The 57,671-nt window shown below is 61.5% G+C and carries 47 protein-coding genes and 1 pseudogene (1 of these 48 running past the window's edge); 30 read left to right on the top strand and 18 right to left on the bottom strand.

All coding sequences use genetic code 11. The annotated features are described in order from the left end of the window. Both ACTQYB_RS06525 and ACTQYB_RS06520 read left to right on the top strand, forming a co-directional pair. Positions 1-548, top strand: partial view of a class I SAM-dependent methyltransferase gene (locus ACTQYB_RS06525; RefSeq protein WP_441482172.1) — the end only. Its footprint begins 739 nt before the window's first position; only the last 548 of its 1,287 coding nucleotides appear in the window; its start codon lies beyond the left edge, outside the window; it ends in the stop codon at positions 546-548. 196 nt (positions 549-744) lie between these two features. Beyond that, positions 745-2,979 (top strand): primosomal protein N', encoded by a 2,235-nt coding sequence (locus ACTQYB_RS06520; RefSeq protein ID WP_441482173.1) that lies wholly within the window; start codon positions 745-747, stop codon positions 2,977-2,979. 53 nt (positions 2,980-3,032) lie between these two features. Here ACTQYB_RS06520 and ACTQYB_RS06515 read toward each other — a convergent pair whose 3' ends face one another. Next, a complete protein-coding gene (locus ACTQYB_RS06515) occupies positions 3,033-3,332 on the bottom strand; it encodes a DUF1805 domain-containing protein (protein ID WP_015450682.1) in 300 nt (99 codons plus the stop codon). A gap of 177 nt (positions 3,333-3,509) precedes the next feature. Here ACTQYB_RS06515 and ACTQYB_RS06510 point away from each other — a divergent pair, with 177 nt between their 5' ends. Both ACTQYB_RS06510 and fmt read left to right on the top strand, forming a co-directional pair. After that, complete coding sequence (locus ACTQYB_RS06510) at positions 3,510-4,217, top strand: HAD family hydrolase (protein ID WP_441482174.1); 708 nt, start codon at positions 3,510-3,512, stop codon at positions 4,215-4,217. A 132-nt stretch (positions 4,218-4,349) separates the two neighbouring features. Beyond that, positions 4,350-5,318 (top strand): methionyl-tRNA formyltransferase, encoded by a 969-nt coding sequence (gene fmt / locus ACTQYB_RS06505; RefSeq protein WP_033507244.1) that lies wholly within the window; start codon positions 4,350-4,352, stop codon positions 5,316-5,318. A 79-nt stretch (positions 5,319-5,397) separates the two neighbouring features. On the opposite strand, the gene serB is transcribed toward fmt, so the two are convergent. Then, a complete protein-coding gene (gene serB, locus ACTQYB_RS06500; RefSeq protein ID WP_033507279.1) occupies positions 5,398-6,081 on the bottom strand; it encodes a phosphoserine phosphatase SerB in 684 nt (227 codons plus the stop codon). A gap of 37 nt (positions 6,082-6,118) precedes the next feature. On the opposite strand from serB, the gene ACTQYB_RS06495 reads away from it, so the two are divergent. The 6 genes from ACTQYB_RS06495 to ACTQYB_RS06470 all read left to right on the top strand — a co-directional run bounded on the left by ACTQYB_RS06495 (position 6,119) and on the right by ACTQYB_RS06470 (position 13,009). Continuing rightward, entirely contained in the window at positions 6,119-6,853 is a 735-nt protein-coding gene (locus ACTQYB_RS06495; RefSeq protein ID WP_033507242.1) for a DedA family protein, read from the top strand. Positions 6,854-6,997: 144 nt separating this feature from the next. Then, the gene (gene arc, locus ACTQYB_RS06490) at positions 6,998-8,554 is read left to right on the top strand and encodes a proteasome ATPase (RefSeq protein WP_441482193.1); all 1,557 of its coding nucleotides are present in this window, start codon (positions 6,998-7,000) and stop codon (positions 8,552-8,554) included. A gap of 40 nt (positions 8,555-8,594) precedes the next feature. Beyond that, complete coding sequence (gene dop / locus ACTQYB_RS06485) at positions 8,595-10,208, top strand: depupylase/deamidase Dop (protein WP_412171338.1); 1,614 nt, start codon at positions 8,595-8,597, stop codon at positions 10,206-10,208. Positions 10,209-10,313: 105 nt separating this feature from the next. Then, a complete protein-coding gene (locus tag ACTQYB_RS06480; protein ID WP_033507238.1) occupies positions 10,314-11,147 on the top strand; it encodes an inositol monophosphatase family protein in 834 nt (277 codons plus the stop codon). Positions 11,148-11,300: 153 nt separating this feature from the next. After that, positions 11,301-11,492: a ubiquitin-like protein Pup gene (locus tag ACTQYB_RS06475; RefSeq protein ID WP_033507236.1), complete on the top strand. Its 192-nt coding sequence runs from the start codon at positions 11,301-11,303 to the stop codon at positions 11,490-11,492. Further along, positions 11,492-13,009: a proteasome accessory factor PafA2 family protein gene (locus tag ACTQYB_RS06470; protein WP_441482175.1), complete on the top strand. Its 1,518-nt coding sequence runs from the start codon at positions 11,492-11,494 to the stop codon at positions 13,007-13,009. The genes ACTQYB_RS06475 and ACTQYB_RS06470 overlap by 1 nt, the downstream gene beginning before the upstream one ends. 160 nt (positions 13,010-13,169) lie before the next feature. Here the strand turns inward: ACTQYB_RS06470 and ACTQYB_RS06465 are convergent, their stop codons facing one another. The 12 genes and pseudogenes from ACTQYB_RS06465 to ACTQYB_RS06410 all read right to left on the bottom strand — a co-directional run. Continuing rightward, positions 13,170-13,451 carry an HU family DNA-binding protein gene (locus ACTQYB_RS06465; protein ID WP_015450672.1) on the bottom strand — a complete coding sequence of 94 codons (282 nt, stop codon included), beginning with the start codon at positions 13,449-13,451 and terminating at the stop codon, positions 13,170-13,172. A gap of 128 nt (positions 13,452-13,579) precedes the next feature. Next, positions 13,580-16,117 carry a flippase-like domain-containing protein gene (locus tag ACTQYB_RS06460; protein ID WP_441482176.1) on the bottom strand — a complete coding sequence of 846 codons (2,538 nt, stop codon included), beginning with the start codon at positions 16,115-16,117 and terminating at the stop codon, positions 13,580-13,582. Between the two features lie 147 nt (positions 16,118-16,264). Then, positions 16,265-17,710: an adenylosuccinate lyase gene (gene purB / locus ACTQYB_RS06455; protein WP_441482177.1), complete on the bottom strand. Its 1,446-nt coding sequence runs from the start codon at positions 17,708-17,710 to the stop codon at positions 16,265-16,267. A gap of 57 nt (positions 17,711-17,767) precedes the next feature. After that, complete coding sequence (locus ACTQYB_RS06450; RefSeq protein ID WP_441482178.1) at positions 17,768-19,333, bottom strand: alpha/beta fold hydrolase; 1,566 nt, start codon at positions 19,331-19,333, stop codon at positions 17,768-17,770. Then, positions 19,330-19,584 (bottom strand): hypothetical protein, encoded by a 255-nt coding sequence (locus ACTQYB_RS06445; protein ID WP_160249011.1) that lies wholly within the window; start codon positions 19,582-19,584, stop codon positions 19,330-19,332. The genes ACTQYB_RS06450 and ACTQYB_RS06445 overlap by 4 nt, the downstream gene beginning before the upstream one ends. Before the next feature lie 154 nt (positions 19,585-19,738). After that, positions 19,739-20,347, bottom strand: a complete 609-nt coding sequence (locus tag ACTQYB_RS06440) for a DUF6466 family protein (RefSeq protein ID WP_441482179.1) — start codon at positions 20,345-20,347, stop codon at positions 19,739-19,741. Further along, on the bottom strand, positions 20,344-21,363 hold the full coding sequence (locus tag ACTQYB_RS06435; RefSeq protein ID WP_321047031.1) for a VWA domain-containing protein: 1,020 nt from the start codon (positions 21,361-21,363) through the stop codon (positions 20,344-20,346). Before ACTQYB_RS06435 ends, ACTQYB_RS06440 begins: the two co-directional genes overlap by 4 nt. Then, positions 21,360-22,445, bottom strand: coding sequence for a VWA domain-containing protein (locus ACTQYB_RS06430; RefSeq protein ID WP_441482180.1), 1,086 nt, complete (start codon positions 22,443-22,445; stop codon positions 21,360-21,362). Before ACTQYB_RS06430 ends, ACTQYB_RS06435 begins: the two co-directional genes overlap by 4 nt. After that, a complete protein-coding gene (locus ACTQYB_RS06425) occupies positions 22,442-23,011 on the bottom strand; it encodes a hypothetical protein (protein WP_321047029.1) in 570 nt (189 codons plus the stop codon). Before ACTQYB_RS06425 ends, ACTQYB_RS06430 begins: the two co-directional genes overlap by 4 nt. Continuing rightward, positions 23,008-24,000 (bottom strand): DUF58 domain-containing protein, encoded by a 993-nt coding sequence (locus tag ACTQYB_RS06420; RefSeq protein ID WP_081966576.1) that lies wholly within the window; start codon positions 23,998-24,000, stop codon positions 23,008-23,010. The genes ACTQYB_RS06425 and ACTQYB_RS06420 overlap by 4 nt, the downstream gene beginning before the upstream one ends. Before the next feature lie 8 nt (positions 24,001-24,008). Next, positions 24,009-25,043 (bottom strand): AAA family ATPase, encoded by a 1,035-nt coding sequence (locus tag ACTQYB_RS06415; protein WP_414600829.1) that lies wholly within the window; start codon positions 25,041-25,043, stop codon positions 24,009-24,011. A gap of 261 nt (positions 25,044-25,304) precedes the next feature. Next, positions 25,305-26,003: pseudogene (locus tag ACTQYB_RS06410) on the bottom strand (uracil-DNA glycosylase); the annotation flags it as partial. Between the two features lie 197 nt (positions 26,004-26,200). Here ACTQYB_RS06410 and ACTQYB_RS06405 point away from each other — a divergent pair. From ACTQYB_RS06405 to groL, 3 genes are all read left to right on the top strand, one after another. Beyond that, positions 26,201-26,848 carry a LytR C-terminal domain-containing protein gene (locus ACTQYB_RS06405; RefSeq protein WP_441482181.1) on the top strand — a complete coding sequence of 216 codons (648 nt, stop codon included), beginning with the start codon at positions 26,201-26,203 and terminating at the stop codon, positions 26,846-26,848. Between the two features lie 104 nt (positions 26,849-26,952). Then, positions 26,953-27,156 (top strand): cold-shock protein, encoded by a 204-nt coding sequence (locus ACTQYB_RS06400; RefSeq protein ID WP_033507266.1) that lies wholly within the window; start codon positions 26,953-26,955, stop codon positions 27,154-27,156. 666 nt (positions 27,157-27,822) lie between these two features. Beyond that, positions 27,823-29,448 (top strand): chaperonin GroEL, encoded by a 1,626-nt coding sequence (gene groL, locus ACTQYB_RS06395; RefSeq protein ID WP_015450657.1) that lies wholly within the window; start codon positions 27,823-27,825, stop codon positions 29,446-29,448. A 314-nt stretch (positions 29,449-29,762) separates the two neighbouring features. On the opposite strand, the gene ACTQYB_RS06390 is transcribed toward groL, so the two are convergent. Then, entirely contained in the window at positions 29,763-30,056 is a 294-nt protein-coding gene (locus tag ACTQYB_RS06390; RefSeq protein ID WP_015450656.1) for a WXG100 family type VII secretion target, read from the bottom strand. Positions 30,057-30,204: 148 nt separating this feature from the next. Between ACTQYB_RS06390 and ACTQYB_RS06385 the strand changes: the two genes are divergently transcribed. The 5 genes from ACTQYB_RS06385 to ACTQYB_RS06365 all read left to right on the top strand — a co-directional run bounded on the left by ACTQYB_RS06385 (position 30,205) and on the right by ACTQYB_RS06365 (position 35,846). After that, positions 30,205-31,287, top strand: coding sequence for a TPM domain-containing protein (locus ACTQYB_RS06385; protein ID WP_441482182.1), 1,083 nt, complete (start codon positions 30,205-30,207; stop codon positions 31,285-31,287). Continuing rightward, positions 31,280-32,026: a response regulator transcription factor gene (locus ACTQYB_RS06380; RefSeq protein ID WP_033507216.1), complete on the top strand. Its 747-nt coding sequence runs from the start codon at positions 31,280-31,282 to the stop codon at positions 32,024-32,026. Before ACTQYB_RS06385 ends, ACTQYB_RS06380 begins: the two co-directional genes overlap by 8 nt. A 98-nt stretch (positions 32,027-32,124) precedes the next feature. Then, entirely contained in the window at positions 32,125-34,050 is a 1,926-nt protein-coding gene (locus ACTQYB_RS06375) for a sensor histidine kinase (RefSeq protein ID WP_441482183.1), read from the top strand. A gap of 102 nt (positions 34,051-34,152) precedes the next feature. After that, entirely contained in the window at positions 34,153-34,542 is a 390-nt protein-coding gene (locus tag ACTQYB_RS06370; RefSeq protein ID WP_015450651.1) for a cold-shock protein, read from the top strand. After that, a complete protein-coding gene (locus tag ACTQYB_RS06365; RefSeq protein WP_441482184.1) occupies positions 34,542-35,846 on the top strand; it encodes a DUF3027 domain-containing protein in 1,305 nt (434 codons plus the stop codon). Before ACTQYB_RS06370 ends, ACTQYB_RS06365 begins: the two co-directional genes overlap by 1 nt. A gap of 121 nt (positions 35,847-35,967) precedes the next feature. Here the strand turns inward: ACTQYB_RS06365 and ACTQYB_RS06360 are convergent, their stop codons facing one another. Next, the gene (locus ACTQYB_RS06360; RefSeq protein ID WP_441482185.1) at positions 35,968-36,948 is read right to left on the bottom strand and encodes a universal stress protein; all 981 of its coding nucleotides are present in this window, start codon (positions 36,946-36,948) and stop codon (positions 35,968-35,970) included. Between the two features lie 150 nt (positions 36,949-37,098). Here ACTQYB_RS06360 and ACTQYB_RS06355 point away from each other — a divergent pair, with 150 nt between their 5' ends. Continuing rightward, a complete protein-coding gene (locus ACTQYB_RS06355; RefSeq protein WP_033507210.1) occupies positions 37,099-39,705 on the top strand; it encodes an ATP-dependent Clp protease ATP-binding subunit in 2,607 nt (868 codons plus the stop codon). Between the two features lie 286 nt (positions 39,706-39,991). Here the strand turns inward: ACTQYB_RS06355 and ACTQYB_RS06350 are convergent, their stop codons facing one another. Next, positions 39,992-41,443 carry a DUF349 domain-containing protein gene (locus ACTQYB_RS06350; protein ID WP_441482186.1) on the bottom strand — a complete coding sequence of 484 codons (1,452 nt, stop codon included), beginning with the start codon at positions 41,441-41,443 and terminating at the stop codon, positions 39,992-39,994. Positions 41,444-41,544: 101 nt separating this feature from the next. Here ACTQYB_RS06350 and hisS point away from each other — a divergent pair, with 101 nt between their 5' ends. The 10 genes from hisS to ACTQYB_RS06300 all read left to right on the top strand — a co-directional run bounded on the left by hisS (position 41,545) and on the right by ACTQYB_RS06300 (position 55,302). Then, on the top strand, positions 41,545-42,936 hold the full coding sequence (hisS, locus tag ACTQYB_RS06345) for a histidine--tRNA ligase (protein WP_412171422.1): 1,392 nt from the start codon (positions 41,545-41,547) through the stop codon (positions 42,934-42,936). A gap of 70 nt (positions 42,937-43,006) precedes the next feature. Then, on the top strand, positions 43,007-44,806 hold the full coding sequence (gene aspS, locus ACTQYB_RS06340; RefSeq protein WP_033507206.1) for an aspartate--tRNA ligase: 1,800 nt from the start codon (positions 43,007-43,009) through the stop codon (positions 44,804-44,806). A gap of 242 nt (positions 44,807-45,048) precedes the next feature. Further along, a complete protein-coding gene (locus ACTQYB_RS06335) occupies positions 45,049-45,843 on the top strand; it encodes an amino acid ABC transporter ATP-binding protein (protein WP_026502168.1) in 795 nt (264 codons plus the stop codon). Positions 45,844-45,924: 81 nt separating this feature from the next. After that, positions 45,925-46,773: a glutamate ABC transporter substrate-binding protein gene (locus ACTQYB_RS06330; protein WP_033507205.1), complete on the top strand. Its 849-nt coding sequence runs from the start codon at positions 45,925-45,927 to the stop codon at positions 46,771-46,773. Next, positions 46,770-47,447, top strand: a complete 678-nt coding sequence (locus ACTQYB_RS06325) for an amino acid ABC transporter permease (RefSeq protein WP_033507203.1) — start codon at positions 46,770-46,772, stop codon at positions 47,445-47,447. Before ACTQYB_RS06330 ends, ACTQYB_RS06325 begins: the two co-directional genes overlap by 4 nt. A gap of 5 nt (positions 47,448-47,452) precedes the next feature. After that, entirely contained in the window at positions 47,453-48,622 is a 1,170-nt protein-coding gene (locus ACTQYB_RS06320) for an amino acid ABC transporter permease (RefSeq protein ID WP_441482187.1), read from the top strand. 335 nt (positions 48,623-48,957) lie between these two features. Further along, positions 48,958-49,341 (top strand): YbaK/EbsC family protein, encoded by a 384-nt coding sequence (locus tag ACTQYB_RS06315; RefSeq protein WP_441495916.1) that lies wholly within the window; start codon positions 48,958-48,960, stop codon positions 49,339-49,341. A gap of 201 nt (positions 49,342-49,542) precedes the next feature. Continuing rightward, entirely contained in the window at positions 49,543-50,580 is a 1,038-nt protein-coding gene (locus ACTQYB_RS06310) for a PPK2 family polyphosphate kinase (RefSeq protein ID WP_441482189.1), read from the top strand. A gap of 512 nt (positions 50,581-51,092) precedes the next feature. Further along, positions 51,093-53,693, top strand: a complete 2,601-nt coding sequence (locus ACTQYB_RS06305) for a DEAD/DEAH box helicase (protein WP_441482190.1) — start codon at positions 51,093-51,095, stop codon at positions 53,691-53,693. Positions 53,694-53,760: 67 nt separating this feature from the next. Then, positions 53,761-55,302 carry a replication-associated recombination protein A gene (locus ACTQYB_RS06300; RefSeq protein WP_441482191.1) on the top strand — a complete coding sequence of 514 codons (1,542 nt, stop codon included), beginning with the start codon at positions 53,761-53,763 and terminating at the stop codon, positions 55,300-55,302. 45 nt (positions 55,303-55,347) lie between these two features. On the opposite strand, the gene ACTQYB_RS06295 is transcribed toward ACTQYB_RS06300, so the two are convergent. After that, positions 55,348-55,653: a YhbY family RNA-binding protein gene (locus ACTQYB_RS06295; protein WP_015450635.1), complete on the bottom strand. Its 306-nt coding sequence runs from the start codon at positions 55,651-55,653 to the stop codon at positions 55,348-55,350. A gap of 282 nt (positions 55,654-55,935) precedes the next feature. On the opposite strand from ACTQYB_RS06295, the gene ACTQYB_RS06290 reads away from it, so the two are divergent. Next, positions 55,936-57,072, top strand: coding sequence for a 4-hydroxybutyrate dehydrogenase (locus tag ACTQYB_RS06290; protein ID WP_441482192.1), 1,137 nt, complete (start codon positions 55,936-55,938; stop codon positions 57,070-57,072). Positions 57,073-57,671 lie beyond the last annotated feature (599 nt).

Raw genomic sequence — 57,671 nt, 5'->3', positions numbered from 1 at the left:
TCGCCGAAATCCGCCTCATGGATTATCGCGACGTGCCGGAAGCCGGATTCGACGGCATCTGCTCTCTGGGCATGATGGAGCACGTCGGCGTCAAGAACTACCCATCCTACTTCCGTGAGATTTTCGACAAACTCAAGCCCAACGGCATGTTGCTCAACCATCAGATCACCCGTATCAACTCGCATGCCGGGCACGCGGCGGGTGAGTTCATCGACCGCTACATCTTCCCCGACGGACAGCTCGCGTCCCCCGGCGAAATCGAGATGAACATCCAGGACACCGGTTTCGAAGTGATCCACGAGGAGAACCTGCGGCAGCATTACGCGTTGACCCTGCATCATTGGAACCGCAATCTCGTGAACAACTGGAATGCGGCGGTCAAGCTGGTCGGCGAGCCGAAGGCGCGCCTGTGGGGCTTGTACATGGCCGGTTGCGCGTACAACTTCGAGATGAATAACATCCAGATTCACCAGTACCTGTGCGTCAAGCCGAACGAGGAGGGGACAGCCACCTATCCGCTCCGGCCATGGTGGGTTCATCAGGACTGACCTGACACCAACGATGCACTGACCGGTCAATGTGCGGCCGGGCGCATTCCAGGGGTGTGGGGCACGGCGTTTTAGCTGTGTCCCACACCCCTTCCATATGCGGGCTGTCACGCGCTGCCGCTCACATACGTGGTGCGGGCGGAAACATGTTTTGTACGGCGACACGCCGAGTCTTGCAGGTGATATGGTGAACACCATGACTATCCCAGACGCCGAACAACCTGCCTTCGAGGGGCTTGAGCCGCGGCGCAGACGCAAGCGCACGGCGGCGAAGCGGCAGCGTGCCGAGCATCAGCCGATCGCGCGCGTCGTACTGGACGTGCAGGCCGCGCATCTGGGACAGACCTTCGATTACCTCGTACAGGATAAGCAGGATACACAAGCGGTACCCGGCACCTTGGTGCGCGTGCGATTCGGGGGTCGACGCGTCAACGGCATCATCTGGGAGCGCGCTGAACGCAGCGAGACCCCAGACTCCTCGCTGCGATACCTCGAACAGGTGCTGGGCGGGGAAATCCTGGTTCCCGCTAGGCTTAGGGATGATATCACGCTGATCGCACAGGCGTACGGCGGCACCCGCGCCAATATCGTCAGACTCGCTGTGCCCCCGCGTGTCGCGCGCGTCGAACACGAGCAGCGGCTTGCCGCATCGTTCAGTGGGGATGCTGGTGCACGCCAAACGATGTGTGCGCAACGCGCCGATGACCTGGGCGAGCGGCTTATACCTGATTACGAGAACCTGCGGATGCTTGGCGAGACCTTGTCCACAGGGGGCAAAGGCGCTTTCGTGGCCGACGCCATGCCAGGGGCTGGGCATTGGACGCTGCTGTTCGCTTGGATGGTGTTGCGTGCGCTCGCCGCCGGTCGCGGGGTTGTCGCGGTGATGCCGTCCATGCGTACCGTGGATGATGCCGTGCGGCAATTGGGGTCGTTGGGACTGCGCCTCTTCGGTCCGCGCGCCTCGCAACAGGGCGGGTACATGGGAGATATTGCCGTGCTCGGCGCTTCGATGTCTCCGGCGGAGCGATACCGGTCCTATCTTGCCGTCGCATGCGGGCAGGTGCGCTGCGTCATCGGCACACGTGCCGCCATGTATGCGCCGATCGACGGCAACGCGATGTTCGTCATCGTCGACGATACCGCCTACCAGCAGGCGGATGGCATGGCGCCGTACGCGAATGCACGCGGCGTGCTGCGGCTGAGGGCCAAGGCGCATGACGGTGTGTTCGTCGCGCTCGGCAATGCGAGGAGCCCGTTGAGCCAGTGGGAGACTGACGGCGGTCATGTCGCCGAGTCGCCGGTGAGCGGGTACAGCACTTCAATCCAACCCTTGCCGGCAGCCCTCAAGGAGCGTTCGCCTTGGATCAGGTGGCTCAACCGTGAGGAGCTTACGCGGCTTGCCGATCCCACCATCGGTTCGCGGGTGCCGCATACCGCGGTCGCCGTGCTGTCGCGGGCGCTGAAAACCGGCCCCGTGCTGCTGTCCATTCCCCAGGACGGCATTGCGCAAACACTCAGTTGTGCGGCGTGTCACCGGCAGGCGAGGTGCGGCAAGTGTACCGGGCCTTTGGAAATGGTGCCCGGCGTTTCGCAGCCACGATGCCGTTGGTGTGCCGCGGCGGCGGTGAATTGGACATGTCCGCACTGCCATGGCGACCGTATGCGTGTCGTGCGGGTGGGGGCTGCAGGAACCGTGCAGGAGCTGCGCGGCCTGTTCAGGAACATCCCCATGGTGGTGTCTTCGCCTCACCAGCCTCAGGGGGTGATTGCCGATATCGCCGATGCGCCGATGCTGGTAGTGGCCACCCCCGGAGCGGAACCCCGGGTGCGTGCCGATGACGGCGGCGTGGGAGCGTACCGCGCGGTGGCGATTCTCGACGCGTGGACCAGCCTGTATTCCCCAGGCATTGATGCCAGGATTGATGCGCTTGATTCGTGGATGCGAGCCATTCAATGGTGCGCGCCGCGCTCCACAGGCGGTCAGGCGATGCTCATCGGGGAGGCTGACCCATTAGTCGCCCAATCCCTGATGACTTGGAATGCGCGCCTGCTCGCTTCCAAAGAGCTTGAAGAACGTGCCCAGACCGGATTGCCACCGGTATTCGCTTCGGCATGCGTATGGGGGTCGCGCCCCGCGGTCCGGACGATGCTGCAAGGCGCCGGATTGCTTGCCGGAGGCGATTGGGCGCTGCTGGATACCCAGTTCGGTCCGATGCCGGCCGTGCTTGGCCCGGTACCGATTCCGCCGCCGCGAACGGTTGACGCGCGTGAGCTGGAAACCATGGCGGACCGGGTCAAAGCCGTCGTGCGTGTCCCGCAATCCAAGCGCGCTGAACTCGCCGAGCGTCTGCACCGGGAAAGCGCCCGGCATGTTGCCTCGCGCGAACCGGGGGAATTGCGTTTCCAACTCGATCCGAAAGACCTGATCTGAGCCGTCTCACCGAATCCTCGCACGCTCAGCACTGTACTCGGCGGGAAGACGGTTCAGGCCAGCACAGCGGCGGCTTCGGCGCCTGTCATGCCGTCTTTGACGCCGGCGGCACGGGCCGCTTCGGTCATGCCCTTGATCGGGTTGGCGAGCACGGCCGCGAAATCCGCTCCTCCCACGAGCACGGCTGCATCGCCGAACTTCTCGGCGGCGGCGAGATTGAGATACCCGCACATGAGATAGCCTTTGCGCCCCTGCACCAGAATCATGTTCGGGTGGCCTTCACCGCCCGGGGCAACGACCATCGTGCCCTGCACCGTGGCTCCGTTCACATCAAGTTGTTCGATGTTCAGCATGGTTCCTCCATACGTTGTGGCGCCTCAGCCGATGAGACGCGAATTGATCATCACAACAGTCTTATCACGAGCATGTCACGCGCCGGCGGCTGTGTCTTGCGGCCGCTATCCCGGCTATGCTGGAAGCGGATAGGAGTCCAGTGCGATGGACGTGCACAGAACCTGAGTGAGGTGGATATGAAAGGCTGGCCGGGAGAACCGCAAATGGCGTATGACGAGCTGATGGCGCGGGATGCCGCCGCAACAGCCGAAGGGGAGCCAATCACCCAGGTGATTTTCGATTTCGGCAACGTGCTGCTGTATTGGAATCCCGAAGCGGTGATGATTCCACGCTACAGTCAGCGGCTTGTGGACGGGTTCCTTGACAACGACATCTCCTCCTTCTACGACGCGAACGATCTGATGGACGCCGGCGCCTCGCTCGAGGAGGGCGTCGCGTATGTCCGCGAGCACAAAGGCGAGCCGTGGGCGTCGATGATGCGCTATTACGTGGATAATTTCCGCGATTCGCTGACCGGCGTGGTCACGGGTGCGCGCGTGCTGATCGACGACCTCCATGCTGCGGGTATCGGGGTGTGGGGACTGTCGAACTGGCAGCAGGACCTGTATCACATCGCCGACCGTGATTGTGATCTGCTCGGCATGCTCGACGGCAAGGTCGTCTCGGGCCAAGTGCGGATGCGCAAGCCGAACCGCGATATCTACGAGTACGCGTTGCACAGTTTCGGCATTCGCGCGCGGGACAGCGTGTTTATTGACGACAAGGCGATAAACATCGTCGGGGCGAATCAGGCGGGGATTCGCGGCATCCGGTTCCGCGATCCGAGGAAGCTTCGCGCCTGCCTGATTGCGGCGGGCGTACCGATCCCGCCAGTACGGGACTAATCGGCCGAATCCGGCGAACCGTGACGATGCCGGCACTCTGGTAAGGTGCTGTTGCAGTCGTTTGTTGCCGTCCGAAGCGCCGGTCGCCGATGCGCGGGTGGAATACGGCATCGATGTACAGAATCGAGGATTATGCTCAAGATCTTGTTCGCAGGCACGCCTGATGTGGCGGTGCCATCGCTGAAACTGCTGGCTGCCGATACGGAGCATTTCGAAGTGGTGGCGGTGCTCACCCGTCCCGACGCGCCGCAGGGCAGGGGACGCAAATTGACGCCGAGCCCGGTCAAGCAGGCCGCATTGGAATTGGGCTTGCCGGTGATCGAATCCGATCCGTCGGAGGAATGCTTTGTCGCCGAACTCGCCGCCACCGGTGCTGAGGCCGCAGCGGTCGTCGCCTACGGCAAAATCCTCAAACAGCGGGTGCTGGACGCGCTGCCGCTTGGCTGGTACAACCTTCATTTCTCGCTGCTGCCGCAATGGCGTGGTGCCGCTCCAGTGCAACGCGCGATTTGGGCGGGGGATACAATCACCGGGGCCACGGTGTTCCGCATCACCCGCGGTATGGATGAGGGGCCGGTTCTGGCTCAGTCCACGGTTGAGATTGGCGCGCATGAGACCGCAGGGGAGTTGCTCGGGCGTCTGGCCGAAGACGGCTCGCATCTGCTTGCCGCCTCACTTGAGGCGATGGCTGAAGGCCGTATCAGTCCGGTTGACCAACCGCAGGGAGCCTATGAGGTCGCCGACAAAATCCGCACCGAGGACGCTCATATCCGGTTCGATGTGCCGGTGTTCGCCGCTGACCGGCAGATTCGCGCATGCACCCCGCATCCCGGCGCATGGTGTACGCTCCATGCCGAAGGCGCAGACGGCGAATCCCAGACTCTGCATGTGCTTGAAGCGGCACCCGCCGATATGGCCGACCCGAACCTGCCGGGGGCGCTTGAGGCCGGAAAACTCGCGCTGAGTAAGAAACACGTGTGGATTGGCACGAAAAGCCAGCCTCTGGAACTGATTCAGGTCAAGGCGCAAGGCAAGAAAGCGATGCGCGCGGCGGATTGGGCACGAGGCGCCCGGCTCACCGGAGAGGCCTACTGCGATTAACTGAACAGGTACGGCGCCTCGCCATGGCTGGTTGTGCCGACGCTGACAGCGTATTCAGCGTCCGCACAACCAGGCCAGGTCAGTCACGCGACAGCAGCCCGAGCACTTGGCGCAGGTCGCGTTCGTTGATCGCGATATCGGCGGCGAGCTGTACTTTCGGCTTGGCACAGAACGCCACGCCGAGGCCGGCCGCCTTGATCATCGGTATGTCGTTGGCGCCGTCGCCGACTGCGACCGTCTGGTCAACGGCAATGCCGTCGTGTCGAGCCCACGCCTGCAAAGCATGCAGTTTCGTGGTTTTGCATACGATTTCACCGAGCACTCTGCCGGTCAGCCGACCGTCAACGACCTCCAGTCGGTTCGCCAGCGCATGGTCGATATGCGCATCTTGCACCAGACGGTCCACCACCTCGTGGAACCCGCCGCTGACCACGCCGACCGTCCAGCCATGCTGGTGCAGGGCGTCAATCAAATCAAGCGCGCCATTGGTGAACGTGATCCGGTGATACACCTCGTCGAACACGCTCACCGGCAGTCCGGCAAGCAGCTTGACCCGTTCGCGCAACGCCTCGCAGAACTCCAGTTCACCGGCCATCGCGCGGGCGGTCACGGCGGCAATCTGCCCGCCGACCCCCGCGGCGACACCCAGCTCGTCGATCACTTCCTGGTCGATGAGCGTGGAATCCACGTCCATCACCAAGATGCCCGGGCGGGCCAGGGTAGGGGTGGATTCGTTGGAAGCTTGCAAAGGTTCATCGGTCATGCCTTCGATTGTCTGAAAATACTGGGACAATGCCGACATGCGTGTTTATGCTCTTGCGACCACTGCCCCCATGTGCGACACATCCGACGGCGGCCTCATCGGCACCATCACCACATGGTCGGTGGAACTCATGGAATCCATCGGCGGCATCGGCGTGATGCTCGCCATCGCACTCGAATCCATATTCCCTCCCATTCCTAGTGAAATCATTCTTCCATTGGCGGGATTCACCGCTTCACGAGGCACCATGTCCCTGCCTGTGGCCATCGTGTGGGCCACCGTCGGCTCGCTTGTCGGCGCGCTGACCTTATACGGCGTGTCGCGGCTTGTCGGGCTGCACCGTATCCACCGTGCCGCCGACCTCATTCCGGGTGTGAGTCGCGATGACGTCAATCGTGCCAGCGATTGGTTCAGCCGCTACGGCACATGGTCCGTGCTGATTGGCCGGGTCATTCCGGTGGTGCGTTCGCTGATTTCCATCCCCGCCGGCTTCAACCGAATGAATCTGGTACAGTTCAGCGGCTGGACCCTGCTCGGTTCGGCTGTCTGGAACACGGTGCTCGTCACTGCCGGCTACCTGCTGGGCGACAACTGGTGCTCGATTCTGGGCGTGCTCAACGTATTTGAGGACGTCGTCATCGCCGTGGTTATCGTGGTCGTGCTAGCGTTCATTGTGCTGCGGACGCGTAAGCTGATTGAGGGCAGGCGTACGCGCGCGGAGGAGACCGACGAGCCTGATCGCGCAACGAGGAAGGACCTGCAGGAGCGGTGACGGCCACCGCAGGAAGCGAGACGACCCATGAGCGATGACGAGACGAAGACGGCACAGGGGACCGGTCAGGCGGACTGCCAAACCGATGCGCTTCATGCGCGGGATCGTGCCCTTGATGAGCTCGCGCAAGCCAATGATCAGCTGATGGCGAAGAACCATGCGCTGGCGGCCGCGCTCACCCGCGCGAGTCAGGAGCTGACAAAAGCAAAATCCCAGCTCGGCCAGTTCGCTCAGCCGCCGCTGAATTTCGCGACGATGGTCGCGGTTGAATCCTGCACCACCGATGATCTAGGCGTTCAGCACGCGAGCGCGGAGATCCTTTCCGGTTCCCGCCGCATGATTGTCCCCGTCTCGACGACCTTGCAGGCATCGCGCCTGAAGCCGGGGGATACGGTACTGCTTAACGAGAATATGGTGATCGTTGGCCGCAGGGACGCAGACCGTCTCGGTGCCGTGCTGCACGTCAAGCAGGTGTTTGCGGACGGCCGCGTACTGGTCGCCGATGCCGGCGGAGCCCTGCAGGTCGTCCGTCCGACGGCGGCGTCGCTTGAATCGACGCTGGAACCCGGCGACCGTGTGCTGACTGATACCGCCCGCCGTTTCGTGCTCGACATGCTGCCTCCGCAAGAGGATGCCGATTTGGTGTTGGAGGAGACCCCGGATGTCACTTTCGACGACATCGGCGGGCTTGACGAGCAGATCGGGCGTATTCGGGACGCCGTACAGTTGCCGTTCCAGCATCGGGAGCTGTACCGCAGGTATCATCTCAACGCGCCGAAGGGCATCCTCCTATATGGCCCTCCCGGCAACGGCAAGACGATGATTGCCAAGGCCGTCGCCCATGCGCTCGCCCAAGGGGCGGATGCCGGTTCCGGGGTGTTCCTGTCAGTCAAGGGCCCGGAACTGCTCAATAAATATGTGGGGGAGTCGGAACGCTTGATTCGCCTGATTTTCCGCCGTGCTAGGGAGCGTGCGGCTGACGGACGTCCGGTCATCGTGTTCATCGACGAGATGGATTCGTTGCTGCGTACGCGAGGTTCTGGCGTGTCCAGCGACGTGGAAACGACAATCGTCCCGCAGTTCCTGGCCGAGCTGGACGGTGTGGAGCGGCTGGACAATGTGATGGTCATCGGCGCTTCGAACCGCGTGGATATGATTGATCCGGCGGTGTTGAGGCCAGGGCGGCTCGATGTGAAAATTCGCATCGACCGGCCGCGCGAATCCCAAGCCTGTCAGATTGTGCGGCATTATCTGACCGATGACCTACCGTTGGAACCCGGGGTCGATGTCGATGCGCTGGTCGGGGTGCTGGTGCATGACTTGTTCGCACATGGCGAACACCGACATTTGGCGGATGTGCTTGACGATTCCGGCGTGTGGTCCCCCCTGTATCTAGGCGATGTCGTCTCTGGCGCGATGCTCAAGAACATCGTCGACCGTGCCAAAACTCGGGCGGTCAAGGCGTCGATTGAAACCGGCACGGACGTCGCGTTGAGTGTCGCGATGCTCGCCGGCGCAGTGGACGGCGAATTCCAGGAGACCCGTGATGCCGTGCTTGACGCTGATCCGGTGCAATGGTCCCGTATCAATGGCATCGCCGGCGGCCGTGTCGTACGCATCCGGCCGGCGGCAGGGTATCAGGCGGGGTATGCGACCGGCTATGATGCCGGTACTGATGAGACCCGCGCGCGCGACGAGTAATGCGTCGTGCGAGCCGGAATACGGCGAATAAGGAGACCGAATGAGCGTTCGCAGAGTGATGGGGACGGAAACCGAATATGCGGTCAGCCGGCCGGGCGATGCGCGCGCGAATCCGGTTCGGTTGAGCTTCGATGTAGTCGCCGCCGCCGCCGATGACAGTACCCGTGGGAGTATCCGGTGGGATTACCGGCAGGAGGATCCGGTCAATGACGCGCGCGGACACCGGTTGGAGCGTGCTGCCGCCCGGCCCGACATGCTCACGGACGCACCCCAGCTGCATATCACCAATATCATCGCGCCCAACGGTGGCAGGGTGTACGTCGACCACGCGCATCCCGAATATTCCGCGCCGGAGACGACCAACCCGTTCGAAGCGGTCCGCTACGACCATGCCGGCGATCTGATCATGTACCGTGCGGCGCAGGAGGCGTCGCGACGCACCGGCAACCCGGTGGTGTTGTATCGCAATAATGTTGACGGCAAAGGTGCCAGCTGGGGCACGCATGAGAATTACATGATGCTGCGTTCCGTGCCCTTTGACAAGGTTGCGGCGCTGATGACCGCACATCTGGTCACACGCCAGCTGTATACGGGGTCGGGGCGTGTGGGGCTGGGGGAGCGGTGCGAGCATGCGGGCTTCCAGCTCAGCCAGCGCGCCGACTACATCCATATGCGCGTCGGATTGCAAACCACCTTCGACCGCCCGATCGTCAACACGCGCGACGAATCGCATAGCACGGACGAATACCGGCGTCTGCATGTGATTGTCGGGGACGCCAATCGCATGGATGTGCCGCAGGCATTGAAACTCGGCACAACAAGCCTGCTGCTGTGGCTGCTGGAGGTGGCGCCGGAGGTTTCCTACGATGTGGACACGTTGCTCTCGCAAGTGACGTTGGACGATCCGGTCGCAGCGATGCACGAGGTTTCGCATGACTTGACGCTGGGCATACCGTTGCAGCTAGCCGATGGCGGGACGATGACCGCATGGCAGATTCAGACGCGGCTGCTCACCGCCGTGTTCGAAGTTGCGGCGATGCACTACGGCACCGACAGCCAAGGCACCCCGATATGGCCGGATGCACAGACACGCAGGATGATCGGATTATGGCGTCAGGCGCTCGCCGATGTCGCCGCCGTCAGACATGCGGATGACGATACACGGTTGACGATGGCAGACGAGGGGTCGCGCTTGGAATGGCTGCTCAAATGGCAGCTGTTGGAGCGTATGCGCCGCCGGTTGGGTGCCCGATCGGGGCGTGAGGCGTCCTGGTCGGACCCGAGCATCGCCGCGCTTGACCTGCGTTGGGCGGCCTTGGACCCGAAGATTTCGCTGTTCGAGGCGGTAAAGGCGCGCACTGAGCGTCTTGATGATCGTGACGCCGATGCGTTAGTCGCCGAGGCCGCCGTGCAGGCGCCGGAGACAACCCGCGCATGGTTGCGGGCGCATATTGTCGAAGGGTTCACGCCTCAAGTCGTGGCGGCATCGTGGTCGCGGCTGACAGTGCGTGAACCGGATGGCTCGTTGTTCGGCTTCGATATGTCCGATCCGCTGTCGTGGACGCGGGCACGTTGTGAACACGCCGTGCACGATGGCTTGACTCAGGGCAAATTTGCGGCGGATGTGCTTCGTGACATCATCGCCGACAGGTAAGATACCCCAAGAAGATATTGTGATATGTGGCGTGGCAGCGGCCGGCCTGAACGTCGTTGCGCCACCCGAGCCGGCCAGGCCGGCGAACGACAGGTGAGGTGAAACATGGATCTGCAGCAGCTGGCGCTTGAAGCCGCCCGTGTGGCGCAGGACGTGGGCAAGCATGCATTCCAGGCGCAGGCAAACCCATCCAGTATGGTCGAGGCGCATATCCCGGATGTCCCTGGCGAACCTCCGGTGTTGCCGGTCAACGAACGTCTTGTGCCGTTCATTGAGAACCGCTTGACCTATCTTGACCGGTTCAACGGGTTCTGGCATGACCGTCCGGAGCATTGCCAGCCGGGAGAGCGCTATTGGTGCGTCGGCCGGATTGATGGGGCCATCAATTTCGTACGCGACATGTCCGAATGGACGGTGACGATTTCCCTGTTCGAAATCGACGAGCATGGGGGAGCGAACCCGATTCTCGGCATCGTTCACGCCCCGGCGCTCGAGCTGACGTATCTTGCCGCGCAGGGCAAAGGCGCGATTCGCATCTGGCGTACCCCGTTCGGGGACAAGCGGCAGAAGATTATCCCCACCACGCGTGCCAGCCTGGAAGGCTCCGTCATTAGCTATGGCATGTCCTACGTGCCATCGGAATCGAAACGCGCGCTGCACGTGGTGGCCGCGCTCGCCGGCAAGCCTGCCGACATCAAGCGGGTTGGCCCGGTATCGCTGGACATGTGTCGAGTGGCTGACGGCACGTATGACGCGTATTTCGAACCGCATCTGCACTCTTGGGATATTCCAGCCGTATCCGCAGGCACGGTGGTGGTGCGTGAAGCGCAAGGCCAGGTGTCCCGCTGGGACGGCGGGGACATCCGTTGGCGTGAGGCCAACGACGTCGTGGCAAGCAACGGTCTGCTCATCGACCAGTTGCGTCCGTATCTGCGCTGATCGCCGAACGGCTTCGAGACTTATTTCGTACGCGCCGGCACAGCCCTGTACGGGCTGTAAGCCTCGGTGGTTCGGTCATTTGCGGGTATTCGGCTGTCTAGGCGCGGTACGCTGGAATTTGGGACCGAATCGGTCGAATGAAAGGAGTGGGTCATGCCACAGGAATTCGCGCAAGGCCGGGCGCGAGGGGAACAATGCGCCGATGATAGCCAACAACCGTTGGAACGTGCGCAAGCCGAAACCCAAACCGATGCGCTCGACCAGGTGCTTGACGATATCGCCTCCACTTTGGAAACCAACGCGCAGGACTATGTGAACAGCTTCGTGCAGCAAGGCGGCCAGTGATGCCGCAGCTGCGCGACAGCGGAACCCATGCGCTCACCGGCTCCGACGGGGTAGACGCGGCGCGTTCGCCACAATACGGGACAGGCGAGCGGATCTTCGGCATCGAAACCGAATACGGAGTCTCCATGACTGGCGGCGAACGCCGCATCGATGCCAGACAAGTCGCGGCGACGATGTTCCTGCCCGTGGTCGCACAGGCGCGTTCGACGAACACCTATCTGTGCAATGGCGCCAGACTCTACCTTGACGTGGGCTCACATCCTGAGTATGCGACCGCTGAAACGCGTGACCCCTTCGACGCGCTCGAACAGGACCTTGCCGGCGAATCGGTGATCTGCAGGCTCGCTCTTCAGGCGCAGGAACGCATTCGCGCCAAAGTCGGGGAGCATGCCACGGTCCACGTGTTCAAGAACAACGTCGATTCCGCGGGGCACGCCTTCGGATGCCATGAGAATTATCTGGTTCGCCGCTACGTGCCGCTTCCGGTCATCGAACGTGAGCTGCTGCCGTTCCTGATTACCAGACAGCTGTTTTCCGGTGCGGGCAGGGTCACTGATCATGGATTCGAACTGTCCCAGCGTGCCGATTACCTTGATGAGGCGGTGTCCTCGGCGACCACGAGGGCTCGTCCGATGGTCAACACCCGGGACGAACCGCACGCCGACCCCGACCAATTCCGCCGGCTGCATGTGATTATCGGCGATTCCAACCGTTCACAGTTCGTTACCTTCATGAAACTCGCCACCACGCATCTGGTTCTCGGGGTCATCGAATCCAGCGTGCGTGCCGGACGCGCCTCGGGATTCCAAGCGTGCACGCTTGCCGACCCCAATCTTGCGAATCGGGCAATCAGCCGCGATATCACCGGCAGAACGGCAGTACGGCTCGCCGTCGACCGCGGTGATAGGAACGCTGCATGGCATCCAGAAGGTTCGGCCAGTGCTCTGGACATCCAACAGCATTATCTCGATATCGTCAGGAAGGCGGTCACCGCAGACCCGGATAGTGTCTGCGGGACGCTGCCCAGAACCGATGTGTCTCGCGTCCTGGACGATTGGCAGGAGCTGCTGGACCTCATCGCTGCGAATGACGTGGCCGCGCTCGCCGACAGACTTGATTGGGCGGCTAAATACCGGCTGCTGTCCGCGCTCGGCGGGCATGGGCGGCGCATTGACCCGTGGCGCGCCCAACAGCTTGATATGGATTATCACGATATTGTCAACGGTAGCGTGTACCCGGCCTTGGTACGTCGCGGCATGATGCGCGTGCTCGTGTCGGAACAGGATGTTGGGCGTGCGGTTGACCGACCGCCCGCCGATACGCGTGCGGCGATGCGTGGACAGTTCGTCCGGGAGGCGATGCGGTGCGGGGCGCGCTTTTCATGCGATTGGACCCGATTGACGCTGAGCGAACCAGTGCGCGGCGAGGTGGTCATGCTCGATCCCTTCGACGCCGGCCCGTCTCCAGCCTTCGACGAGGTGCTAGCCCAGCTCGAGAAATCCGCGTCGCAGACCTGACTGTGCGTTACCCGCAATCGTCAAGCGTCGCAAGCACACTGCTGCGCGTCAAAAGCCGCGCGTCGTGCTCTTGGCGGTAACAGGTTACATAGAAACAGAAAACCCCGGCCGCCAATGGTCGGGGTTTCCTTGTCCTTCGCAGGATGAAACTGGAATCAGTTCACTCGGCGACGGCCTTCTTCAGCAGGGAGCCTGCGGAGATGCGCACGCCATAGGAAGCCGGGATCTTGATGGTCTCGCCAGTGCGCGGGTTGCGGCCGGTGCGCGCAGCGCGCTTGACACGCTCAGCAGAGAACAGACCGGTGAGCTTCAGGCCCTCGCCGGACTTCATTGCCTCGACGAACACATCCTGGAACGCGTTCACGGCGGCTTCGGCCTGAGCCTTGGTCAGGTTGGACTTCTGCGCGATCTTCGAGACGAGATCAGACTTGTTGTATGCCATAAAGCATCCTTCTTGTCAGGGGCCTTCACATTACGAAAGGCCGTGTCAACAGTCGATAATAGCGCAGATTCTGGAGAAACGCGGCTATTTTCTGGGGTTTTCCGCCACTTTTTAGCAAATCGGCACATTCAGATGAGATTGTGGCGGTCCAACCACTGCATGGCGAGCGCGCCGAGCGGGATACGCAGCCAGTAGAAGCAGATGCGGTACAGCAGGGTTGCCGACAACGCCACCGCCGCGGGCACCCCGACCGAGCTGAACGCGAAGGTCAGAGCCGCTTCGATGGCGCCCAGGCCGCCCGGGGTCGGCACCGCCGAACCCAAGGTGTTCGCGAGGATGAAGATGAACATCGTTTCGATGGGATTTGTCCGGTATCCGAAGGCGAGGAGCGCGGCCCAGAACCCCATGCCGATGGCGAGGTTCAAGATGATCGCCCCCGCGATGGCGATGCCGAACTCCTTGGGCTTGGTGAGCATCTCGACCAGCTGGCGCGCATACGAGCGGACGATTGGCAGGTAGGTGGTGATGATTTTCTTGCGCACCGGCGGAATGATCATCGCCAGCGAAATCACCAAGGCGACGATGGCAATGGCGATGATCAAGGTGTTGGTGGGCACCATGCCCGAGAGGGTGTTGCGGCCGGAGAAAATGCCGATGCCGAGCAGCAGCGCGACTGTGGTGAGCGCCTGCGAGATGACGACGGCGCTCATAATTGCGGTCGCCGAGGTGTTCTTGTAGCCGCTTTTGCGTAGGAATTGCAGGTTCACGAACGCCGGGCCGACGCCTGCCGGCATGGACACCGCCGTGAAGCCGGATGCCGCCTGCGAGCAGAAGATGCCGAAGATGTGGCGTTTGTCCTTGTCCATGAACGCGGCGAGGGTCAGTCCGGTGCCCATCCACGCAACCATGCTGAACAGCATACACAACAGCGCCCACCACGGGTTCGCGTTGCGGATCGCCTGGATCATCGCGTCAGGACGCAATTGTGTGAAGATCACTGCGATGGCGACGATGGTCAGGGTCAGGGCGATGAACGATCGCAGGCTGAATCGTGAGAGCGTGACGGTTTCCAACTGCTCGTCGGCGTCTTCGGGCAGCAGGGTTTTCAGCCCGTCACGCAAGGCGCCGAGCAGGTGCTTGTCCCAACCGGGCATCGCGCGTGTCGCCGCAGGAACCGCGGCTTTCTGCACGAATGGGGCAATATCGATTAACGTGGCGTCCCCCCAGATGTCCCGGGCCGCGGCAATGGAGCGTTCCACACCGATTGAGGCACACAGCAGCGCGAGCAGCTGGACCTTGTCGAGGGCCATGTTCGCGGCGTTGCTCGCGCAGTCGCCGTTCTGCCATCCGGCGATGACCGGAGTGGCACCATCCAGCAACGCGATGGTGGACGGGGTGATTCTGCGATGAGTGTATCCGCGCATATTGGCGTGGCTGAGGTATGCGAGCAGATCCCGCGCCTGGGCGTCACTCATATGCTGCAAATCACACGGTGCGAGCCGGGTGCTCGAATCGAATATCAGAATCGATGATTCCGCGGCATCCGCCACTCCATATGCCGAAGGGGTTTGCAGGCCGATATTGCGCAAACCCAAGAGCATGGCGAGATGATGGTGCATTGCGTCCTGGGCGGAACGGTCGCGGCGTACGACGACGCCGTTGAGCCGGATCCACTGCCACAGTTGGCTGAAATAGCCAGCGCTGTGTTTCTGGTCGTCGAGCACGGAAACCACGTAGTTGTGGCCTTTGGTGTCGGTGACGTCGTAGATGCGCGAATTCTCGATCAGATCATCATCCACGCAGGTTTGGATGACCGCGTTATCGTTATTCGCTTCGATGCGTCGTGCCAGAGACGCGGCATCAATGCCGACACCGCGCAGGGCTTCGACCAGATGTTTGCCCCAGATGCCTTTGTTTTCACTGCCTGCCGCGAATCGGATGAGCATGCCGACGATGCGGGCCAATGCAAATGAGACCAGCACGCCGGGCACTGAATGCCAGGAGACGATGACCAGGATTGCGGCGACGATATACAACGTGTTCCAGCCCCACCGGACGGTGGAATGGATGCGTCGGGGGCCAGCGACGGTGAGGAACGCTCCAAGACCGGCATAGATGTCCGGCAGCAGGGACAGGGGGGACGCGCCTGTCCCTGCTGATGCGAGCGCAGATATGAGGTTGATGCTGCCGGTGGCATGCAGTCCGGCGCTCAGCAGCGCGCAACAGGCATAACCGCTGAGCAGCGCGAGGATCGAGACGACGGAGTGCAGCCATTCGCGGTTCATCAGGATTTGGATGAGCACACTGAGTACGATGCACACGGCGGTAAGCTGCTGCAGCATGGTGGTGGGAACGTCCATCAGCCAGTCGAGCGCCTGACCGGCATTGCGTGCATCGGTTTCCACGCCTTTGGTCATGCCGTTGAGATAGGCGGCGATCAGGATAATGGCCACCATGACGAGCAGCGCGGCGACCGCGTGGGTCAGGTCTGTGAAATCACGGGTCCTGCGGGGCGGAATGTCATGGATCGTGGCTGTTTGCGCATCCTCGTGCCCAGATGGCGAGGCTTGTCCGGGACGCTTGGATGCGTCTGCGTTCCTGGGGACGATATCATCTGTCGGTGATGCTGGAATGTGATGCACGGCTTGTCTTTCCGGGATAGACATGACGCAGCCCCGATGGGTCTGCGGTTATGAACGTGGCAAAGGCGCGTCACGGCCTTGCCGGGCTGTGACGCGCCTTCGTTGGCGGACTGTCAGACGCGAGAATGTAAGCTCGCGAGGGCACACACCCCGCGTCTGAGTCTGGGGTGGTTACTGGCGGTCGAAATCGACCAGTTTCGACGCGGCTCCGGTATAGGTGGCCGGTGTCAGCGCCTTGAGCCGTGCCGCGGTGGCAGAATCGAAGGACTGCTCGTCGATGAACCGTTCGACGTCCGCCTTGCCGATGCTGTGGCCGCGCATGAGCTCCTTGACTTTCTCATACGGGTGGTCCATACCGGGCTCGCCTGCCAGCTCGCCGGCGCGCATCGCTGTTTGGATGGGTTCGCCGAGCACCTCCCAGTTCTCATCCAGCTCGCGGCTGATGACAATCTCATTGGGATGGATGGACTTGAGGCCGCCGAGCAGGTTCGTCAGGGCGAGGACGGAATAGCCGAGCGCGGAACCGATATTGCGCTGCGTGGTGGAATCGGTCAGGTCGCGCTGCCAACGGCTTTCCACCAGCGTGGCGGACAGGGTGTCCAGCAGGGAGCAGGAGATTTCGAGATTGGCTTCAGCGTTTTCGAAGCGGATCGGATTGACCTTGTGCGGCATGGTGGAGGATCCGGTGGCGCCCTTGACCGGCTCCTGGGCGAACACGCCGCGTGAAATGTACATCCACACGTCCACTGCGAGATTATGCAGGATGCGGTTGGTGTGGCTGATGGTGCCGTACAGCTCAGCCTGCCAGTCGTGGCTTTCGATCTGCGTGGTCAGCGGATTCCAGGTCAGGCCCATGCGGTTGGTGACAAACTCTTGGGAGACGGCGATCCAGTCGACGTCCGGCAGGGCGGCCAGATGCGCGCCGAAGGTACCGGTGGCGCCGTTGATCTTGCCGAGGTATTCCTGTTCGCGCACATGCTTGAGCTGGCGGTTGAGACGGTGGACGAACACGGCGAGTTCCTTGCCCAGCGTGGTCGGCGTGGCCGGCTGGCCGTGGGTCAGGGCGAGCAGGGACATGTCGCGATACTGTTCGGCCTTTTCAGTCAGCAGGTCGACAATCGCTTGCGCGTCAGGCAGCCACACCTGTTCAATCGCGTTCTTCACGCACCGGGCGATGGACAGGTTGTTGATGTCCTCGCTCGTGCAGGCGAAATGCACGAGGGTTTTCAGATGGGTCAGCTGGGTGTCTTCACCGAGCGCGTCGGCGGCTTTGTCCAGTTCGTCGTCGAGATAGTATTCGACCGCCTTCACGTCATGATGCGTAATCGCCTCATGTGCCGCATGACGGGCGATGCCCTCCGCGCCGAACTGTTCGGGAATGGCGCGCAGATACTCCTGCTCGGCTTGGGTCAGCGGCTTGACGCCGGGGATGATCGGCTGGTTGCCATTGCCGGAGAACCCGTTGGCGAGCAGGATCATCCATTCGACTTCCACGCGCATGCGCTCGCGGTTGAGTGCCGGTTCGCTCATGTATTCCACCAAGGGGGCCGTCTGCTTGTGGTAGCGCCCGTCGAGCGGGGTCAGTGCGATTGCTGGGATGATGTCAGTAAGCTTCATACTGCTCAGGATACTTCCTACCGTGAACCGGCGGCGGTCATGCTCCCGCCGCCGCTCTCATCGCGTCATGCGGCCCTGCCAGTAGCTGGTTTCTTCCAAGATGCCGCCGACAACCTGGCTGAAGTGCCGGTCATGCGAGGACACCGCCCCGGAACCAAGCGCGAGCGCATTGGCATATGCCGCTTGATGAAATTTCAGATGATGTGACATTTCACGGTGTTTGACGCTTTGCGGCACCGGCGAAACCATATCCGCCGTATTGCTGTCATGGTGTTCGGACTGTCGGCTGACCGAGCCGCGGATGGTGAGCCATGATTCGCTTGTCGGATTAGGCGTGCCATCCAGCGCTGCGACCAGTTCGTCGTCCATTTCGATGCTTGTGGTCCATACTCCTTCGCGGATCGGATGGTTCGCCACGGGCGAGCCTGCGGTGACGATATGCCTGATGTTGTACCCGCTATCGGCGGCGAGTGCGGCGGCCACGATACCACCTTGGGAATGCCCGATGACGGCGACGGGGTCGTCGTGCTTGACGCCGGCGCGGTCCATGGCCTCCATGACCATCCGCGCGCTGTCGGCCCCGATCCTGGTATCCGCGTCGCTGCTCATCAGCTCGATATTCTGTGGCCAGCCGAATGGGGAATCCGCGTGGCCGTCCGTGCCGGGTACGATGACGAGCCATCCAGCGCTCCCGTCGTCACGTCGGTAGCGTTGGATGGCAATTGTCGCATATGGCAAGCCGTTGTCTGTTCCGGTGCCGTACTGGCTTTCTGCGAGGGAACGCAGTTGCGCGATGGCCCCGGCGATATCATCGACCGGTTGCACGACTTGCCCGGGAGGGTGCTTCCGGGTCAGATTGAGACGGTTGCCTTGCCGGTTGTCGTTGAGTGAAGCGGTGAGTGAGGCGAGTTGCCCGGCGGCGATGTTGACGCGTTGCTTGGTGAGCATGCCTTGGAACAGGTCGTCTGCTCTCCGGGCGCTGCCAGTCCCGTCGCTGCCTGGTGCGTTGCCGCCTGCGGTCCGTGTCATTGCAATGCCGCCGAGCACCATCGCGCTGAACCCCGCCATGATGGCCTCATGGTAGGGGGCAGTGGAATGCAGTGCTTCGAGCGCCGCCTGCCTCACGTCGCCGCCTGTGTGTATCGATCCGATGGATTCGAGGATCGAGGCGGCAAGCCCTTTCAGACTCGGTGCGGATGTTGCCAGCGGGTCTGTGGGGATTGAACCGCCGTACGACGAAGCTCGGTGTTCGGCATCCAAATACAGGCCGTGGGCGCGCGCTACGAGCCGGGAGAGCGTATCCAGCCGTGCGGCGACGGCATGGCAGTCGCGGGTCTGTTCATCGCACCAGTTCGACAGTTCGCGGTACCGCAGGGGGATATGCCTGAACGCGTTGCTGGCGTTGCTGTGGATGCCGGGACTGATCTGTCGATTGGCCGGGCAGCATCCGGATTGAAGCTGGGAGGAGACAATGCGTTCGCGTGCCTCGGACCATAGCCTTGCCTGAAGCGTCATCCTGCGCGAAGCCTGCTCAAGTGATGCGATCAGCGCTTGGAATTGCTGCGCATCGGGAACGCTCAACGTAGGGCCCCCTGAGATGCGGGATGTGACCTGCCATGTCATTGCGCGTCCTCCCGGCGGTTGGCGAGTATGATGCGTGCGCGTTGCCCGATGGTGTCGGCTTGAGCGATCAGCATGTTGAGTGATTGTCTCATCAGTGTCGCTGCCTGGCCTTGCCAGTGTGCGGCGGTGGCGAGCGCCGTGCATTCATCGAGTGCCGTTGTGCCCTCGCGGGTGTGGGAATACGCGGTGTCGAGCGCGTCAATCGCTGTGGTGGCGGCACGCCGACATGTGCATGTCACTGGTTCGCCCATGAGCGGTGAAGTATGAAATGGTGTGAATGATGTCATGCTTCCATCGAAGCGTATGACGCGACCGGATGCATGTCTGAGGCTTCGATGTGGTCAAAAGTTGATCAGGCTTGTGCTGTCGCCGTTTTGTCGCCGCAAGCGCCAGCCCGACCAGCATTCACCATGGTTTGACGCTCCCACTGGGGGTGGGGGTTGTCGTTCCCGTGGTGGAGCTCGTCGATGGCGAGGGCGAGGCGGACTGGTTGGATTTGAGCAGATCCTGCACCTGTTGACGTTGTTCATCGTTCAACCCGTTCCGGGAAGGCGATGGGGACGAAGAAGCCGACGGCTGTTGTGCAGAACCATCCCCGGAATCGGCTGAAGAGGACGAAGCCGCGCCCTGCTGCTGTTTGAGTTCCGCAGCGATGCGCTTGGTCAGGGTGTGCGATGTGGCACTGTTGGCGGCGATGAGCTGTTTGAGATCAGGAAGCAGTACGGCGTTCCATGTCGCTGCCTCGGCGAACTGATCGTCGGTCTGCTCTTGACGTGCCGCGAGCGTCGACCAGTCCGCGGTGGCCTTCGCTGACGCCGTCAGATCGGCTTTGAGACTTGCGGTGGCCTGGTTGTAGGCGTTCTGGGCCTGCAGATTAGCCGCCGCAACCAAGGCCAGAATCAGCGCGATGCACGCGAACACAACCAGCGCGATGCGGATCGCGAGTGCAGCGCGTTTTGTGCCGGTGACAGGAGGTTTAGGCAGCGAGTTCGATGTGCCGTTCGTGGCGGTCATAGCAGTCTCCTTGACATTCCTACCCATGCACCGAACTCCCATGCCAGCAGCGCGGCGATGGCGATGGCGATCGGCCAAACCACGGGTGTGGTGCGTTGCCGTGTTTTTGCGGTGGAAGTGGTCCGCCACGTCTTGGACGCCTTCGGCAGCGAATCGGTTGCGGTGTGGGTGGCGTCCAGCATGACGGCGGTGCCGCTGAGCTCGTCGGCTATGGTGCTCAGCGTATCTGGGCTGAGTTTTGAAATACCGGGTTGGCCGGTGGTCGGGTCGGTCACCCAGGTTTCTTGGCCGTCAGGGCTGTCGTCTGAACCGTCGGCGGGGATTTGCCCGCCTGTAGTTGATCCGGCGCCCAGCACGAGTGCATCATCGAGATACCGGCGCAACGACGAGTATGTTCTGCGCGTGGTGGTCGAGGTTTGCTCGCCGTCGCTGATCAGGAACAGTACGATGGTGTCGTCCTGATGGCGTTGGCGGATGTCTTTGAGCGTGAGCAGCAGTTTGTCCAGCGGAGTGTCCAGCGACGATCCCGACGATGTTGTTGTGGGCTCGACGCTCAACGTATCCGCCCAATTGTCGATGGCAAGCGTGTCGGGCGTCAGCGGGACGTCCAGCGAGGCGCTTGCCCCGAAACTCATCGCGGAGAAACTGGCGGCGGGATAGGCTTTGGTCAGGTCGTGGACGGCGTCTTTCGCGGCGTCGAGACGGCTGATTGTCGTCGCGTCGCCGTAGGTCGCGTCTTTGACCGCCATGGAGCTCGTGGTGTCGATGGCAATGACGATGTCGGTGGCGTTGACTGCTTTGCTGGTGGTCTCTGCGACGGTGCTCGGCGTCAACACCGCGACGGCCGTCAACAGGCAAATCAGCGTCCGTCGCACGCATGAGGCCACGGTTTCGTCGCTTGCGGAGCGCTGCCGGATGTGGATGACGATCTCGGCGATTGCGCATCCCGTCATGATCACGGCGAGCGCGACACCTGCCGGCCAGCCCAGTGCGGGGGATAGTGTCCATCCGTTCATCGTCTCAGCCTCCAAGCGAATGCGAGCCATACGATGATGCACACTGCAAGGGCGAGCGTCCACCAGCCCGGGGCGTCATCGACGGCTGATTGCGCGTCGCGTTTGCTGTGCGCGCTTTGGCGCTCTTCGATGGTTCGAACCATGGATTCGATCGATGAGCCATCGGCTTGTGACATGAACATGCCGCCGTGCGATTCGATCTGCCGTTTGAGGCTGGTGGTCGTCGTGTCGCCCAGGCTTTCCTTGGCACCTGCATACACCGCGTCCACGCTGATGGAAGCCGTGCGGGTCAGGTCTAGCGCCTGCTTGAGCGTGTAGGTCTCGTGTCCGGACACGACATTGTCGGTGGCCAGCACAATGGATGACGAACGCCGGCGTGCAGCGCCCTTGGTGGAGGACGCCTGCTGCGCAGCATTGCCGTATGCGAAACCGGGCAGCATCGCCGCACAGCTGACGAGCCCGTCGCCGATCAGGGATGTCGCGTTGGTCTTGTTCTGCGTGCCGTCCAGCCAATCAGAGACCTTCTGGTAGTCTTCGTCGCTCATCTTGTCGATGTCATCCTGCGTCTGCACGCCTTTGAGAATCGATGCGGCGGATTTGAGCTGGCTGGTCACCAGCGCATAGTCGTCGGTCAGCGGGAATACTGTGCGCGAAGTCGAGTTGAAGATGCTCATGCCGATGCGTTCGCCTTGGAAATTCGACACGAGTTTCAGATACGTGTCGATGATCTGCCGGTCGTAGGGGAGTGTTGAGCCGGATACGTCAAGGCAGAGGACGATGTCGCGGCTCGCCGAGCGTTCCTGTTCCTCGTTGATGGTCGATGGCCGGGCGATCAGAGAGACGGACAGAATCAGCGCGGCGACGAGCGCGCCCGCCGCAATGCGGTTGAAAGTCCGCCATTGGCGGAACAGCTCAGAGGCGTGCTCGGTGTTCAGGTCTTCGTCAAGACTGTACGATTTGAGGTCGGGATTGCGCCCGGACGCTTTGCGTTCCCGCCATGCGGCGAGCATCGAGGCGCCCGCCGCAATCACGCAGGCGGCGCCCAAGGCAATCAGCGCGGCCCAAGGCCATTGCCATCTCATCGGCGCCACCTTTCAACGAGTGTGGATACCCATTCGGCCCCCTGTTCGACGCTTGTCGACCGGGCTGCGTCATTGTACCGTTCGTCGGCGAATTCCGGTGGATACAAGGCCGCGATGGTCTGACGCAGCAGCATGAATCCGGCTTTCTCATTGCCTGTGGACGTCGGTATCGTGCGGTTGAGATCGGACAAGGTCCGGGTTTCCATGGTGTCGTCCGCCATGCCGGACGCGTATGCGCGGGCCAGCGAGGCGAGTTGGGCGAAGGCCTGGTCTCGGCTGATGACGCCCGCATGGAATCGGTCCACCACTTCGTCGATGCGCCGGTGCCAGATCCGGGTGCCGCTGGTCTGGTGATGCACCCCGCGATGCGCTCGCTTGGCTTGTGGGCGGGATCGACGCGGTTTGGACAGCACAACGGCCAAGACGACAAACAGACACGCCAGGGCGAGTGAAGCCACAAGGACGGCGGCGATTGCGCCGGCGCCAGTGTACGCCTGCTCCGGTTTGAGGTCGTCGAGCTTGATCGCCGCGACGATACGGACGATGTCGGTGATAGCAGTGCTCATAAGCGGTCTCCTGCCTTGCCGGCGGCGTCAAGGGCCTTCGGGGGAGCCACCGGATGGGTCGAGAAGCCGGTGCGCGCGAGTGTCACGGATACCGTGCGCACGAAAGTACGGAACATGGCTTCGCTCGATGAGGCGCGCATCAGCGTCGAACCCCCGGCATGCAACTGGGCTTCGAGCTGGGCGGCGAGATAGCTGCGGTGAGTGTCCACTTCACGCTTACTTACGGCGTCGATGAGGAACGCCGGCAACCTTCTGCCGGTATCGGCGTCGGCGACCGTACGCTGGCGGGCGGCGAACGGGTTGATGGTTTCCACGTCGACAATCACCATTGGGTGGGTCCGAGCGAGGGCGTGGATTGCGCCGAGCTGTCGCTCGCCAAGCGCATGTTCGTCGGTCGCCAGCACAATCAAGGCATTACGGTCGTTGATGCGCCGCGCATAATCCAACAGGGCATCCATATTGCGAGGATGGTTCCAAGGACGTTCCAGCGCGCGGTCGAGCGTGTGCTCGAACTGGGCGAAACCGCCATGGAACGGCACTCTGGTGATACTCGCCGAATCAGCGCAGACCAAGGAGATGTCGTCGGACCTGCGCAAGCTCAACGCGGCGAACATCCGCAGACCGTTCGCCGCAACCTGCCATGCCATTTCCCCCGACTCGCACGAGCCGGTCATCTCCCGGCCTGTGTCCATCAGCATCCATACGCGAGACGTGACTCGCCGCTGCCTGTGGACGACCATTGGCCTGCCGCTGCGCGCGCTCGTATGCCAATCGATGCGACGCGCCTCGTCGCCGGGCTCGTACGGGCGGATGTCCATGATGTCGTCGCTGCCGAACCGCCGGTGGGAGGGGTGTTCGCCTTCAAGGGTGCCCAACGCCCGACGAACGGTCGGCAAACTGAGCGTGGTGGCGAGCGCTTCGATTTTCCTGCGGATTGCGTCGCCGCCGGTCATGTCTCCGGCAATGCCGCCGTTCTCGGTGCCTGTCATGCCGTCGATCATGGCACCGGTACCGTCGCCACGACGGAGTCGACCACTTGGTCGCTGGTCACCCCGTCGGCGAGCGCTTCGAAGGTCAGCAGGATGCGGTGTCGCAGGATTTCATGCGCGAACATCCTGACGTCTTCAGGAATCACATAATCGCGTCCGGCGAGCAGGGCGGCTGCCTGTCCGACGCGGATGAGCGCGATGGAGGCGCGCGGGCTGGCGCCGAGACGAACCTTTGCTGACAAATCCGCGATCGGGTGGGTTCCGGCGCCTCGAGAGGTCGCCACGATATCGACCGCATAGCCCATGATCGCTTCGGAGACGTGAACCCGTCGGGCGGCGGCGCGCAGGAACTCGACGTCGGCGAGCGAGAGGACGTCGCCTTCGAGTGTTTTGGCGTCGACGGTGTCGGAACCGCGTTTGGTAAGCATAGCGAGCATGCGCTGCTCCTCGTCAGCGCTGGGATAGCCCATGACCGCCTTCATCGTGAATCGGTCCATCTGCGCTTCAGGCAGATTGAACGTGCCTTCTTCCTCAATCGGGTTCTCGGTGGCGATCACCATGAACGGCTGCGGCAGCGCGATGCGTTCCCCGCCGATGGTCGTGGCGCCTTCGGCCATCGCCTCGAGCATCGCGGACTGGGTTTTCGCGTTGGAACGGTTGATTTCGTCAAGCAGCACGAAATTCGCATGGATCGGGCCGATTTGCGTGCTGAACCGCTGCGTGGAGAAGTCGAAGACCTGGGTGCCGACCAAATCGGATGGCATGAGGTCGGGGGTGCATTGCACGCGTTTGAAACTGCCCGACACTGATGTCGCCAGCGTCTGCGCCGCGGTCGTTTTGGCCAGGCCGGGGACGGATTCGATGAGGATATGCCCTCCGGAGACCATGGTGACAATCAGCGCTTCACGCAGGTTGTCCTGGCCCACGAGGGTCTGTGCGAACCGTGCACGGATGCGGTCGGCCAGCTGCCGTGCGTGGTTGAGATCGTCGGGCGACAGGCCCGCGGATGTCGGGGTCGCCGGTTGTTGCGGCATCGGCGTCATCTGTTGCGGGATGTTCGGTTGTGGTGGGAAAAGTGCCATGGTGTGCTCCAACGATTGGTGGCTGGTCGGGTTGCAGCCGGTTGGTCGCAACCCGGTATCCCAGCATAGTAGCGGATTAGGATGCCTCGCTTACAGCAGAGGTGTCATGGTGGGCGCTTTCGGTGCGGGGGCTGCCGGGGTGTCGGCTCGGGGCACTAGTGGTGGTATCGGCTTGGAGGCCGTAGGTTGCAGTTGACCGTAGGCGGGGGATGCGGCGGGCGGGAGCGCCCAGTCCACCGGTTGCGCGCCCATGGCGACCAGCGCCTGGTTTGCCCGAGAGAACGGGCGTGACCCGAAGAAACCGCGCGAGGCAGACAAGGGGCTCGGATGCGGGGATTCGATGATCGCGGCGTTCGTCAGCAGTGGTTTGAGCGTCTGCGCATTGCGTCCCCACAGAATCGCGACCAAAGGCTTCGGCTTGCCCTCTTGGTCGGTACGGGCGTTGAGAGCGCGGATCGCCTCGTCGGTGATATGCTCCCATCCTTTGCCCTGATGGCTGTTGGGACGGCCGACTTGAACGGTCAAGCATCTGTTGAGCAGCATGACCCCGCGTTGCGTCCATGGGGTCAGATCGCCGTTGGACGGTGTGGGAACGCTCAGATCGTCGCTGAGTTCCTTGTAGATATTAATCAGGCTTTTCGGCAACGGCCTGACATCAGGGGCGACGCAGAAGCTCAGTCCCACCGGGTGACCGGGTGTCGGATACGGATCCTGCCCGACAATCAGCACTTTGATACTGTCGAAGGGGACGGTGAACGCGCGCAGGACATTGCGTCCCGCAGGAAGATAATGGCGTCCCGCCGCGATTTCGGCCCGCAGAAAATCCCCCATCCGATGGATATCCGGTTCCACGTCGGCCAGCGCTGCGGCCCAGCCGGGGTCAATAATCTCGGACAGCGGTTTGACATGAGCATGTTCCATGCCTACTACTCTAGGGCGTTGATGGACGTATGGCGCTAATCGGCGCACTAACCGATTAGCGTGCGGCGCGGAGACGGGCAAAGCACGGCAGGACGTGACAAAGCTGTGGATATCCGACACATTGGCCGCAGTTTGTGTCGACACTGCCCGGCCGTGCATGTACACTCGATGATGAATCTATTCGAAAGGGACGGCATATGGCACGCAAAGACCGTAACACTGATGAGTCGTACGCGCAGGACGTGTTCGACAACCCGCCGCAGGGGCCAATCGGCGTGCACCGCGGCAATCGGTCGATAGCCTCGCGTTTGGTGCCATTCCTGATCGTCGTCATCGTCGCCGCTGTCGCGGGCGTTGGTGCGTGGGCCGCCATGTCGGGTGAAGGCGCCAAGTTGTTCTCCAGTGACAGCAGCGCTTCGTCGTCCTCGAGTCCCTCGGCCAAATCAACTGCGTCTGCATCGGCGTCTGCCAGCGCGAGCGATACTGCCTCGGCTTCGGCCTCCGCCTCCGAGTCGGCGTCTGAGTCGGCGTCTGCGTCGCCGTCGGAATCCACCTCGTCACCGGCGTCTTCGTCCTCGGCGAACCTGTCCACCCAAGTGCGCGTGGTCAATGGCACACGAAAGACCGGATATGCCGCGAAGCAGGCGGCGGTACTCACCGGTGCAGGGTACACCAACGTCGTGGCGGCCAATCCTTCGGGCAGCTTGCCAAGCGCATCCGTGGTGTGGTATCAGAACGAGTCCGATTTGGCCACGGCGCAGGACGTTGCCGCCAAGCTGGGCATTTCCAATGTCAGCAAGGTGACCAATCTGTCCGCGCCGGTCGTCGTTGTGCTGATGAACTGACCTCTCGGCGTTTCGTTGTCTCGTCTCGCTACAATGGGGCACCAAGTGGGCGGTAGCCGGCGTGAATGGTTGCGTCGGGCCGGCCCATGCGAGGGATGATTGAAATGGCACAAGGCACGGTGAAATTCTTCAACGCAGGCAAAGGATATGGATTCATTGCCCCGGATGAGGGTGGGGATGATGTATTCGTGCATTACTCCGTTATTCAACAGGAGGGGTTCAAGAAGCTCGATGAGGGCGATCGCGTCGAATATGAGGTGGAGCGTGGTCCTAAGGGTTTCCAAGCGACCACCGTCACCAAGCTGTGATCTGGCGATTCTCTTGAACCTTATGATGCGCGTGTCATCCTGACCGGCCTCGCCGACCAGCTTCACAGGTACACCATCTCACTCCAGGCGTCCCCGACGGGGCGCCTGTTGTTGTTTCGGCATATCGCGTGCCGTGTCTGAGGGCGCTGTACGCGTAACTGGCTCGTGTGGTTTCTCAAACTGTTTACGCTGGGGTGGCTCAAGGCGTAACCAGTTCGTGGACGATCGGTCGGGCACACACTGCGAACTGTTCGCATTGTTCAACCTTCTACCGACGCTGACGGGTGACTCAACGTCGGTAGAAGCAGGGATAAGATGATTGCGGCTGCCTGTCGCGGCATTGGGTCCATATTCCGACGGATTTGCTTTGCGGCACGCCTTGATTGGGCGCCCGCGTCACACAGGATTCCGGTCGTGAACGGCGGCATACGGCGCAGCATCGAAGCGGCGAGGGATCGGCGCACCGGGATTATTCCCGTTCGACACTCGCGACACGCATTTCATGCCAACAGCGCAATACATGCGGCGATGTTGGCACTCGGCGCCCGAGAGTGCTAATCTCCCAATTAGCACTCGGAAGCCGAGAGTGATAACCGGCAGCTGACGGTCGGCTTACTCAAGGTCTCGGGTGGAAGTTCATACCGTGTAGCCATATGTGGAGGAACGATGGCAAAGATTATTGCATACGACGAGGAAGCTCGCCAGGGAATGCTCGCGGGTCTCGACAAGCTCGCCAACACCGTCAAGGTCACGCTGGGTCCGAAGGGCCGCAATGTCGTGCTCGACAAGACCTACGGTGCGCCGACCATCACCAACGATGGCGTCTCCATCGCCAAGGAGATCGACCTTGAAGAGCCGTACGAGCGCATCGGCGCCGAGCTGGTCAAGGAAGTCGCGAAGAAGACCGATGACGTCGCAGGCGATGGCACCACGACCGCTACCGTGCTCGCCCAGTCCCTGGTTCATGAAGGCCTGAAGAACGTGGTCGCCGGCTCCAACCCGATTGCCCTGCGTCGCGGCATCGAGAAGGCCGCCGACGAAATCGTCAAGGAACTGGTCGCTTCCGCCAAGGATGTGGAGACCAAGGACCAGATCGCAGCCACCGCAACGATTTCCGCTGCCGATCCTGAGGTCGGCGAGAAGATCGCCGAGGCTCTTGACAAGGTCGGCCAGGATGGCGTCGTGACCGTCGAGGACAACAACCGCTTCGGCCTGGACCTCGAGTTCACCGAGGGTATGCGTTTCGACAAGGGCTATATCGCCCCGTACTTCGTTACCAACGCCGACGACCAGACCGCAGTGCTGGAGAACCCGTACATCCTGCTCACCTCAGGCAAGGTGTCCAGCCAGCAGGACATCGTCCACCTTGCTGACCTGGTCATGAAGAGCGGCCGTCCGCTGCTGATCGTGGCCGAAGACGTCGACGGCGAAGCGCTGCCGACCCTGATTCTCAACAAGATTCGCGGCACCTTCAACACCTGCGCGGTCAAGGCTCCTGGCTTCGGCGATCGTCGTAAGGCCATGCTGCAGGATATGGCCATCCTCACCGGCGGCCAGGTCGTCTCCGATGAACTGGGCCTGAAGCTCGACTCCATCGACATGGACGTGTTCGGCACCGCCCAGAAGGTCATCGTCTCCAAGGACGAGACCACCATCGTCTCCGGCGGCGGCTCCAAGGAAGACGTGGCTGCCCGCGTCGCTCAGATTCGTTCCGAAATCGACAACACCGATTCCGATTATGATCGCGAGAAGCTGCAGGAGCGTCTCGCCAAGCTCGCCGGCGGCGTGGCCGTCATCAAGGTGGGCGCCGCGACCGAAGTCGAGGCCAAGGAACGCAAGCATCGCATCGAGGACGCCGTGCGCAACGCCAAGGCAGCCGTCGAAGAGGGCCTGGTGCCCGGTGGCGGTGTGGCGCTCGTGCAGGCCGCCAAGAAGGCCGAGAAGAGCGAGGCTCTGGCTTCGCTGACCGGCGAAGAGGCGACCGGTGCGGCCATCGTGTTCCGTGCCGTCGAGGCTCCGATCAAGCAGATCGCCGAGAACTCCGGTGTCTCCGGTGACGTGGTCTTCAACAAGGTGCGTGAGCTGCCGGAAGGCCAGGGCTTCAACGCCGCCACGAACACCTTCGAGGATTTGATGGCCGCCGGCGTCACCGACCCGGTCAAGGTCACTCGTTCCGCGCTGCAGAACGCCGCTTCCATTGCCGGCCTGTTCCTGACCACTGAGGCTGTGGTGGCCAACAAGCCGGAGCCGAAGACTGCGGCTCCGGCCCAGGGCGCTGACATGGGCTACTGATCCAAACGGTCACAAGCGTCCCACATTCGCATGAAACGACGCAAGTGATATATATGGATGCTTCAGGGGCGCCGGCGGTTTCCCGCCGGCGCCCCTGAAGCGTTATGGGGCAGCTGTCGAAGGCGTACCGGCGATGAGCGTACGCTGCCGGTGATACGCCCTCGACACTGCCGTAGCCATGCGTGTTTCACTGCAATGTCGGCGATACTGCGCGGCAGACGACGACACTAGGCACCGTCGCGCACGTAATTACGGCACCTATCGCGTGTAGCACAGCCTCTCGCGATGCGAGCCGTCGCTACAGCCCTACGCCGTCACGATATCGTGAACAATCGCGAAGCCTGCGCTTCGGCATCGGCGTATACATTCGACGCTTGCGTCAGCGACATGCCGATCGCCTCCAGCGACGCGTCCATCTGCTGCTGCGCGGCCCGCCATTGCCTGATGACCCCGGCGAACTGCGCGGACGCCGAGCCGCTCCACACGCTGTTGAGCCCCTCAAGATTCGCGTACATGCCTTGGACGGCTTGTCTGATCTGCTCGATGGAAGAACGCACCGCGGCGCTTGAGGACTGGATCTGTTCCGAATCGACTTGGTACTGTGCCATAGACGTTCCTTTCTTGTTTTTCTTGACGTGGTTCTCGCCTTGCGGCGTTGGCGGTCGGCCGACCGTACGCGTCCCCCGTTTGGTGCAGCCGACCGCTACAGTGGACAATATGCGGTTTTTGAACATGTCTCACGTCCGTACGGCAAATGTGGTCAAAAGACGACAGCCGCAGCAGACGGCCATATGGTGGCAGCGCGCGCTCGTGACGCTCGTTGCGGTGTTCTGCGTCTTCGCGGTGGCGGCGCTGCCGATGTGCGCCGAAGCAGATGACGCGTCGAGCCCCAGCCCATCCACATCGTCGTCTTCCTCTTCCTCATCCACGGCGGATACCTCATCGGACGCCACCTTGAGCGCCGACATCACCGACCCGAACAATCTGCTCGGCGAGAACGTCACTAGCGTGACCGACATGATCACGAAAACGAAGAATGAATACGGCGTTTCGGTGCGTTTGCTGTATCTGGACAGTTTCGGGACGAAAACGAAGCCCACGACATGGGCGAGCACCCTGCTGCAGTCGACCAGTCCGTCGCCTAACACCGTATTGCTGGCGGTCGCCAGCGCGGATGGCAACCTCGTCGTCGCGGTGTCGAACAATTCGGACAAGTGGCTCAAAGACCAGAAATCCGTAGATGCGTTGTCTGAAGCCGCCCTGGGACCATTGACCGCCAAAAAAGGTGCCCCTGACTGGTCGGGCTCGGCCATTGCGATGATGAACGAAATCGGCAAGCTCAAGGAGACATCGACATCGGGGGACACGAAGAATTTCTCCATCGGGCTATTCGTAGGTGTGGCGCTGCTGCTGGTCGCCCTGGTCGTGGTAATTATCGTGCTGGCGCGTAACGCGAAAGGCGCTCACAGCAAGGGAGGCAAGCAGGACCGGTCGCGTAAGGCGATGCGCCGTCGTGGTACGAAGCAATCGCCATCGAACCGTCACAGCGATTCGTCGAAACGCGCGCGCCCCGCCCGCCGCCACAAGAGCCCCGTGATTCACGGCGAATTGCAGGACTATTCGCAGACACTGCAACCGCAGGCTCCGGGGGAGGGCCGCACGGAAAACCGCTCCGAACACCAATCCGACCGTGCCGCCGGTGCCGAGGCCCATGCATCAGCCGCATCGGAATCGGACTCCTCGGCGGTGGGTGAATATCTGAAGCGATTTTCTCAGCAAGTTGCAGAACATTCTCAGGAAACACGCAGACAAAAGAGGAATGCTGGGAAGCATGAGTAAACCAATTGAAGCATCCATCGTAGTTGTTGACGACGAGCCCTCCATCCGCGACTTGCTCGTCGCCTCCTTGCATTTCGCAGGATTCGAAGTGAACACCGCGGCTTCGGGTTCCGAGGCGATCGAGGTCATCGAGAAAGTGCACCCCGACCTGATCGTGCTCGACGTCATGCTCCCTGACATCGACGGATTCACCGTGACGCGCCGCATCCGGCAGGAGGGCATCGATTCGCCGGTGCTGTTCCTCACCGCGCGCGACGACACCCAGGACAAGGTCATGGGTCTGACCGTCGGCGGTGACGATTATGTCACCAAGCCGTTCAGCCTCGAGGAGGTTGTGGCGCGTATCCGTGCGATTCTGCGCCGCACCAGCCATCAGGAAGCAGACGACCCGATTATCCGCGTCGGCGACCTTGAAATCAACGAGGACTCCCATGACGTGACCCGCGCTGGGGTACAGGTGGACCTGAGTCCGACTGAATACAAGTTGCTGCGCTACCTCATGGACAACGAGGGGCGCGTGCTGTCGAAAACCCAGATTCTTGACCACGTGTGGCAGTACGACTGGGGCGGGGACGCCGCGATTGTCGAATCGTACATCTCCTACCTGCGCAAGAAGGTCGACGGCGTGGTCGTCGAGGATGAGAACGGCGAGAAGCACAAGGTCGCTCCGCTGATTGAAACCAAGCGAGGCATCGGATACATGATTCGCGCGCCCAAGACGGCGAAGAAAGAAGCCTGATGCCGCTCCATCCAGGAAACGCACCGAAGGAATCCTCGCAATGCGCTGCAGTCGCAGGCGGGGATTCCGCGTCAACGACAACACGGAAGGCACCTGCTATGTCCGCAAGTTCAGCACAGACAAGTGCGCCCGGCGGCGCGTCCGGCACGCCCCGGGACGAAAGCGGACAGCCTGCCAGCCAGGCCAGATACGGCAGGCTCCCCGGGCCGATCGCGACCATCGCACGCGGCATGGACGCCGTGCGCGACATGCTGGTCCACCGCTTCGACGCGATCCCGCTGAGCACCAAACTGCTGGCGTGCATGATGGTACTGCTGACCGTATGCGCCGCGGGCATCACCTTCTCGATTAAGGAGCTCGTCGGCAACTATCTGTTGCAGAAAACCGACAATCAGCTCGCGGAACAGGCGCAGCTGGTCTACGACAACATCGACGTGTTGCGCAGCAAGGACAGCAGCGAACAGGGCAGCGTAGGCCCGAACGACTACTTCATGCAGATTCGCGACACGAACTACCACATCCTCAACACGCCGCTCGTTCCGGTGATGCGGGAGAACGTCATTTCGGTGCCTGATCTGCCGCCGGACGGGTCGATGGGCGATGTGAAAATCGGCCAGCCGTTCACCACATCGGCGATTGTGTGCACGGACACCAGCACGGTGAACCGCTCCACACTGCAAGCCGCCAACGCCCCGTGGAGGGTGCTCGCCCTGTCGTGGGGCAAGAAAGCCGAGGACGGCAGCGCGCAGATCAAGGGCGTGATCTATATCGGCCTGTCGCTGAGCAACCAGATCGACACCGTAAATACCCTCACGAAATACTGCACGCTGGTGAGCATCGCCATCGTGCTGATCGGCGCGGTCATCGCGACCATCCTGATCCAAAGTACGCTCGCACCGCTCAAACGCATCGAGAAAACAGCAGCGAAAATCGCCACCGGTGATTTGAGCCAGCGTGTCCCTAGCGCCCCGGAGAACACGGAAGTCGGTTCCCTCGCCGCATCGTTGAACACCATGCTCGCACGTATCGAGCAAAGCTTCAACGAGCAGCAGGAGACGACCGAAAAGATGAAGCGCTTCGTCTCCGACGCCAGCCACGAGCTGCGCACCCCGCTTGCCGCAATCCACGGGTACGCCGAGTTGTACACGCTGCAGCGCGACATGCCGGGGGCCTTGGAACGCGCGGACGAGTCGATTAGCCATATCGAGGCGTCAAGCGCCCGCATGACCGTGCTGGTCGAGGATCTGCTCTCGCTCGCGCGGCTTGATGAAGGCCGTGGTATCGACGTCACCCAACAGGTGAACATCACGTCCCAGTTGACTGACGCGTGCGACGACTTGCATGCGCTCGACCCCCAGCGTGGCATCACCAAAGGTGTACTTGCGCTGCGGCATGGCGGCGACAGACAGGGTACGTGGCTCGCGTTCAGCCCCGGCGAGCTGCCGTCGATCACCCTTACGGGCGACGGTTCGCGGTTGCGGCAGGTCATCACCAATATCGTGGGCAACATCCATCGGTACACGCCGTCCGATTCGCCCGTTGAAGTCGCGTTGAGCATGCTGCATGCGTCCATCACCCCGCAGCAGCTGGCCCATCTGTCGTCGAACGCCAAGGGGCTCAACTCTTTCCTTGAGGCGGCGGAAGTAGGACAAAGCGTGCGATCGGGCATGCCCTATGTGGTCATTCGCTTCGCCGATCACGGACCCGGCGTGCCGGAAGCTTCGCAGTCGCAGATCTTCGAGCGGTTCTACACCGCCGATCCGTCCCGCGCACGGCAGAAAGGCGGCACCGGACTGGGCATGGCGATCGCGCAGTCCGTGGTCAAAGCGCACCACGGTCTGATCAGTGCGACTACCACACCCGGAGGCGGCCTAACGCTGACGGTTGTCCTGCCGATTGACCCCAACCAAACCCGAACGCCGATCCAACGCCAGCAGCAGCCGGTGCAGGCCCGCGAACGCGGCAAGGAACGCAAGCCATCCAAGGGCAGGAAAGACAAATCGTCGCCGTCCGATAAGAAGTGACATTGCCCACAGCCGATACGGAAGGCTATGCGGTAAACTGAGATGTTGGTTCAATGACGGCAGGCGCGGCTTGCCTTGGTATGGAGTAGGAGAGGTGTGCTTATGCCCACGGGACGGGTGCGTTGGTTCGATGCGAACAAAGGTTACGGCTTCATCGCCACGGATCAGGGCAAGGACGTGTTCCTGCCCGCCGCGGCGTTGCCTCAAGGCACGACGACGCTGCGCAAGGGCGTGAAGGTGGAATTCTCCGTGATCGACGGACACAAGGGACCACAAGCAATGGGCGTCAAGCCGATCGCCGCGGGTCCGTCGCTGGTTAAGGCCACTAGGCCGAAGCCTGACGACATGGCTGCCATCGTGGAGGATTTGATCAAGCTGCTTGACAAGGCGGGCAACGATTTGCGGCGTCACCACTATCCTTCGCCGGCGGACAGCAAGAAGCTCGCGACGGTGATGCGTGCGGTGGCTGACGACTTCGACGTACAGGAATGATGAGCATGCAGACAATTGAGAATCCGCAGGACGAGCCTGAGACGCCACGGATCGACCCCGAGTCACTCGCTCGGTCGGTGGCCATGACCGTGGCCGACGAGCCGGACCAAGTCGGGCGATTGACCCGTTCGATCAACGAGGACGACCATGTCACGGATTTCCGTTTCGAATCAAAGAAACGGGGATACGAAGGCTGGGAATGGTCGGTGACGCTGTATCACGACACCGATATCGACGAGTGGACGGTCAACGAATCCTCCCTTGTGCCTACGGATCAGGCCTTGATGCCGCCGGCATGGGTGCCGTGGAAAGACCGTTTGCTGCCCACCGACTTGTCGGTGACCGATTCGATTGGGACCGAGCCGGACGATTCCCGGCTCGAGGACGGTTTCCGCCGTACCGAGCCATCCGTGGCTGCGCCGACGCCCGATGCTGATCAGGCACAGGCCGAGGAGCAAGGTGTAGATGGGCAGACACAAGCCGAAGACGATGTATCCGCACAAACTGGGAATACGCCGGACAACCCTGAGGACGCGTCGGTGACCTCCGCGGAGGATCTTGAGGACAGTGTCGAGGAATTCATGTTGTCCCGCCGTCACGTACTCAGTCCGCTGGGACGGGACCAGACCGCAAAACGTTGGTATGAAGGTCCTCACGGCCCCAAGGCGCTGTCCACGAAGACGGCGGCCGGCAATCTGTGCTCGACATGCGGGTTCTTCGTGCCGCTCAAAGGAGATTTCGACCGGATGTTCGGCGTTTGTGCGAACAAGTGGAGCCCCGACGACGGTCGTGTCGTCTCGCTTGACCACGGGTGCGGGGAGCATTCGGAAATCGATCCGCCGCAGCCATCGCATCTGTGGGTGCAATCCAAACCCGCCTACGACGACATGCATATTGATGTCATCGCCCAGTCCCCGCGTGAGGAGCGCGGCCAAGTCGAGCTGCTTGAAGAGGCCAGCGAAGCCGATATCGACAACAACACCGTTGAGGATGACGAGACGGATAGCGAGGAACGCGATGACACCCCGCAGACCCCTCAGGTCGAATCGGTGATCACCATGGACGATTTGGAAGCGGCCGGGTTTCCCGAGACCGATCACGGTGACGACGGTGATGTGGCTCAGGCAGCGGAAGCTGCACCATCCGACGGCAGGAAGCAAACCGACGATACAGCGACATCCGACGATGCCGTGGAAACCGGCAACGCCAAGTCCGCCGCCTATGGCGATACCGCCGATACCGCGAATCCGACTGATGTTACCGGCGCTGACAGCAACGGGGACAACCCCACAAGCGCCGACTGAGCCGGCCTGACCGTTTCGCTTAGAGTAAGGGCCGCCTGCCGTGCAGGAATGTGAATCCTGCGGACAGGCGGCCCTTGTCGTATCTGTACGGTCTATCCGCACAGCGCGCGGCCGGGAACACTCAGTGCACGACCGTCACCGTGCATTCGGCGAAATTCACGAGCTGACGGGAGACCGAGCCGAGAAAATGGGCGTCTAGGCCGCTCAACCCGCGCGACCCGACCACCAGATGGCTTGCGTAGCGTGAAGCACTGATGAGCCCCTTCGCTGCGGGGATGTGGAACGCATTCGCATGGACGTCCACCGTGTCGGGGATATGCGCTTGCGCGACGACATCGTCAAGCAACTGTTGCGCGCGCTGCTGGTCCACCGACATCGGCGCGACCGCGTTCTCATAGCCCGGAACAGTGTCCAGATCCTTGAGCTGCCAGCAGAATAGGATATGCAGCGGCGCCCCATGGATGCGTGCCTCATCGACGGCGAACGCCAGCGCGCGTTTCGAGATGACCGAGCCGTCAATGCCCACGACAACCGGCTTGCTGCGGTTTTCGCCGACAACCGGCGGCTGCGCGTAGTGTACGGTCGAATCTCCCGGAGTCAGCGAATTGGCGATGGCATCCTGCACATTGGCTTCCTCATCGCTGGCGAACCGCACGACTGTGACCGGAACCTTCGCTTCCTCCGCCAGCGAAGCGGACAGCGATCCCAGGAACCAACGGGCAACACGATTGAGCGATCGGCGGCCGACGACAATCTGCTGCGCGTTCGACCCGAGCTCGAGTAGCGCATGGGTGCCGGTGGCCCGAACCGAAGTGAGTTTGAGCTTTTCAGGGTCGAAATCCATGTCAGCGCCCGCCCTGTCAACCCAGTCGCGCAGCCGGGCTGTCATCTGCTCGCGTACGTCTTTCCAAGCGTCATCGGTTTCAGGTTTCGCACCCATATCCCACGAATGGGTCCATCCGAATACCGCATTGACATGCTGTCCAGTCAGTGAGGCTTCGCCCAAGGCCCAGCGCAACGCGGCGAATGATTCGTCAGAACCGTCCACGCCGACGACGATGTCGGCCTCGTGGCCGGTGACCTGTCCAAGATTGTCCGTCATTTCATCCTCCTTGAGGCGGCTTACGAGGAAGCTTACACTGCCAAGCATATCGTCTTGTTTGCGTTGATAGCGCAATTGCCACGCATGAGGGAAGAAACGTCACCGCGAATCTGTAAAGTGAAGTGGACAAACAACAGTGGAAGGACAAGCATGTTCGAACGGTTTACAGACCGTGCACGGCGCGTGATTGTGTTGGCGCAGGAAGAGGCTCGCTCCCTGCAGCACAACTACATCGGCACCGAACATCTGCTGCTCGGCCTGATTCGCGAGGGCGAGGGCGTCGCCGCAAAGGCGCTCGCCTCCAAGGGCGTGAATCTGCAGGACACCCGCAAGCAGGTTGAGGAGATGATCGGCAAGGGCAATGCGTCGCCCAACGGCCACATCCCATTCACCCCACACGCCAAGCAGGTGCTCGAGCTGAGTCTGCGCGAGGCGCTGCAGTTGGGGCACAGCTATATCGGCACGGAGCACATCCTGCTCGGCCTGATTCGCGAGGGCGAGGGCGTCGGCACGCAGGTGCTCATCAAGATGGATGTCGATCTGGGTGAGCTGCGCAGCACGGTCATCGATATGATCCGCGGCAATTCAACCGGCCCGGATACCGACAACAAGGGCGAACTGGCGAATGCTGGCGGCGTCCAGGACAAGCGTGGGCAGACCGGCTCGGCAATTCTCGATCAATTCGGCCGCAACCTGACCGCCGAAGCCGCGGAAGGCAAGCTTGACCCGGTGATTGGCCGTTCCGCGGAAATCGAACGTGTCATGGTCGTGCTGTCCCGCCGCACCAAGAACAATCCGGTGCTGATTGGCGAGCCGGGCGTCGGCAAGACAGCCGTCGTCGAGGGGCTTGCGCAGAAGATCGTCGCGGGCGATGTGCCTGAAACGCTTAAGGACAAGCAGGTTTATTCCCTTGATCTGGGCTCCATGGTGGCCGGTTCGCGCTATCGCGGCGATTTCGAAGAGCGCCTGAAGAAAGTGCTCAAGGAAATCAAGACCCGCGGGGATATCGTCCTGTTCATCGATGAAATCCACACGATTGTCGGCGCCGGTAGTGCCGACGGTGCTCTGGGCGCGTCTGACATGCTTAAGCCGATGCTCGCGCGCGGCGAACTGCAGACCATTGGCGCGACCACGACCGAGGAATACCGCAAGTACATCGAAAAGGACGCGGCGCTGGAACGCCGTTTCCAGCCGATTCAGGTCCATGAGCCTTCGATCGCCGAGACAATTGAGATTCTCAAGGGTCTGCGTTCGCGGTACGAGAACCATCATCATGTGACCATCACTGATGGTGCGTTGCAGGCCGCCGCTGAGCTGTCCGCACGCTACATCCAGGACCGTCACCTGCCGGACAAGGCGATCGATCTGATCGACGAGGCCGGTGCGCGGCTGCGGATCAAGCGTCTAACGGCCCCACCCGAGCTCAAGGATCTTGACGCGCAGGTCGCCAAGGTGTCTGCTGAGAAGGACGAAGCCATCAAGAAGCAGGACTTCGAGAAGGCTGCAGAACTGCGCGACAGCCAGGAGAAGCTGGAAGCCGAGCGCAAAGAGAAGGAATCCTCGTGGCGCGAAGGCGAATCCAACGTGAAGATGGAAGTGAACGAGGAGGTCATTGCCCAGGTCGTGGCCAGCACGACGGGTATTCCGGTCTTCAAGCTCACCCAGGCGGAATCCAAGAAGCTGCTCAACATGGAAGCCGAGTTGCACAAGCGCATCATCGGCCAGGACGAAGCGGTTTCCGCGCTCGCCCGGTCCATCAGGCGTACGCGTGTCGGCCTGAAGGATCCTAAGCGTCCTGCAGGTTCCTTCATCTTCGCCGGCCCCACCGGCGTCGGCAAGACGGAGCTCGCCAAGACCTTGGCGCAGTTCTTGTTCGATGACGAGGACGCGTTGATCCGCGTCGACATGTCCGAGTTCTCCGAGAAGTACGCCGCATCCCGTCTGTTCGGCGCGCCTCCGGGGTATGTCGGATACGAGGAGGGCGGCGAGCTCACCGAGAAGGTGCGCCGCAAGCCGTTCTCCGTCGTGCTGTTCGACGAGATTGAGAAGGCCCATCCCGACATCTTCAACACGCTGCTTCAGGTGCTTGACGATGGTCATCTGACCGACGGCCAGGGTCGCAAGGTGGACTTCAAGAACACGATCATCATCCTGACCACCAATCTGGGCACGCGCAATATCGCCAAGGCAGTGAACACGGGCTTCAACCTCGGTTCGGACACCGAGACGAGCTACGACCGCATGAAGGAGCAGGTGTACAGCGAACTCAAGGAACAGTTCCGTCCCGAGTTCCTCAACCGCCTTGATGACATCATCGTGTTCCGTCAGCTCACCGAGCCGCAGGTGCGCCAGATCGTCGATCTGGATGTCAAGCAGCTCAACGATCGTCTGTTTGACCGTCATATGTCGCTCGAACTGACCGACAAGGCCAAGGACCTGCTTGCTGAGAAGGGCTTCGACCCGCTGCTCGGCGCACGTCCGCTGCGCCGTGTGATCCAGCGCGACATCGAGGACGCCATTTCGGAGAAGATCCTCATGGGCGAGCTACACGACGGCCAGCGTGTAGTCGTGGACGGCGAGGGCGAAGGCATTCTCGGCGATTTCACCTTCACCGGAGAGGAATTCTCTGAAGGTGACGACGCCGGCAATCCGGATGCGAAGCTGGTCGGTGCCACGCCGGCACCGGCAACGGATGCGTCTGCCCAGTCCTGCGATACCGGAGCTGAAGGCAACGGGGACATGCCGTCGTTGTCGTAAATTCGTCCGCGATTGTCGCCACTGTTGAGGGGTGGTCCTGCACGGTTTGCAGGACCACCCCTCTTGCGTTGCATCGCTGCCTTCTATCGCTGCGTAGCGCCAATGGCAACAGTCACGTCACCTCAGTGCCGTCACCAACCCGGTGACTTCGAGGCATCTCGACCAGGCTATCGGGCAGGATCGGGCAGGATCGGGCAGGGCGGGACTGCTTGGCTGATAAGCAAATCGCCGGAATCCCGACACTTGCGGGACTCCGGCGATTCGTGTACGTACGGTTGGCAGCCGACTACTTGATGGCGTTCAGCCACTGCTCCTTGGTGGCTTTCTCGGCTTCCAGCTTGGCCTTCTTGGCCGGGTCGGATTCCGTGGCGATCTTGTCGTCAAGCTCCTTGAGCTGGGCGTTGAGCTGCTCCTCGAAGCTGGACTTGCGGGCGTCCGCCTCCGGATCGCTCTTCTTCCATGCAGCGTCCTCAACGGCCTTGATCTGACGATCGACTGCGTCAAGACGGTCTTCGATGCGACGCATGTCCTCGCGCGGCACGTATCCGATCTGGTCCCATTCGCCTTGGATCTCCGCCAGCTTCTGACGAGCCTGCTTCGCGGCCTTCGCGTCGGCGACCGGCACCAGCGCCTCGGCCTTCTTCAACAGCTCTTCCTTCTTCGCGAGATTCTCCTTTTCGGAAGAATTGATCTGGTCGCGATCGGCCTGACGGGCGTTGAAGAAGGTGTCCGCGGCCTCACGGAACTTCGCCCACAGTGCGTCGTCATCGGCGCGGCCTGCGCGACCGGCTTTCTTCCAACGGTCCATCAGTTCGTTGAACTTGCGGGAGGTTTCCGCCCAGTCGGTGGAATCCTTGATTTCGTTCGCCTCGGCGATGATCGCTTCCTTCTCGGTCTTGGCATGCGCGCGCTCGTTATCGCGAGCCTGCGCCCACTTGCGACGCTGCTGGTTAAAGGTCGTGCGCGCAGCGGAGAAGCGCTTCCACAGCGCGTCGGCATCGGCACGGTCGATGCGCACAGAATTGCGCTGATGGGCCTGCCATTCGTCAAACAGCGCGCGGAACTTGTCTGCGGTCGAACGCCAGTTCGTGTTGTCGCCCAGTCCGGCGGCGACGGCTTCGGCCTTCTCCACGATTGCCGTACGCTCCTGGACCGCCTTGGCGACGGCTTCCTTGCGGCGGTTCGCGAGTTCTTCCTTCTTCGCCTCGCCGTCCTTCTTGAGCTGCTCGAATTGCGCACGCAGTTCGGCGACATCGCCCACGACAGCGGGCTCCTTGGTTTCCTCGCCCAGCAGCTTGACCGATTCGTCGATCTCATGGGGCTTGATGGTGCCGGAGTTCAGACGGTTCGCGAAGACATCGAGCTTTTCCTTCAAATCGAGGAACCGGCGGGCATACAGGGCGAGTGCCTCTTCTTTTGAGGCGTCGGGGAACTGGCCGACTTCGCGCTCGCCGTCTCCGTCCTTGACGTACACGGTGCCGTTGTCGTCAACACGTCCGAAGGACTCGGCCTGCTTGACATCCTCATCCGAATACGCAACGTGCGCCGCGGGAGCCGCGTTGTGATGCGCCGGCTTCTTCTTGGCGAACGCCGCGGGCGACGGCGCGTGATGCTTGATGTTGGCAGGAGAGGGGACCGCTGTCGGCTTGGCGCCGGTTTGCGGTTGCGAGGCAGTCTTCGTCGTCTGCCCCGCGTTTTCGTTGGTGTTCTTTGGTTCGGTGACGTTTTCGTCGGCCATGGCCAGCTCCTTAAGCTCATGTAGTGAGGGGTCGCGGGTCGCATGAGGTCGTATGAGACGGTGCCGCATGTTTTCCGCAACTTCACTTATTATAGGGAATCGTGGCTAAAGGCGCATCAATTTCAGGATTTCCAGAGTGGCTCCCCTCTGAACGTGTTGTGGAGCAGCGTGTCATCGACACGCTCCGTAGGGTTTTCGAGCTCAATGGCTTCATCGGCATTGAGACACGCGCCGTTGAAACTGGCGCAAGTCTGCTGAAGAAAGGCGAAACCAGCAAGGAAATCTACCTGCTGTCGCGTCTTCAGGAAGTCGGCCATGAATCCGACACGCCGATTGAGGAGCGTCTTGGTCTGCACTTCGATTTGACGGTGCCGCTGAGCCGGTATGTGGTCGAGCATTCCGGCACGCTGGCGTTCCCGTTCAAGCGTTGGCAGATTCAGAAGGTCTGGCGTGGCGAGCGTCCGCAGGAGGGCCGCTTCCGTGAATTCGTCCAGGCTGATATCGACGTGGTCGGCAATGGCGATTTGCCTGAGCATTACGAGGTCGAGCTGCCGCTGGTCATGGTCAGCGCGCTGGAACGGCTGCGCGAGTTCGGCCTGCCGAAAGCGACCGTGCATGCGAACAACCGCAAGCTGTCTGAAGGCTTCTACCGTGGGCTCGGTCTGACCGACATCGAAGGCGTGCTGCGCGAGATCGACAAGCTTGACAAGATCGGCGCCGACGAGGTCGCGCGTCTGTTGGTCGAAGGCTGTGGCGCGAACGAGGCTCAAGCGCGTGCCTGCCTGGAGCTTGCCGAGTTGACGGCAGCCGATGGCAAGGAGCTTGCCGAGAAGTTCGACGCGCTGTGCGCCAAGCATGGCATCGCGACTGACAGCGAGGCTTACGCACTGGCCCGCCAGGGGCTCGATACGCTGGCGATGATCGTCGACGAGGCGGCTCGCATCCGTCCCGGCTCGGTGATCGCCGACCTCAAGATCGCCCGCGGTCTGGATTATTACACCGGTTCCGTATACGAGACCTTCCTTGACGGCGCCGATTCGCTCGGTTCCATCTGCTCGGGCGGTCGCTACGACAATCTCGCCTCCCAAGGCAGCAAGCGCTACCCGGGCGTCGGTCTGTCCATCGGCCTGTCACGCTTGGTGTCCTATATGCTGCACACCGCGGGCGCCCATGCCTCACGCATCTCCCCGGCTGCGGTCATGGTCGCGGTATGGAATGAGAACGACCGTCCGGCCGCCAACGCAATCGCCAACCAGCTGCGTTCCCGCGGCATTGCGGCCGATGTCGCGCCGACCGCCGCGAAACTCGGCAAGCAGATCAAGTACGCCGACAAGCTGGGCATCCCGTACGTGTGGTTCCCTGCGGTGGCGAGCGAGGATGGCGAAGCCAAGGGCGACGAGGTCAAGAACATCATCACCGGCGACCAGACCCCGGCCGATGCCAAGTCGTGGGAGCCGGATACTGTGTATGCCCGGCAAACTGTCAACCTGTAAACAAGACTGAAATGCTTGGAAAACCCGGTTTTCCGCCGATTTCTGAGGACTTGACAAGAATAGAGGAAGCATGAGCCAGACGGCTTACAGAACACATCATGCCACGGAAGTGACCGAGGCGCTGGTCGGGCAGAAGGTCACGCTCGCCGGTTGGGTCGATCGTCGTCGCGACCACGGCGGTGTGGCGTTCATCGATCTGCGCGACAACACCGGTCTCGTGCAGATCGTCATCTATGACGAGGAAATCGCGCGCCCGCTGCGCAGCGAATTCGTCATCCAGGTCACCGGTGAGGTCCGCCTGCGCCCGGACGGCAATGAGAACACGCATCTGGCCACTGGCAAGATTGAGGTCGTCGTTGAGGATCTCAAGGTGCTTGCCAAGGCCGACGCCCTGCCGTTCCAGGTGTCCACCGCGCTCGAGAACGAGTCCGAGAACAAGCTTCCGGGCGAGGACGTGCGCCTGAAGTACCGCTATCTCGATTTGCGCCGCCCGCAGATGCAGCGCAACCTGAAGCTGCGTTCTGATATGACGAAGGCCGCGCGCCACGCGCTCGAGGATATGGACTTCACCGAGGTGGAGACCCCGACCTTCATCAAGTCCACTCCTGAAGGCGCCCGCGACTTCCTCGTGCCTGCCCGCTTGGTGCCGGGCTCTTGGTATGCGCTGCCGCAAAGCCCGCAGCTGCTCAAGCAGCTGCTCATGGTCGGCGGTGTTGAGCGATACTACCAGCTGGCGCGCTGCTACCGCGACGAGGACTTCCGCGCGGACCGTCAGCCGGAGTTCACCCAGCTCGATATGGAAATGAGCTATGTCGACCAGGAGGACGTCATCGCGATGGCTGAGAAGGTCATCCAGGCGATCTGGAAGACCCGCGGCTATGACATCAAGCTTCCGCTTCCGCGCATCTCGTGGAAGGATGCGATGGACAAGTACGGTTCCGACAAGCCTGATCTGCGATTCGGCAACCAGCTCATCGAGCTGACCGACTACTTCAAGGACACGCCGTTCCGCGTGTTCCAGGCCCCGTATGTCGGCGCGGTGCTGTTCAAGGGTGGTGCTTCGACTCCTCGCCGTCAGTTCGACGCGTGGCAGGAGTGGGCGCGCCAGCGTGGTGCGAAGGGCCTCGCCTATGTGCAGTTCACCGAAAACGGCGAGCTGAAGGGACCGGTCGCCAAGAACCTGTCCGAGCAGGAGCGCAATGGCCTCAAGGAAGCCGTAGGCGCCGAGGACGGCGACGCGGTGTTCTTCGCTGCTGGCGCCCGTGAATCCTCCCAGCTGCTGCTGGGTGCGGCTCGTGTCGAACTTGCCCGTCGTGCCGGTCTGTTGCATCCGGACGAGTTCGCGTTTACGTGGGTTGTCGACTTCCCGCTGTTCAAGCCGACCGATGATCCGGATGACGATGATGTGGCAGTCGGCCACTCCAAGTGGACTTCGATGCATCACCCGTTCACCATGCCGAGCGCCGACTGGATCGACAAGTTCGACAAGGATCCGGAACATGCGATGAGCGATTCGTATGACATCGTGTGCAATGGCGAGGAAATGGGTGGCGGTTCCGTGCGTATCCACCGCGTGGATATCCAGGACCGTGTGCTCAACGTGCTGGGCATCGGCAAGGAGGAAGCCGAAGAGAAGTTCGGCTTCCTACTCGAGGCCTTCAAGTACGGTGCCCCGCCGCACGCGGGTATCGCGCTCGGTTGGGATCGTACGGTGTCCCTGCTCGCCGGTGCTGATTCCATCCGCGATGTCATCGCCTTCCCGAAGGCTGGCGGCGGCCGCGACCCGCTGACCGGCGCTCCGGCTCCGATTTCGGATGAGCAGCGCGCCGAAACCGGTGTCGACTACGACCCGGAAGAAGACGAGGACTGAACCGCATCCGGGTGATTGCCCACGGGGCTGAGGATTTGAATGTCTGCAGGTCCCCGAGGTGTGATCGGCACGGTGCCGTGAACACGAAAAATTAACCTCCAAGAAACATGATGCCCTGTTACGCAATGTACTGCGTGGCAGGGCATCGGCATATTGCCGCATAATACCGCCGTTTCCGTGCGAGTGCGCGCATGATGGGATAGGTTGGCCATTGTCGGTTCAAACCGGTTAGACTGTCATGCATGTCTGAACAACAAGAACAACAAGCCGCGAAGATCGCCGACCCGCAAGGACAGGACACGCATCCGCTGGTCGAGCTGACCCATGTCGAGAAGCATTTCGGTCATTTGCACGTGCTCAAGGACATCAATCTCGCCGTCAATAAGGGGGAGGTGCTGGTCGTCGTCGGGCCGTCAGGCTCGGGCAAATCCACGATGTGCCGCACCATCAACCGTCTCGAGACCATCGATTCGGGCGATATCCGCATCGACGGCAAGCCGTTGCCGCAAGAGGGCAAGGAGCTCGCGGCTCTCCGCGCCGAAGTCGGCATGGTGTTCCAATCCTTCAACCTGTTCGCCAATAAAACGATTCTCGAGAATGTGACGCTCGCGCCAATCAAAGTGCGCCATATGCCCAAGGACGAGGCAGAGAATCTGGCCATGGATCTGCTCGCGCGTGTCGGCGTGGATTCCCAGGCCGAGAAGATGCCGGCACAGCTGTCCGGCGGCCAGCAGCAGCGTGTGGCCATCGCCCGCGCTCTCGCGATGAAACCGAAAGTCATGCTCTTCGATGAGCCGACATCGGCGCTCGACCCGGAGATGGTCAACGAGGTGCTTGATGTGATGACCGAACTCGCCCACGAGGGCATGACGATGATCTGCGTGACTCACGAGATGGGATTCGCACGTAACGTGGCTGACCGCGTCGTGTTCATGGCGGACGGCAAGATTCTCGAATCGGGCACGCCGGACGAGTTCTTCGAACACCCCAAGACTGACCGTGCCAAGGACTTCCTGTCGAAGATCCTCACCCACTGACCGTCAGCATCGTCCATTGGTGCCTCCTGCGTCTCAAACGAAGGCCGAATCGGCACCTGGGTTTGATCAGAAAAGAGCGTTATGAACAAGAGATTGAGCAGTACTGCCGGGCGTCTCATACGCACTGCTTGCGCGGTGGTGTGCGCGCTTGCGTGCGTATTGTCCGTCAGCGCCTGCGGGGCTGACGACGAAGCGGGCAAGATCCGCATCGGCATCAAATTCGACCAGCCAGGCCTGGGCTTCAAGAAATCCGGTACCTATGTCGGTTTTGATGTCGATGTAGCCAAATACATCGCCAAAAGCCTCGGCTATTCCGAGGACCAGATCATATGGAAGGAAGCGCCGTCCAAACAGCGCGAGGCGATGCTGCAGAACGGCGATGTCGATATGATTCTCGCCACCTATTCCATCACCGATGACCGCAAGCGCGTGGTCTCCTTCGCCGGCCCGTATTTCGTCGCCGGGCAGGACCTGCTGGTGCGTAAAGGCGAAACCGGCATCAACGGCCCGCAGGACCTCAACGGCAAGCGCCTGTGCTCGGTGACCGGTTCGACTTCCGCTGTCACGGTCAAAGAGCGGTTCGCCAGCAAGGTGCAGCTTATGGAGCAGCCCGGGTACGCCGAATGCGCGACCGCGCTGCTGTCAGGCATCGTCGACGCGGTCACCACGGATGACATCATTCTCGCGGGCCTTGCTTCGGCGTCCCGCGGCAGGTTGCGGGTTGTGGGCAAGCCTTTCACGGTCGAGCGGTATGGCGTTGGCATTAAGAAGGGCGATACGAAACTCGCGTCGCAGATCAACAACGCCATCACCGAGATGATCCAGGACGGCTCCTGGAAACGCGCTATCGACGACAACACCAAGGGCGTCGCCTACACGCCGAACGCCAAATACAACCCGCCGACACCTACGGAAGGGGAGAAGCAATGAACGCATTCGCACAGCTGTTCAGCCAATATGACATCCCAGGCGCATTTCTGGTGAACATCGAGCTGACCCTGTGGTCGGCGCTGTTTTCTACGATTCTCGGCGTGATTCTGCTGCTTATGCGGATTTCGCCGATTTCATCGTTGCGCCGAATTGCCAGAGGATATGTGGAGTTGTTCAAGAACATGCCGTTGACCATCATCATGGTGTTCATGGTGCTCGGCGTGTACGCGCAGCTCAAGCTCAGCTTCTCGAATACTTTTGCCACGAACTTCTTCTGGCTGGCCATCACCGGCCTGTCCTTGTATACGGCGGCGTTCGTATGCGAGTCGCTGCGTTCGGGCATCAACACCGTGCCAGTCGGCCAGGCCGAAGCCGCGCGCGCCTTGGGTCTGAACTTCTGGCAGGCGGCCACGCAGGTCATCCTGCCGCAGGCCATCCGCGGCTCGGTCGCACCGCTGGGCAACACCTTCATCGCGCTGCTCAAGAACTCCACCGTCGCCGCGGCGGCATCGGTGGCGACGGAAACCTCGACCATGATGAGCGAGATGATTGAATACCACGCCGATCTCATCGTGCCGATCTTCCTGACCTTCGCCTTCGGGTACGTGATTCTCATCATTCCGTTCGGTGCGTTGACCACGTATCTGTCCAACAAGCTCGCGGTACGGAGGTGACCGGTATGGCGAACGCAACAAGCAACAACGACACCAACACTTCGGTTCTGTTCGACGCCCCTGGGCCGCGCGGACGTAAGCGCATCCGTATCGCCAACGCGGTGGCGATCGTCGTCTTCGCCCTTGTGCTCGTGCTCATCCTGATGCGCTTGCATAACCCGCCGCAAGGCGAGAATCAGCTCTCCTGGGAGCTGTGGAAACCTGCGCTCGACGCAGAAGCGTGGACCGACTTCTATCTGCCGGGACTGTGGATGACCGTCAAGGCTGCATTCGTCGCGGTGATCGGCGCCGTGCTTTTCGGCATCGTCTTCGGCATCGGGCGTTTGCTGCCGGCGGCACCCGTGCGTTGGATTTCAGCGGTGATTGTTGAATTCTGCCGCGCTGTGCCGGTGCTCATGATGATGATTTTCTTCTGGCGTCTGTTCGCCTTCATGGGCATGGAGGATCCGGCGTACTGGTCGGTTGTTCTCGGTCTGGTACTGTACAACGGCTCCGTGGTCGCCGAACTCGTGCGCTCGGGCGTGGGCAACCTGCCGAACGGGCAGCATGAGGCGGCGCTCGCCCTCGGTCTGACCCGCACGCAGTCCCTCATGCAAGTCGAGGTCCCGCAAGCCATCTATGCGATGCTTCCCGCGGCAGTCACCCAGCTGGTCGTCGTCCTCAAGGACACCGCGCTCGGCTCGATCATCATGTACACCGATCTGCTCCAGGAATCGCGTCGTCTCGGCTCGATGTACTTCAACATCCTGCAGACGCTCGTGGTCGCCGCGGTCATCTACTTCGTGTTGTGCTGGCTGCTGTCCCGACTGGCTGAATGGCTGCCTTCACGTATGCAGCGCCACACCGCTGCCCCCGCCGAACCGGAAGCGGTCGCCCCGATTGCGATTATGGATCCGTCCAATGTCAACCAGATCGCGGTGGCGAAGGAATCGGGCGAACTGCCGCGGGGAGGCGCGCCGCGAACCTATCATGAGCATCACCGCGGGTCAAACGCGTCCATCCATGAATGGCAGAAGACTCGGTACATGCAGGGTTACGACGAGAACCATCCGGATGCCCCCGAACGCCACCATCTTGAGGTCCCGCTTCCCGGTGTCCCCGGGGCACGTAAAAAACGCGCTGGCGGTGAGAACCCCGATGGCAAGGGGCAGCATCCCGCGCCAAGCACGGACTGACGCGGGGTAAGACCCCGGCACAGGCTGTGCTGACACACCAACCAGCCCGGTTGACTGGAATCTCATATCAACCGGGCCGGTGTCGTTTGTGCGCCCCGCAAAGATACAGTTCCCAAGGTCGCGCTCGCGGCGCGATGTACTGAAACCTCAGATTTCCCGGGCACGAACGCCGGTCATAACCAACACGTATACGATGCAAGTCCCGGCGGGCGTTTCCCTTCATATTCCGGCGCTAAGCTCGCAACCACAATCGCCCCACAACCGGGGCGCGGACACGAAAGCGAGGATTCGATGGCGGATTTCACGACAACGACCGGTGATCTGGAACTCCACGACTGGCATGGCAGCAAGCTGCTGGCCCAGCCTGTGTTGGATGCGCTGACACGGTTCACTTCGGAAGGCATCATCGATCCGGCCCAGATTCTCGGTGTCAGCGAAAACCTCGACGAGGAGTCGGACACGGATATCTTCTGCCCACGGTACGGGCTTGCCTTGCACAGGCGGGCAATGTCGTCATCGTCCACACTCATAAGACGCGCAAGGCGCCCCCGCAATTCGCTGCGGCACTGGTCAACGGCGACACGCGAGCCGATCTTAACGGTCTGGTCAAGCACACGCTGCAGGTCAGCAAGGTTTCATTCGCCCCTGTGGTCGACGCCGCAGCCGCCACTGGTATGGAGGCCGGAGGTATGTCGCCGATCGGTTTGCCGCCGGCATGACCCGTGTTGGTCGACGCGCGCATCCTGGAAACGCCTACACTGTTCATTGGAAGCGGCATACGCCCCTCGAAACTGGTCGTCAACGGCGCACTGTTCGCATACCTGCCGGGTGTGCGTGTCATCGAAGGGCTTGGCAAGCCTCGCGGATAAGCGCGGCAGCTCGTCGGCAGGCATGCTTCCGCACGTATCAGGAGGCATACGATGACAGACACGACACCACACGCGGATGGGCACGCCAACAAGAACGACCACAAAGACAAAAAGAAAACCGAACCCAAGCAGATCGGCAAGGCGTTGCGCAAAGCCGAGCATGATATCGAAATCCTTGATAAACGGCATGACGACGATATCGAGCATCGTCTCGAGCGCGCTGACGTATCGTCCAAACTGCTCAGTTCGGTATGGGACGAGCCGCCGGCGGAGCTCCTGCGATTCCACCTGGGGGACCGGCTGACGGATGTCGATGGCGGCTCCACTCCGGGATTCCCAGGGAACAAGGCGCAGGGCGAGCGTTTCATCGCCATCAGCTCCGGCGAGATCGCACGATACCAGCAATTGCTGTATGCGAATGGGACGAAAGGCTCACCCAGGCGCATGCTCATCGTGCTGCAAGGCATGGATGCCTCCGGCAAGGGTGGCATCGTCCGCCATGTGTTCAGCCAAACCGACCCGATGGGCATCCATTACCACGGCTTCGGCGCTCCCACCAAGGAGGAGCAGGCCCATGATTATCTGTGGCGGGTGCGTCGGGAATTGCCGAAACCCGGCTGGATCTCGCTGTTCGACCGCTCCCATTACGAAGACATCGTCATGCCGCATATCTACGGCACGTTCCCGGAGGATGTGTGGCGGGCGCGGTACGACCAGGTCAACGCGTTCGAACATGAACTTGTGGACAGCGGCTGCACGATCATCAAGATCTTCCTCGTAATCACCAAAGACAAGCAGAAGGAGCATTTCCTCACGCGGTTGAGCGATCCTACCAAGCATTGGAAGTTCGATGTGAGTGACTTGGATGCGCGTGCCCGGTGGAACGAGTATATGGACGCGTGGCAGGAGGTGTTCGAGAAGACCAGCACCCCGGAGGCGCCGTGGTATCTGGTCCCTGCGGACAACCGCTGGTATTCGAGGGCGGTTGTCAGCGAGCTGCTGCGCACGTCGCTGCGGGATATGGGCCTGAGCTGGCCGCCGCTGAACTGTGACGCGGATGCGATGCGCCGCCGGCTCGACGAGGAGTAACGGCCGGGGAGTGGCTCGGCGCGTGGGAAACTCCGCCGCCGTGCGACTTTCCGGTCGCACTGTTGCCCGGTACCGCCGCCTATCCTGTCGATTCCCGTGCCATCTCGCCGTCGTGCGATTTCCCGGTCACATAGTGGACCGATACGGTGTCCTTGGTCGTAGTATCCGTTTCAATCTGCCTGTCGTGCGACTTTCCTGTCACACCGCGGCCTGATATCACTGCCTCTCTCGTCTATTCCCGTGGTATTTCCCCGTTGTGCGACAACTCGGTAGCACCGCTTCCCAGTGCTTGTCATCTGTTCTGCGAGACTCTCCGTATCTCGCCGTTGTGTCCTTGAGAAGTCGCATCCCATTGGAGTGCCTCTCTTCCGATATTGAAATCCGAAGGTGCTCCGTCATCGGGCAATCTGATAGTCGCACGGTGGTCAGTGATCTTCTTCTTGTTCGTGGAAATGTCGGCATCCCGCTCTCCCCATCGCCCGCAAGGCACGCCACGCGTTAGACTCAGGGGTATGACGCAGGACGAGCAACGGCTACAAGCCGACGGGACGAATGGATACGGGTCGCTCGGGGTGTTGGCCCCGCATGACGGCGAGCGGCGCAATCTTGACGCCGACGCGATTTTCGATCGCTTCTTCGGCTGGGTGGAGGACACCAAGGGCATCACCCCTTGGTCCCACCAGGAAGAGGCTATCATGGACCTGCTTTCGGGCGACCACGTGATCCTCAACACCCCGACCGGCTCCGGCAAATCGCTGGTCGCGCTCGGCATGCATTTCGCCGCGTTGTGCACCGGCCGTCGCTCCTACTACACCGCGCCGATCAAGGCGCTCGTCTCCGAGAAGTTCTTCGACCTGGTCGAGGTGTTCGGCAGGGACAACGTCGGCATGATCACCGGTGACACGCATATCAACGCCGACGCGCCAATCATCTGCTGCACGGCGGAAATCCTCGCGAACCAGGCGCTCAGGGAAGGCGATCAGGCGGACATCGGTTGCGTGGCGATGGACGAATTTCACTATTACGGCGACTCTGAGCGCGGCTGGGCGTGGCAGGTCCCACTGATCACGCTGCCGAACACGCAGTTCCTGCTCATGAGCGCGACGCTCGGCAATGTCGATGCGATCGCCGACCGGCTTGAAGACGCCACCGACACGGATGTCGACATCATCGCCGACGCCCCGCGCCCGGTCCCGCTGACCTACGAATATACCGACAAGCCGCTGCCGGCGACCATCGAGCTGCTGGTCGGCAAGGGCGACACCCCGATTTACATCGTTCATTTCTCGCAGGATGCCGCATTGACCACCGCGCAGGCGCTCGCCAACAGCAATGTCTCCACCAAGGAGCAGCGTCACGCCATCGCCGAGGCGATGAAGGGCACGAAGTTCACTACGGCGTTCGGCAAGATTTTGCAACGCCTGCTGCGCACCGGTGTCGGCGTGCATCATGCCGGCATGCTCCCGCGATACCGCCGATTGGTCGAACAGCTCGCCCAGCAGGGCCTGCTTCCGGTGATTTGCGGTACTGACACTTTGGGCGTCGGCATCAACGTGCCGATTCATTCCGTGGTGCTCACCGCGTTGACGAAATTCGACGGTGTTAAGACCCGTCGTCTGCGCGCCCGCGAATTCCACCAGATTGCCGGTCGTGCCGGCCGCATGGGCTTCGATACCGAAGGGCTGGTGGTCGCCGAGGCTCCGGAGTATGAGATCGAGAACGCGCATCAGCTGGCCAAAGCCGGTAATGATCCGAAGAAACTCAAGAAAGTCAAGCGCAAGAAGCCGCCGGAGGGCTTCGTCACATGGAACGAGCACACCTTCGACAAGCTTATCGAAGCGGCCCCCGAGACTCTGGTCCCGCATTTGAAAATCACGCATTCGATGGTGCTCAACGAGGTCGCCCAAGGCGGTGACGCCCGTGCCCGCGTCGACAAGCTCATCGACGACTCCGCGCAGACTGACGAGCAGAAAGCGCATCTGCACCAGTTGGCGGACGACATCTTCCGCACTATGCTTGACGAGCATTTCATCGAGGCCGTTCCGCGTGACGACGACACCACGGATTACGTGCTTGACGTCGACATGCCTGATGATTTCGCGCTCGACCAGCCGTTGTCCCCGTTCCTTGTCGCCGCGCTCGACCTGCTCGACCCGGATTCGCCCACGTACGCGCTTGACGTCATCTCGATGGTCGAGGCGACGCTCGACGACCCGATGCCAGTGCTCAAAGCCCAGCAGCGGCAAGCCCGCGACAAGGCGATGCAGGAGATGAAAGCCGACGACATCGACTATGACGAACGCATGGAACGCCTCCAGGAAATCACCTATCCCAAGCCGCTTGAAGATCTGCTGAATCAGGCTTTCGACACGTACCGCCAGTCGGTGCCGTGGGCGGGCGACTACATGCTCAGCCCAAAATCGGTGCTGCGTGACATGGTTGAAACCGCCTCCGATTTCAACGGGTACATCGCCCGGTACAATATCGCCCGCTGCGAGGGCACCCTGTTGCGTTACCTGTCGGACGCCTACCGTTCGCTCGCACGCACGGTTCCGCAGGACATGCTCGACGACCAGCTGCGTGACGTCATCTCCTGGCTTCGCCTTGTCGTCCGCTCCGTTGATTCCAGTCTCGTGGACGAGTGGGAGCATGCCGGCCAAGACGATGAATCCGCGCTTGACACCACCGCTCCGGGTGATCGCGACGCCGTGGTTTCCGACCGTCGTGGACTCACCGTGCTCATCCGCAACGCCATGTTCCGCCGCATCCAGCTTATGGACCTCGACCGCCCCGAAACGCTCGGCGACCTCGACCATGACTGGGGTTACGGCGTTCACGAATGGGAGGATGCGCTCGAAGACTACTATGACGAGCACGACTATGTCGGCATCGACGCTGCCGCCCGCTCGCCGGAATTCTTCATCATCGATGGCGCGAACGAACGCAAGGAGCATACGTGGCGTGTCCGACAGATCATCGATGATTCCGATGGCGACCATGACTGGGCGATCGGTGGCACGGTCGATCTCGATGCCACGCAGGAGACCGGTGAGACGGTGTTCGTCGACTATCATGTCGGCCCGATCGGCTCCGACGGCCAGATCGAGGACTGATCGGGCCGTGGGGCGATCGCGCATCGCCAGAGTCGAACGATTGTTCGAATTGGAGTAGGGTGGAAGCATGACCGATGATCTGTTCGCCGCGGCCGCCGCGCCTGATGACGTGCTGCGTCCGCTCGCCGTGCGTATGCGGCCCGAAACCCTCGATGAGGTGGTGGGCCAACAGCATGTGCTGGGGGAAGGCTCGCCGCTGCGTCGGCTTGCCGACCCGCTGTCGCAGGGCTCATTGACAGCCCCGAGCTCAATCATCTTGTTTGGCCCTCCGGGAGTGGGCAAAACCACGCTCGCCTACATCGTTGCCAAACAATCCGGGCGCGCCTTCGAAGAGCTCTCTGCGGTGACTTCAGGGGTCAAAGACGTGCGTGCGGTCCTCGAACGCGCCCACGAACGGCTTGTCACCTCGCATAAGGAGACCGTCCTGTTCATCGACGAGGTCCACCGTTTCTCAAAATCCCAGCAGGACGCCCTGTTGCCCAGCGTCGAGAACCGCGACGTCACCTTCATCGGCGCCACTACGGAGAACCCAAGTTTTTCGGTGATCAAGCCGTTGCTCAGCCGTTCGGTCGTCGTCAAACTCGAATCGCTTGATGACGCTGACCTCGGCACGCTGATCGACCGCGCCATCGCCAGCCCACGCGGGTTGGAAGGCACCGTTGCCATCGACGATGACGCCCGTGACGAGATCATCCGCATGGGCGGGGGAGATGGGCGCAAAACTCTGACCATCCTCGAGGCGGCCACAGGTGCGGTTACCGGCGGCAAGCACGCGAAGGATTCAGACAAGCTTGCGGTCATCACTCCGGACATTGTCAGCAGTGTCATGGACGTGGCGACCGTGCGTTACGACAAGCACGGCGACGACCATTACGATGTCATCTCCGCGTTCATCAAATCCATGCGAGGCTCTGACCCGGATGCGGCCATCCACTATCTCGCCCAGATGCTCAGGGCGGGTGAGGATCCGAGATTCATCGCCCGGCGTATCATGATCGCGGCTGCTGAAGAAGTCGGTATGGCCGCGCCGCAGATCCTCCAGGTCACGGTCGCCGCCGCGCAGGCGGTCGCCATGATCGGCATGCCGGAGGCGCGCATCATCCTCGCCGAAGCGACTATCGCCGTGGCCACCGCGCCGAAATCCAACGCCAGCTACAATGCAATCAACGAGGCACTCGCCGACATCGATGCTGGGCGTATCGGCCAGGTTCCGCTGTATTTGCGCAATGCCCCGACGAAACTCATGAAAAGCTGGGGCAACCACGAGGGCTACAAGTACGCTCACGATTATCCGGGAGCCGTCGCTCCGCAGCAGTATATGCCCGACGAACTGGTCGGTCGTGAATATTACCGCCCCAACGACCGTGGGTATGAGCGTCAGGTGAAGGAGAATCTGGCGCGAATCAAGCCGATTCTCCATGGAATCGGGGCTACCGGAACCGCAGAGGCCGCCGGAACCGCTGGAACCTGTGTCCGGCCGGGATCGTCAGAATCCGGTCGGACACCGCAGACCGAGTCCGGGGCGGCGTCGAAAAAGCAGCACGCTTCACCGCAATCCGAATCTGCGGCGTCGCATACAGCGTCGGATGCTTCACCGCAGACAGATTAACGGATTGAATAAATTATTCGATTGATTGATACAGCTCAGAAACGCCTACTCGCGCACTAGCACGATCTTCTTCACATCGTCCCGGCGAGATTCGCGGTACAGCACGAACCGGTTGCCAATCACCTGCACGACATCGGCCCCAAGCCGTTGGGCAAGCTGGTCTGCAGCCTCACGTGCGGTCAGACCTGAGCCGTCCTGGACCGCGCATTTGATGAGCTCATGCTTGTCGATTGTCTCATCAGCCTGCTTGATTGCGGCATCGGTCACATCGTTCTTGCCGATCCACAGCAGCGGGTTGAGCTGGTTAGCCATCGCCCTCAGCTGCTTGGTTTGTTTCTTGGTCAGTGCCATGACATCCTCCGTATCGATTGCGGGTCCATCGGTTCGCCCCGCATGCGCGTGAACCAACCATACCGCATGCCGCGGTCCTTGGAAGCGGGCGTCGCGAAGTGGCATGTCCACATCATGATCACGGCGGCAACGGAACGTTCTCCATGAATCTGAACGAATCCGAACCACTGTCACATGTAGGAAACACGCCGGACATATCAGGTGAAATGTCCGGTCCGATAATGCGCGTATCGCTCCCGCATACCGCAAAGGGTACGCGGGCCGTTGAAAGAAGGTTTTTGTATGAAGCAGCTCACCGTTGGTCCCGTGATCCACAAGTTCCCCACGGTCGCGGAATTTGCGGAGGAATTCAATCTTGGGTCTGACGACCTGCTGGTCACCATGGACGTGATGCATGATACGTTCTTCGCCGGCGTCACCAACGGTGCCCATGTGATCACCGTAGACAAGTACGGTAGCCAGGAACCGACCGATGAGATGATCGATGCGCTTATTGCCGACGCTTCCAAGTTCAAGTATTCCCGCATTATCGCAGTCGGCGGCGGTGCCGTCATGGACATGTCGAAGATTGTCGCCGTCGCCGGCGGTGATGGCATCGATGACGTCATCGACCATCTGGCAGACCACCACCGCAAAGTGCGTCTGGTGCTTGTGCCGACCACCTGCGGTACGGGCAGCGAAGTCACGGAAATCGCCGCGGTGAACCGCACGCGTCTGGGCTGCAAGGCGGGTATCGCGGGGCCGGAGATGTTCGCTGATGATGCCGTGCTGATTCCGGAACTGCTCACCGGTCTGCCCGATCATGTCTTTGCTACAAGCTCGATGGATGCGCTTGTGCACTCTGTCGAATCTGTTCTGTCGCCGAACGCCACCCCATACACGAAAATGTTCAGCTACAAGGCGATTGAAATGATTGTCGGCGGATATCAGAAAGTGACCGAGGCCGGCGAGGCGGGGTCGGCCGAACGTCGTGCGAAGCGCAACGAGTTGATGGATGACTTCCTCATTGCCTCCGATTTCGCCGGCATCGCCTTCGACACCGCCGGATGCGCCGCGGTACACGCGTTGAGCTATCAGCTGGGAGGCAAATACCATGTGCCGCACGGCGAATCGAACTACGCCATGTTCACGGGCGTATTGCGCAACTACATGGAAATCAAATCCGACGGAGAGATCGCCACGCTTAACGCCTTCCTCGCGAAGATACTCGGCTGCGATACCGCCGTGGTCTATGACCGGCTCGAGGAGCTGATCAACAAGCTCCTGCCGAAGAAGGCGCTGCATGAGTATGGTGTGACCCACGAGGATCTGCCCGAATTCGCCGAACGTGTGATGACCACCCAGGAGCGGCTGATGCGCAACAACTTCGTGCCGCTGGATTATGACCGCGTGCTGAAGATCTTCACCGAACTCTACTGACACGCGTCCGCCTGGACTTTACGACGGTTGCTGGTATCGCGATGGCCAAGCGTCGGAAAGCGCAGATGATTGGCGTTAGGTCGCGTGCCGGCGCGTTGCATGGGTCCATGTGTTGATCTGGTCGACGATGAATCCGGGTGCGGTGAGACGTTTCAGTCCCACCGCACCCGGATTCATCGTCGCGGGAGATGTTGCGATGCCGAACTTGATTGTTTCCGCGACGCTGTTCAGAATGTGGGACGTTCGATTTCGGGGATGAGGTAGGTAGCGGCCGCGGTCGGCGTACGTGACGCGGTGGGTTTGTTGTGGTGCGGTGTGTGTGGTGTCGTGTTGTTTTGTGTGTGGTGTGTGGTGTTTTCGACACGCCGGTGTTTGCTTGTGTTTTGTAGGGTTTGTGGGGTGGTGGTTGGGTGGTTGGTTTGCGTGGGTGGTGTTGGTGGTGTATGTTGTTCTCTTGCTGCCGCTCGCCGGCCGGCTTCCTTCGGGGGGTTGGTTTTGTCGGGTGTGTGGTGGTGGTTTGAGAACTCAAGAGCGTGTCTGTACTACTTCTTTATAGTCAATGATTGCCAGTCCGGTCCCCGCTTCCGTGCGGGGTGTTT

The sequence above is a fragment of the Bifidobacterium sp. LCP19S3_E9 genome (assembly GCF_052121135.1).
GTDB classification, from domain to species: Bacteria; Actinomycetota; Actinomycetes; order Actinomycetales; family Bifidobacteriaceae; genus Bifidobacterium; species Bifidobacterium thermacidophilum.
The sequence above is the reverse complement of the archived record's forward strand: the minus strand, read 5'-3'. Positions and strand labels throughout refer to the sequence as shown.

Excerpts from the sequence above, each read along its gene's own strand:
- ACTQYB_RS06520 (WP_441482173.1), top strand. The coding sequence starts at position 745 with ATGACTATCCCAGACGCCGAACAACCTGCCTTCGAGGGGCTTGAGCCG.
- ACTQYB_RS06515 (WP_015450682.1), bottom strand. The coding sequence starts at position 3,332 with ATGCTGAACATCGAACAACTTGATGTGAACGGAGCCACGGTGCAGGGC.
- ACTQYB_RS06510 (WP_441482174.1), top strand. The coding sequence starts at position 3,510 with ATGAAAGGCTGGCCGGGAGAACCGCAAATGGCGTATGACGAGCTGATG.
- fmt (WP_033507244.1), top strand. The coding sequence starts at position 4,350 with ATGCTCAAGATCTTGTTCGCAGGCACGCCTGATGTGGCGGTGCCATCG.
- serB (WP_033507279.1), bottom strand. The coding sequence starts at position 6,081 with ATGACCGATGAACCTTTGCAAGCTTCCAACGAATCCACCCCTACCCTG.
- ACTQYB_RS06495 (WP_033507242.1), top strand. The coding sequence starts at position 6,119 with ATGCGTGTTTATGCTCTTGCGACCACTGCCCCCATGTGCGACACATCC.
- arc (WP_441482193.1), top strand. The coding sequence starts at position 6,998 with ATGGCGAAGAACCATGCGCTGGCGGCCGCGCTCACCCGCGCGAGTCAG.
- dop (WP_412171338.1), top strand. The coding sequence starts at position 8,595 with ATGAGCGTTCGCAGAGTGATGGGGACGGAAACCGAATATGCGGTCAGC.
- ACTQYB_RS06480 (WP_033507238.1), top strand. The coding sequence starts at position 10,314 with ATGGATCTGCAGCAGCTGGCGCTTGAAGCCGCCCGTGTGGCGCAGGAC.
- ACTQYB_RS06475 (WP_033507236.1), top strand. The coding sequence starts at position 11,301 with ATGCCACAGGAATTCGCGCAAGGCCGGGCGCGAGGGGAACAATGCGCC.
- ACTQYB_RS06470 (WP_441482175.1), top strand. The coding sequence starts at position 11,492 with ATGCCGCAGCTGCGCGACAGCGGAACCCATGCGCTCACCGGCTCCGAC.
- ACTQYB_RS06465 (WP_015450672.1), bottom strand. The coding sequence starts at position 13,451 with ATGGCATACAACAAGTCTGATCTCGTCTCGAAGATCGCGCAGAAGTCC.
- ACTQYB_RS06460 (WP_441482176.1), bottom strand. The coding sequence starts at position 16,117 with ATGTCTATCCCGGAAAGACAAGCCGTGCATCACATTCCAGCATCACCG.
- purB (WP_441482177.1), bottom strand. The coding sequence starts at position 17,710 with ATGAAGCTTACTGACATCATCCCAGCAATCGCACTGACCCCGCTCGAC.
- ACTQYB_RS06450 (WP_441482178.1), bottom strand. The coding sequence starts at position 19,333 with ATGACATGGCAGGTCACATCCCGCATCTCAGGGGGCCCTACGTTGAGC.
- ACTQYB_RS06445 (WP_160249011.1), bottom strand. The coding sequence starts at position 19,584 with ATGGGCGAACCAGTGACATGCACATGTCGGCGTGCCGCCACCACAGCG.
- ACTQYB_RS06440 (WP_441482179.1), bottom strand. The coding sequence starts at position 20,347 with ATGACCGCCACGAACGGCACATCGAACTCGCTGCCTAAACCTCCTGTC.
- ACTQYB_RS06435 (WP_321047031.1), bottom strand. The coding sequence starts at position 21,363 with ATGAACGGATGGACACTATCCCCCGCACTGGGCTGGCCGGCAGGTGTC.
- ACTQYB_RS06430 (WP_441482180.1), bottom strand. The coding sequence starts at position 22,445 with ATGAGATGGCAATGGCCTTGGGCCGCGCTGATTGCCTTGGGCGCCGCC.
- ACTQYB_RS06425 (WP_321047029.1), bottom strand. The coding sequence starts at position 23,011 with ATGAGCACTGCTATCACCGACATCGTCCGTATCGTCGCGGCGATCAAG.
- ACTQYB_RS06420 (WP_081966576.1), bottom strand. The coding sequence starts at position 24,000 with ATGACAGGCACCGAGAACGGCGGCATTGCCGGAGACATGACCGGCGGC.
- ACTQYB_RS06415 (WP_414600829.1), bottom strand. The coding sequence starts at position 25,043 with ATGACGCCGATGCCGCAACAACCGGCGACCCCGACATCCGCGGGCCTG.
- ACTQYB_RS06405 (WP_441482181.1), top strand. The coding sequence starts at position 26,201 with ATGGCACGCAAAGACCGTAACACTGATGAGTCGTACGCGCAGGACGTG.
- ACTQYB_RS06400 (WP_033507266.1), top strand. The coding sequence starts at position 26,953 with ATGGCACAAGGCACGGTGAAATTCTTCAACGCAGGCAAAGGATATGGA.
- groL (WP_015450657.1), top strand. The coding sequence starts at position 27,823 with ATGGCAAAGATTATTGCATACGACGAGGAAGCTCGCCAGGGAATGCTC.
- ACTQYB_RS06390 (WP_015450656.1), bottom strand. The coding sequence starts at position 30,056 with ATGGCACAGTACCAAGTCGATTCGGAACAGATCCAGTCCTCAAGCGCC.
- ACTQYB_RS06380 (WP_033507216.1), top strand. The coding sequence starts at position 31,280 with ATGAGTAAACCAATTGAAGCATCCATCGTAGTTGTTGACGACGAGCCC.
- ACTQYB_RS06375 (WP_441482183.1), top strand. The coding sequence starts at position 32,125 with ATGTCCGCAAGTTCAGCACAGACAAGTGCGCCCGGCGGCGCGTCCGGC.
- ACTQYB_RS06370 (WP_015450651.1), top strand. The coding sequence starts at position 34,153 with ATGCCCACGGGACGGGTGCGTTGGTTCGATGCGAACAAAGGTTACGGC.
- ACTQYB_RS06365 (WP_441482184.1), top strand. The coding sequence starts at position 34,542 with ATGAGCATGCAGACAATTGAGAATCCGCAGGACGAGCCTGAGACGCCA.
- ACTQYB_RS06360 (WP_441482185.1), bottom strand. The coding sequence starts at position 36,948 with ATGACGGACAATCTTGGACAGGTCACCGGCCACGAGGCCGACATCGTC.
- ACTQYB_RS06355 (WP_033507210.1), top strand. The coding sequence starts at position 37,099 with ATGTTCGAACGGTTTACAGACCGTGCACGGCGCGTGATTGTGTTGGCG.
- ACTQYB_RS06350 (WP_441482186.1), bottom strand. The coding sequence starts at position 41,443 with ATGGCCGACGAAAACGTCACCGAACCAAAGAACACCAACGAAAACGCG.
- aspS (WP_033507206.1), top strand. The coding sequence starts at position 43,007 with ATGAGCCAGACGGCTTACAGAACACATCATGCCACGGAAGTGACCGAG.
- ACTQYB_RS06335 (WP_026502168.1), top strand. The coding sequence starts at position 45,049 with ATGTCTGAACAACAAGAACAACAAGCCGCGAAGATCGCCGACCCGCAA.
- ACTQYB_RS06330 (WP_033507205.1), top strand. The coding sequence starts at position 45,925 with ATGAACAAGAGATTGAGCAGTACTGCCGGGCGTCTCATACGCACTGCT.
- ACTQYB_RS06325 (WP_033507203.1), top strand. The coding sequence starts at position 46,770 with ATGAACGCATTCGCACAGCTGTTCAGCCAATATGACATCCCAGGCGCA.
- ACTQYB_RS06320 (WP_441482187.1), top strand. The coding sequence starts at position 47,453 with ATGGCGAACGCAACAAGCAACAACGACACCAACACTTCGGTTCTGTTC.
- ACTQYB_RS06310 (WP_441482189.1), top strand. The coding sequence starts at position 49,543 with ATGACAGACACGACACCACACGCGGATGGGCACGCCAACAAGAACGAC.
- ACTQYB_RS06305 (WP_441482190.1), top strand. The coding sequence starts at position 51,093 with ATGACGCAGGACGAGCAACGGCTACAAGCCGACGGGACGAATGGATAC.
- ACTQYB_RS06300 (WP_441482191.1), top strand. The coding sequence starts at position 53,761 with ATGACCGATGATCTGTTCGCCGCGGCCGCCGCGCCTGATGACGTGCTG.
- ACTQYB_RS06295 (WP_015450635.1), bottom strand. The coding sequence starts at position 55,653 with ATGGCACTGACCAAGAAACAAACCAAGCAGCTGAGGGCGATGGCTAAC.
- ACTQYB_RS06290 (WP_441482192.1), top strand. The coding sequence starts at position 55,936 with ATGAAGCAGCTCACCGTTGGTCCCGTGATCCACAAGTTCCCCACGGTC.